Here is a 57,671-nt window from a genome sequence, read left to right as displayed (position 1 = left end):
CCCCGGCCACGTTGCTCGCGATCAGCCTGCGCCTCTCCTCGCGGTTGTTGGCGATAGTCGCCGGGGGTACCACCTTGTGACGTGTCTCCTCATAGACGTATGCGAGGAAGTCGATCACGTAGGCGGTTTCCAGAATTTGACGAGAGTGTTTAGTCAGCCAGTCGAGATACCGCCCAGCCGCGTCGGCCAACAAGTCCGACGAACTACCTTTCCAGTTCTCCTGCAGCTCGCCGAGCCTGTCGGTGAGCGACTTAGCCGCCATGTTAGCTGAGTTATACATTAGTCGCAATTGCTCGGCGGCGGCAGACAATGAGTCAGCACCCGGACCTTCATATATTATGTTGGAGATATACTCCGCTGGTATCATTGGATGCATCTGTTTGTTCTTTGCTCCTTTCGGTTGATGACGGCTGTTGTCGCGTATGGCAATGTCTGCTGTGCCGGTTTGGTCTTCAGCTAGATCAGTGCAAGGTTGTGCTGTTTTGGGCCTCGGCGAGCCGACACGCCTCGGCGTTCTCAGCTAAGCGCTGCCTAAACCATGCCTAACCCGGTGACGATGCTCTATGGCCGGAAAGCTGATCTGGTGATACTGCCTCATGTGCTGGCGGAGGAGCGGCCTCATCCCTATTCGACACCGGGTCGGAAGCGGGGGGCTCAAATAGCGTTGACCACCGGGATCGATGCCTTAGCGTCCTTTGCGCCACAAATCGTGAATCCCCGACACGGACTTAGCCGCGTTGTCCAATGCCTGGGGGGTTGTGAAAATAAAAGACACGCCTACTTTCGCTCCATCTCAAAAACACCCCACATCCGTGCAAGGGGTGTGCCGTCGGTTTGCGCTGTCCGCACTGTCGGCGTTGATGGTGCGAAGCGACCGCCAAAGCCCATACCCGTGCAGTGATGCACGGGCGCAATAGGTTCACTTCCCCCGGAACTGCGGCAGTCTAGGGCGAATAGTACACACTGCAACTGTTTCCTGCCACGGGTGATGGGCCGCGGTCAAGCTACGCTCCCGTCAATTCATGCCGGCCGATCCGCACTCTATTGACGCCAACCATCATGCGGCACCGGCAATCTGAGCCAAACACCGGGTGATCGGCAACCAACCACCGAGCCACAGGACAGTCACGCCGACACGGCTGCAGCCCAGCACCGCGACCCGGGGCAATCGGGCACAGGCCGGAATACTGCTCAGTGAAACGGTTCTGGGAGAATGTCGGAAAGCCAAACGACACGACAGATGGGCGGGGCACGACTTCGTTGGCCATGACACCGATATCCCAGACACCTGGCCTCCTCGCCGAGGCCATGGTGGATCTGGGCGCTATTGAACACAACGTGCGGGTGCTGCGTGAGCACGCCGGCCACGCGCAGCTGATGGCGGTGGTCAAGGCCGACGGCTACGGTCACGGTGCTACGCGCGTCGCCCAAACCGCCCTGGGAGCCGGTGCGGCCGAACTCGGCGTCGCCACCGTCGACGAGGCGCTAGCGCTGCGCGCTGATGGCATTACCGCACCGGTGCTGGCCTGGCTGCATCCGCCCGGCATCGACTTCGGGCCCGCGCTGCTGGCCGACGTGCAGGTCGCGGTGTCCTCGCTGCGCCAACTCGACGAACTGTTGCACGCGGTGCGCCGGACCGGCCGGACGGCGACGGTGACCGTCAAGGTGGATACCGGGCTGAACCGCAATGGCGTGGGACCGGCACAATTCCCGGCCATGCTGACCGCGTTACGCCAAGCCATGGCCGAGGACGCCGTCCGGCTGCGGGGGCTGATGTCGCATATGGTTTACGCCGACAAGCCTGACGATTCCATCAACGATGTTCAGGCCCAACGGTTTACCGCCTTTCTGGCGCAGGCCCGCGAACAAGGGGTGCGGTTCGAGGTGGCGCATCTATCGAACTCATCAGCAACTATGGCGCGCCCCGACCTGACGTTCGACCTGGTGCGGCCGGGCATCGCGGTGTATGGGCTAAGCCCGGTACCCGCCCTCGGTGACATGGGGCTGGTGCCGGCGATGACCGTGAAATGTGCTGTTGCGCTGGTGAAATCGATTCGTGCGGGGGAGGGCGTGTCGTATGGGCACACATGGATCGCGCCACGCGACACCAATCTGGCGCTGCTGCCGATCGGTTACGCAGACGGCGTGTTCCGGTCGCTGGGCGGGCGGCTGGAGGTGCTGATCAACGGCAGACGATGCCCCGGTGTGGGGCGGATCTGCATGGACCAGTTCATGGTCGACCTGGGCCCCGGGCCGCTTGATGTGGCCGAAGGCGACGAGGCGATTTTGTTCGGGCCGGGCATCCGGGGTGAGCCCACGGCTCAGGACTGGGCCGATCTTGTCGGCACCATCCACTACGAAGTGGTCACCAGCCCGCGAGGACGTATCACCAGGACCTATCGCGAGGCTGAAAACCGTTGAGCCGTGAGGGTATCCGCAGACGACCGAAAGCCAGGGCTGGGCTTACGGGCGGCGGCACGGCGACGCTGCCGCGCGTCGAGGACACCCTAACGCTGGGGTCCCGGCTGGGTGAGCAGCTGTGCGCTGGCGACGTGGTGGTGCTCTCCGGTCCGCTCGGTGCGGGAAAGACGGTGCTGGCCAAGGGTATTGCCATGGCGATGGATGTCGAGGGGCCGATCACATCGCCGACGTTCGTGCTGGCGCGAATGCACCGGCCGCGGCGGCCGGGCACGCCGGCGATGGTCCACGTCGACGTCTACCGACTGCTGGACCACAACAGCGCCGACCTGCTGAGTGAGCTGGACTCACTGGACCTCGACACCGATCTTGAAGACGCCGTCGTCGTGGTGGAGTGGGGCGAGGGCCTGGCCGAGCGGCTCTCGCAGCGCCACCTCGACGTCCGCCTGGAGCGGGTTAGCCACTCCGACACCAGGATCGCGACTTGGTCGTGGGGCCGGTCATGAGCCGCGTGCAAATAAGCACCGTCTTGGCCATCGACACCGCTACACCGGCGGTCACGGCGGGTATCGTGCGGCGTCATGATCTGGTTGTGCTGGGCGAGAGGGTCACCGTCGACGCCCGAGCGCACGCGGAACGGCTGACTCCCAACGTGCTGGCTGCGCTTGCCGATGCCGCGCTCACAATGGCCGACCTGGACGCCGTCGTGGTGGGCTGCGGTCCGGGCCCGTTCACCGGGCTGCGCGCAGGCATGGCCTCCGCCGCCGCGTACGGGCACGCACTGGGCATCCCGGTGTATGGCGTGTGCAGCCTGGACGCCATCGGCGGGCAAACCATCGGTGACACGCTGGTGGTCACCGATGCACGCCGGCGTGAGGTCTACTGGGCACGCTACTGCGACGGGATTCGTACGGTCGGACCAGCCGTTAATGCCGCGGCCGACGTCGATCCCGGCCCGGCATTGGCGGTCGCCGGTGCGCCGGAGCACGCGGCGCTGTTCGCGCTCCCCTGCGTTGAGCCCAGCCGCCCGTCGCCGGCGGGTCTGGTAGCCGCGGTGAACTGGGCCGACAAGCCGGCGCCGTTAGTGCCGCTGTATCTTCGCCGGCCGGATGCCAAGCCGCTGGCGGTTTGCACGTGACGGCCGACACCGAGCCCGTCACCATCGGCGCGCTGACGCGCGCGGACGCCCAGCGGTGCGCCGAGCTGGAGGCCCAGCTGTTCGTCGGTGACGATCCCTGGCCGCCGGCGGCGTTCAACCGCGAACTGGCCAGCCCGCACAACCACTATGTGGGTGCGCGCAGCGGTGGCACGCTGGTCGGTTACGCCGGAATCTCGCGGTTGGGCCGAACACCGCCGTTCGAGTACGAGGTGCACACCATCGGCGTGGACCCGGCCTACCAGGGGCGGGGCATCGGCCGTCGGTTGCTGCGCGAACTGCTGGACTTTGCCAGGGGTGGTGTGGTCTACCTGGAGGTCCGCACCGATAATGACGCCGCTCTTGCGCTGTATCGCAGCGTGGGATTCCAGCGGGTCGGCTTGCGCCGGCGATATTACCGGGTCAGCGGCGCCGACGCGTACACGATGCGTAGGGATTCGGGGGACCCGTCATGACGACAGTCTTGGGCATCGAAACCTCCTGCGATGAAACCGGTGTCGGCATCGCGCGGCTCGATCCCGATGGCACCGTGACATTGTTGGCCGACGAGGTGGCTTCCAGTGTCGACGAGCATGTTCGGTTCGGCGGCGTGGTCCCCGAGATTGCCTCCCGTGCGCACCTGGAGGCACTGGGTCCCGCGATGCGCCGCGCGCTGGCGGCCGCCGGCTTGAAACAGCCAGACATTGTCGCGGCCACCATCGGTCCCGGGCTCGCGGGCGCCCTGTTGGTGGGAGTGGCTGCGGCCAAGGCATATTCGGCTGCTTGGGGGGTGCCGTTCTATGCGGTGAATCATCTGGGCGGGCACTTGGCCGCCGACGTCTACGAACACGGGCCGCTGCCCGAGTGTGTGGCGTTGTTGGTGTCCGGAGGACATACCCACCTGTTGCACGTTCGCTCGCTCGGTGAGCCGATCATCGAGCTGGGCAGCACCGTCGACGACGCCGCCGGCGAGGCCTACGACAAGGTGGCCCGGTTGCTGGGATTGGGCTATCCGGGTGGCAAGGCGCTCGACGACCTGGCGCGCACCGGTGATCGGGACGCCATCGTTTTCCCGCGCGGCATGAGTGGCCCGGCCGATGACCGCTATGCGTTCAGCTTCTCCGGGCTCAAGACGGCCGTCGCGCGGTATGTGGAAAGCCACGCGGCTGACCCGGGCTTCCGTACCGCCGACATTGCCGCCGGATTCCAGGAGGCCGTCGCGGACGTGTTGACCATGAAGGCGGTACGGGCCGCCACTGCGCTAGGCGTCTCAACGCTGCTGATCGCGGGGGGAGTGGCGGCGAACTCCCGGCTGCGAGAGCTGGCCACACAGCGCTGCGGCGAGGCGGGCCGGACGTTGCGGATCCCCAGTCCCCGGCTATGCACCGACAACGGGGCGATGATCGCGGCGTTCGCCGCGCAGCTGGTGGCCGCGGGAGCGCCGCCGTCGCCGCTGGACGTGCCCAGTGACCCGGGTCTGCCCGTGATGCAGGGGCAGGTGCGGTGACCCGGACATTGCACCTGGCGTACCCGGACACGCTGGCAACCAGGAAGCAAGGGGGGCCCTTGAGTGCTAGCACTCTCATGTATAGAGTGCTAGATGGCAATCGGCTAACCCCTGCGTCGGCACCCGCGACGACGGCGCGAGGGCGCGGACGAATGCCGAATCACCTGGTAATTCGGACGGTTCCGGGGCACGCCCCGGACCGACCGCCAACTCCGGTCCGGGCGAGCGTCCCGGGCTCTGATCCAAATAGTGGAGGGCTCCAATCGTGGCGAAGGTGAACATCAAGCCACTCGAGGACAAGATTCTCGTGCAGGCCAACGAGGCCGAGACCACGACCGCGTCCGGTCTGGTCATTCCTGACACCGCCAAGGAGAAGCCGCAGGAGGGCACCGTCGTTGCCGTCGGCCCTGGCCGGTGGGACGAGGACGGCGAGAAGCGGATCCCGCTGGACGTTGCGGAGGGTGACACCGTCATCTACAGCAAGTACGGCGGCACCGAGATCAAGTACAACGGCGAGGAATACCTGATCCTGTCGGCACGCGACGTGCTGGCCGTCGTTTCCAAGTAGTAGAGCGTGTTCCGCCCCGGCGATCCCCGTGCTCACCACGGGTGATTTCCGGGGCGGCATGCGTTAGCGGACTAGCCCTGCGTAGAGGAGCCTGATGAGCAAGCTGATCGAATACGACGAAACCGCGCGTCGCGCCATGGAGGTCGGCATGGACAAGCTGGCCGACACCGTGCGGGTGACGCTGGGGCCGCGCGGCCGGCATGTGGTGCTGGCCAAGGCGTTTGGCGGACCCACGGTTACCAACGACGGCGTCACGGTGGCACGTGAGATCGAGCTGGAAGATCCGTTTGAAGACTTGGGCGCCCAGCTGGTGAAGTCGGTGGCCACCAAGACCAACGATGTGGCCGGTGACGGCACCACCACCGCAACCATCTTGGCGCAGGCACTGATCAAGGGCGGCCTGAGGCTAGTGGCCGCCGGCGTCAACCCGATCGCGCTCGGCGTGGGAATCGGCAAGGCCGCCGACGCGGTATCCGAGGCGCTGCTGGCATCGGCCACGCCGGTGTCCGGCAAGACCGGCATCGCGCAGGTGGCGACGGTGTCCTCGCGCGACGAGCAGATCGGTGACCTGGTTGGCGAAGCGATGAGCAAGGTCGGCCACGACGGCGTGGTCAGCGTCGAAGAATCCTCGACGCTGGGCACCGAGTTGGAGTTCACCGAGGGTATCGGCTTCGACAAGGGCTTCTTGTCGGCATACTTCGTTACCGACTTCGATAACCAGCAGGCGGTGCTCGAGGACGCGTTGATCCTGCTGCACCAAGACAAGATCAGCTCGCTTCCCGATCTGTTGCCATTGCTGGAAAAGGTTGCAGGAACGGGTAAGCCACTACTGATCGTGGCTGAAGACGTGGAGGGCGAAGCGTTGGCGACGCTGGTCGTCAACGCGATTCGCAAGACGTTGAAAGCGGTCGCGGTCAAGGGGCCGTACTTCGGTGACCGCCGTAAGGCGTTCCTTGAGGACCTGGCGGTGGTGACGGGTGGCCAGGTGGTCAACCCCGACGCCGGCATGGTGCTGCGCGAGGTGGGCTTGGAGGTGCTGGGCTCGGCCCGACGCGTGGTGGTCAGCAAGGACGACACGGTCATTGTCGACGGCGGCGGCACCGCAGAAGCGGTGGCCAACCGGGCGAAGCACTTGCGTGCCGAGATCGACAAGAGCGATTCGGATTGGGATCGGGAAAAGCTTGGCGAGCGGCTGGCCAAACTGGCCGGCGGGGTTGCTGTCATCAAGGTGGGTGCCGCCACCGAGACCGCACTCAAGGAGCGCAAGGAAAGCGTCGAGGATGCGGTCGCGGCCGCCAAGGCCGCGGTCGAGGAGGGCATCGTCCCTGGTGGGGGAGCCTCGCTCATCCACCAGGCCCGCAAGGCGCTGACCGAACTGCGTGCGTCGCTGACCGGTGACGAGGTCCTCGGTGTCGACGTGTTCTCCGAAGCCCTTGCCGCGCCGTTGTTCTGGATCGCCGCCAACGCTGGCTTGGACGGCTCGGTGGTGGTCAACAAGGTCAGCGAGCTACCCGCCGGGCATGGGCTGAACGTGAACACCCTGAGCTATGGTGACTTGGCCGCTGACGGCGTCATCGACCCGGTCAAGGTGACTAGGTCGGCGGTGTTGAACGCGTCATCGGTTGCCCGGATGGTACTCACCACCGAGACGGTCGTGGTCGACAAGCCGGCCAAGGCAGAAGATCACGACCATCACCACGGGCACGCGCACTGAACTCCGGTCAGCAGACGCAAAAGCCCCCGACACGCCGAGCGTGCGGGGGCTTTAGCGTCTGCTCGCGCGGCTTAAGCTGTGCGGCGGATGCCGCGGGTGCGTCCCATGGTGCCCTTGAGGAGTAGGTCGCGCTCGGATTCGGACAGGCCACCCCAAACGCCATAGGGCTCACCGACCTCTAACGCATGGGATCGGCACGCCTCGATCACGGGGCAGCGCCGACACATTTCCTTGGCGCGTTGTTCGCGCTGCGTTCGGGCACGGCCACGCTCGCCGTCGGGATGGAAGAACATCGATGAGTCCATGCCGCGACACAGGCCTTGCAATTGCCAGTTCCAGATGTCTGCGTTGGGTCCCGGTAGCTGCTCCGGCTGTGGCATTGCTGATTCCCTCTCTGCACGACACGCCCAAGTGGAGGTTGGGTTCGCGGACGCGCGAGTTGTGCAACTGAAGTGGAGTGGCGTCACCGATGACTACCGTCAAGGATAGACGCTAGGGGCGCTGCCGAATTTCCGTCAATAGGCGTCCGTTGGCGTGCAATATCGGACCGTTGCGTGAGAATTAACTCTGCGTTCATCTGCGCCGCATTCGCCGCCTGCGCCGCATGCTATCCCGGGCGGATAGATGAGGTATTTGCCCAGGTCATCCCATGCTGTGAGTACGCCTAAATTAGCGCAAAGAAAGCTGTGAGTAATATGCCGTTAACGAAGAAACCACCAACTTTTTACTGATGAAGGCACGGCTATCACGGTGAATGAAACTCCTCACGCTCCGGTGGTTGAGCAAGTGTTGGTCGCTGCCGCCTTCGGAAACCAGCCGGGCAGCTGGCCGCTACCGACGGCGATCACGCCGCACCACTTGTGGTTGCGCGCCGTGGCCGCTGGTGGGCAGGGTCGTTACGCCCACGCCTATGGCGACCTGTCGGTGCTGCGACGCCTGGTGCCGGCGGGCCCGTTGGCATCGCTGGCGCATAGTACGCAGGGATCGTTGTTGCGGCAGCTTGGTTGGCACACGCTGGCGCGCGGCTGGGATGGTCGTGCCTTGGCGTTGGCCGGCGCCGATCGGGAAGCTGGTGCCGATGCACTGATCGGGCTGGCGGCCGATGCGCTTGGCGTCGGCCGCTTCGCCGCCGCGGGGGCATTGTTAGATCGCGCGGATCCGTTGGTGGTGTCCCCGCTCGTGGCGGACCGCCTGGCGGTGCGTCGGCGGTGGGTGGCCGCCGAGTTGGCGATGGCCACCGGCGACGGCGCAACTGCTGTCCGCCATGCCGAGGAAGCGGTCGAGCTGACGCAGGCCATGGCCGTCGCGTCGGCGCGCCACCGCGTCAAAAGCGACGTGGTGTTGGCCGCCGCGCTGTGCAGTGCTGGCGCCGTCGCGCGAGCACGCGCCGTCGGTGAAGAGGCTCTCGATGCCACCGCCCGGTTTGGGCTCTTGCCGCTGCGGTGGGCGCTGGCATGCTTGCTGATCGATATCGGCACCGTCACGTTTTCAGCACAACAGCTGCGCGAACTCACCAAAATACGCAATATTTGCGCAGGCCAGGTGCGGCGCGCCGGTGGATGCTGGCGTACCGCTTAAAACGCGGTTGGGCCGTTATGGTCGATCCGGGAGTTAGCCCGGGATGTGTCCGCTTCGTAACGTTGGAGATATCGCCGTCGATGACAATGCAAGGGGAACGTCTCGACGCTGTGGTTGCGGAGGCCGTGGCAGGAGACCGGAACGCGCTTCGGGAGGTGCTGGAGACCATCCGCCCGATCGTCGTGCGATATTGCCGAGCGCGAGTCGGCACGGTCGAGCGGAGCGGCCTGTCAGCAGATGACGTGGCACAGGAGGTGTGCTTGGCCACCATAACGGCGCTGCCGCGCTATCGGGACCGCGGCCGGCCATTCCTGGCGTTTCTGTACGGCATCGCGGCGCACAAGGTTGCCGACGCCCATCGGGCAGCCGGCCGTGACCGGGCCTATCCCGCCGAAACGCTTCCTGAGCGCTGGTCAGCCGACGCCGGCCCGGAGCAGATGGCCATCGAGGCCGATTCGGTCACCCGGATGAACGAATTGCTTGAGATCTTGCCGGCCAAGCAACGCGAGATCCTCATTCTGCGTGTTGTCGTCGGCCTGTCCGCGGAAGAGACCGCCGCCGCCGTCGGCAGCACCACGGGGGCGGTCCGGGTGGCCCAACACCGTGCACTTCAGCGGCTGAAGGACGAGATTGTTGCGGCAGGTGACTATGCGTGAATTTGGTAATCCCCTTGGCGATCGGCCGCCATTGGATGAGCTGGCCCGCACCGATCTGCTGCTCGACGCACTCGCCGAACGGGAGGAGGTTGACTTCGCGGATCCTCGCGATGACGCGTTGGCCGCCCTGCTCGGACAGTGGCGCGACGACTTGAGGTGGCCGCCGGCCAGTGCCCTGGTTTCACAGGACGAGGCCGTCGCCGCGTTGCGCGCCGGGGTAGCGCAACGGCGACGGGCTCGTCGCAGCCTGGCGGCCGTCGGGTCGGTGGCCGCGGCGCTGTTGGTGCTGAGCGGGTTCGGCGCCGTGGTGGCCGATGCTCGCCCCGGGGACCTGTTGTACGGCCTGCACGCGATGATGTTCAACCGATCGCGGGTCAGCGACGATCAGATCGTGCTGTCGGCCAAGGCCAATCTGGCGAAGGTCGAGCAAATGATTGCCCAAGGCCAATGGGCCGAGGCGCAGGATGAGCTGGCTGAGGTCAGCAGCACCGTGCAGGCCGTGACTGACGGTAGCCGCCGGCAGGACCTGATCAACGAGGTGAACCTGCTGAATACCAAGGTGGAGACGCGCGACCCGAACGCCACGCTGCGGCCCGGCTCGCCGTCCAACCCTGCGGCTCCGGGTTCGGTGGGAAACTCGTGGACTCCGCTGGCTCCAGTCGTCGAGCCGCCGACCCCCCCGACGCCTGCATCGGCAGCTGAACCGTCGATGTCGGCAGGCGTCTCGGAGAGCCCCATGCCGAACTCCACGTCCACGGTGGCAGCCAGCCCCAGCACGCCGTCATCAAAACCCGAGCCGGGCTCAATTGACCCCTCGTTGGAACCCGCCGACGAGGCGACGAATCCGGCGGGGCAGCCAGCACCGGAAACGCCGGTGAGTCCGACGCACTAGCGAGCGCGATCAGCGGCGGCGGAACCTGTCCGCGTCTGGTGCTGCCTCGTTGAGCGAAGCATCGGCATATCCCCGGCAGTAATCCCAGGTGACGTAGGAGTCCGGTTCGGGATCGTAGGCCGGCTCGTGCGGGCGGACGGTGCCGTCGATAAGCAGTTGCAACAGATTGGAACGCAGCATGTCCCAGTCGTGATAGTGGTCTTGCTGGCACTCGTCGCAGCACACTACAAGTCCACGAATTCCCTTGTGCGCCAACAGAGCTTCGTATACGGCCAGATCGGCCAAGTCGGCCTCGACGGCCATCCGCTCTTGTTGATCGAGGGGCTGGCCAGGCTCGACTGCCTCCAGTGCGGCCGACGGGTCACAGGGGTCGTCGGCAAACGGATCGGGCGGCAAACCCGGCGGCAGGTGGTCGCGCACCCCTCTACACTACGCAAGCACGCGGTGATAACGCCAGAAATTGAGTTCTCGCTTCGTGTCGGGCTGACCACACGCTGGCGCAGCCTCGTCGCGGTGTGATTGTCCGGTTCTTCTCGGCCAGCGCTGCGGCGCGCATCGTCACCGGGCGGTTACGAGCCGATAGGATGGGCTTCTCACTGAAAACATGCGTATGGAGGGCCCCACCGATGTCCCGTGGCATGTCCGGCCTGGAAGACAGCTCCGACCTGGTGGTCAGCCCGTACGTTCGCATGGGCGGCCTGACTACTGACCCGGTGCCCACCGGCGGCGACGACCCGCACAAGGTGGCGATGCTGGGGCTGACATTCGACGACGTCTTGTTGTTGCCGGCGGCTTCCGACGTGGTGCCCGCCACCGCGGATACCTCCAGCCAGCTCACCAAGAAGATCAGGCTCAAGGTGCCACTGGTCAGCTCGGCGATGGACACCGTCACCGAGTCGCGTATGGCCATCGCGATGGCACGGGCGGGTGGCATGGGGGTGTTGCACCGCAACCTGCCCGTTGCCGAGCAAGCCGGCCAGGTCGAGATGGTGAAGCGATCCGAGGCCGGCATGGTCACCGATCCCGTCACCTGCCGGCCGGACAACACCTTGGCCCAGGTCGATGCGCTGTGCGCCCGGTTCCGGATCTCCGGGTTGCCGGTGGTCGACGACGACGGTGCGCTGGTGGGCATCATCACCAACCGTGACATGCGGTTTGAGGTCGACCAGTCCAAGCAGGTCGCCGAGGTGATGACCAAAGCCCCGCTGATCACCGCTCAAGAGGGTGTCAGTGCGTCCGCGGCGCTGGGCCTGTTGCGCCGCAACAAGATCGAGAAGCTGCCCGTGGTCGACGGCCGCGGCCGGCTGACCGGGCTGATCACCGTCAAGGACTTCGTCAAGACCGAGCAACACCCGCTGGCCACCAAGGACAGCGACGGCCGGCTGCTGGTGGGGGCGGCCGTCGGCGTCGGCGGCGATGCCTGGGTGCGCGCCATGATGTTGGTCGACGCCGGGGTCGACGTGCTGGTCGTGGACACCGCGCACGCGCACAACCGGTTGGTGCTCGACATGGTGGGCAAACTCAAGTCCGAAGTCGGCGACCGGGTTGAGGTGGTAGGCGGCAACGTCGCCACCAGGTCTGCGGCCGCGGCCCTGGTCGACGCCGGAGCCGACGCGGTGAAAGTCGGCGTGGGGCCGGGGTCGATCTGCACGACGAGGGTGGTGGCCGGGGTGGGCGCGCCGCAGATCACGGCGATCTTGGAAGCTGTAGCGGCTTGTCGTCCTGCTGGCGTGCCGGTGATCGCCGACGGCGGACTGCAGTACTCCGGCGACATCGCCAAGGCGCTGGCCGCCGGTGCGTCGACGGCCATGCTGGGCTCGCTGCTGGCCGGCACAGCCGAGGCGCCCGGTGAGCTGATCTTCGTGAACGGCAAGCAGTACAAGAGTTATCGCGGCATGGGATCACTGGGTGCCATGCGAGGGCGTGGGGGGGCGACGTCGTATTCCAAGGATCGCTACTTCGCCGACGACGCGCTGTCGGAAGACAAACTGGTGCCGGAAGGGATCGAGGGGCGGGTGCCGTTCCGTGGTCCGCTGTCGTCGGTGATCCACCAGTTGACCGGTGGCCTGCGCGCCGCGATGGGCTACACCGGGTCGCCCACCATCGAGGTGCTACAGCAGGCGCAATTCGTCCGGATCACACCCGCGGGCCTCAAGGAGAGTCATCCCCACGACGTCGCGATGACCGTCGAGGCGCCCAACTACTACGCGCGCTAACGGCGACCTGGATATCTAGATGGTCGAGATCGGCATGGGCCGCACCGCCCGCCGCACCTATGAACTCAGCGAGATTAGCATCGTGCCGTCGCGGCGCACCCGCTCGTCGAAGGACGTCTCCACGGCCTGGCAGCTGGACGCCTACCGGTTCGAGATCCCGGTGGTGGCACACCCCACCGATGCCCTGGTGTCCCCGGAGTTCGCGATCGAGCTCGGCCGGCTGGGCGGGCTGGGCGTGCTCAACGGCGAGGGGCTGATCGGCCGCCACCTCGATGTCGAGGCAAAAATCGCCCAACTCTTGGAAGCTGCAGCGGCCGACCCCGAACCGTCGACGGCGATCCGGTTGCTGCAGGAGCTGCACGCGGCACCGCTAAATCCCGACCTGTTGGGTGCCGCGGTGGCTCGCATCCGCGAGGCCGGGGTGACCACCGCGGTGCGGGTGAGCCCGCAAAACGCCCAGTGGCTGACACCGGTACTGGTTGCGGCCGGTATTGACTTGCTGGTCATCCAGGGGACCATCGTCTCCGCCGAGCGCGTCGCCAGCGACGGCGAGCCGCTCAACCTGAAGACCTTCATCTCCGAGCTCGACATACCGGTCGTCGCCGGCGGGGTGCTCGACCACCGCACCGCGCTGCATCTGATGCGCACCGGCGCCGCCGGCGTCATCGTTGGCTACGGCTCCACCCAGGGGGTGACGACGACCGACGAGGTGCTGGGCATCAGCGTGCCGATGGCGACCGCGATCGCCGACGCTGCCGCCGCGCGGCGCGACTACCTCGACGAGACGGGCGGCCGCTACGTGCACGTGTTGGCCGACGGCGACATCCACACTTCCGGCGAGTTGGCCAAGGCCATCGCCTGCGGCGCCGACGCGGTGGTGCTGGGTACCCCGTTAGCCGAATCGGCCGAGGCGCTCGGCGAGGGATGGTTCTGGCCGGCCGCGGCGGCGCACCCGTCGTTGCCGCGGGGGGCGTTGCTGCAGATCGCGGTCGGCGAGCGGCCGCCGCTGGCGCGGGTGCTGGGCGGGCCGTCGGACGACCCGTTCGGCGGCCTGAATCTGGTCGGTGGGCTACGCCGATCGATGGCCAAGGCCGGGTATTGCGACCTCAAGGAGTTCCAGAAGGTCGGCCTGACCGTTGGGGGCTGACGCCACCTGAGAGACTGATTAACTGGCCCGATGTAAAGGGGGTCATACTGCAGCGATGAAGCCGGATTACGACGTCCTGATTATTGGATCGGGTTTCGGGGGCAGCGTCACCGCGCTGCGGCTGACGGAAAAGGGCTACCGGGTCGGCGTGCTGGAGGCCGGCCGCCGGTTCTCCGACGAGGAGTTCGCCAAGACGTCGTGGGACCTGCGCAAGTTTCTCTGGGCGCCGAGGTTGGGCTGCTATGGCATTCAACGTATCCACCCGCTGCGCAACGTGATGATCCTGGCCGGCGCCGGGGTGGGCGGGGGCTCCCTCAACTACGCCAACACGTTGTACGTGCCGCCGGAGCCGTTCTTCGCCGACCAGCAGTGGTCACACATCACCGACTGGCGTGGCGAGCTGATGCCGCACTACCAGCAGGCGCAGCGGATGCTCGGGGTGGTGCAAAACCCGACCTTCACCGACGCCGACCGCATCGTCAAGGAGGTCGCCGACGAGATGGGGTTTGGCGACACCTGGGTGCCGACCCCGGTTGGAGTGTTCTTCGGCCCCGACGGCACCAAGACGCCCGGCAAGACCGTGCCCGATCCCTACTTCGGCGGTGCCGGGCCGGCGCGCACCGGCTGCCTGGAATGCGGCTGCTGTATGACGGGCTGTCGCCACGGTGCCAAGAACACCCTGGTGAAAAACTACCTTGGCCTCGCGGAATCAGCTGGCGCGCAAGTGATTCCGATGACCACGGTGAAGGGGTTTGAGCGGCGGTCCGACGGGTTGTGGGAGGTCCGCACAGTGCGAACCGGCAGTTGGCTGCGCCGGGATCGGCGCACCTTCACCGCAACGCAGCTGGTGCTGGCCGCGGGCACCTGGGGGACCCAGCATCTGCTGTTCAAGATGCGGGATAGGGGTCGGCTCCCTGGTCTCTCGAAGCGATTGGGTGTCCTTACCCGCACCAACTCAGAATCGATCGTCGGGGCCGCCACCTTGAAGGTCAATCCGGACCTGGACCTGACCCACGGCGTGGCGATCACGTCGTCGATTCACCCGACGGCCGACACCCACATCGAACCCGTGCGCTACGGCAAAGGCTCCAACGCGATGGGGCTGCTGCAGACCTTGATGACCGACGGCTCCGGTCCGCAGGGCACCGATGTGCCGCGCTGGAGGCAGTTGCTGCAGACCGCCAGTCAGGATCCGCGCGGCACCATCCGGATGCTCAATCCCCGGCAATGGAGCGAGCGCACCGTGATCGCGCTGGTCATGCAGCACCTGGACAACTCGATCACCACGTTCACCAAGCGCGGGAAGCTGGGTATCCGCTGGTACTCGAGCAAGCAGGGACACGGCGAGCCGAACCCTACATGGATCCCGATCGGCAACCAGGTCACCCGTCGCATCGCCGCCAAAATCGACGGCGTGGCCGGCGGCACCTGGGGTGAGCTGTTCAACATCCCGCTCACCGCGCACTTTCTCGGCGGCGCGGTGATCGGCGACGACCCCGAGCACGGCGTCATCGACCCCTATCACCGGGTCTATGGCTATCCGACGCTGTACGTGGTTGACGGTGCGGCGATCTCGGCGAACCTGGGTGTCAACCCGTCGCTGTCCATCGCCGCTCAAGCCGAGCGGGCCGCCTCGCTGTGGCCGAACAAGGGCGAAACCGACCGGCGGCCACCGCAGGGTGAGCCCTATCGTCGGCTGGCGCCGATCCAACCGGCGCACCCGGTGGTGCCTGCCGACGCCCCGGGCGCGCTGCGGTGGTTGCCGATCGATCCGGTCAGCAACGCGGGCTGAGGCATCAGGAAGCGTGCGGTCGTTGGATATGGTCACCGGACTGCGCCGGGTGAGGCGGTGACGAAGCCGACCTCACGGCATCCGCTCAACAATCGGTGGTCGTAGGTGACGAAGGCTGTCAGTTCCCGCTTGATCTGGGCTGCGGCCGCGAGGTGAATCGCGTCGAGAGAACGTAGGGTGGCCGGTCCGATCGTTTCAGCTAGACCGATCACCGGTTCGGTGAGCGGGAGGATGTCGAGCCCGTCGAGTAGGTAACGCGCACGCTCAGTTTGGCCTGGTTGTCCGTATCGGGCAACGACTCTCATCAACTCGACCCGGCCAAGGGTGCTTGTCGCCGCGTCCTCGCCCTGGCCGCTTTGCGCGGTCAGCCATGTCCGCAGTTCGGTCGTCTCGGGCTCGGAGATGAGCAGCTTAGTCAGGGCCGAGGTGTCCATATAGATCACTGCTCGTCGCGCATTTCGTTGAGAACATCGGACAGGGTGCGCTTGCGGCCGCGCGCCGGTTCGGCGGTGACGTCGAGAAGGTTTTGTGGACGACGAGCCGGAATCAGGACACCTGATTCAATCAGGGCTTCGCGAGAACGCTCCGCGGCCTGCACCGGGATGAGTCGGGCCACAAGTCTTCCTTTGTTGGTGACGCCAAGTTCCTCGCCGGCTTCAACCCGGGCGAGGTATCGCGATGCGTGCTGTCTTAGTTCTCGGATTCCGATTGCCTCCACAAGCCCAACGGTAGCACGCATGGTGCTACATAATTGCGTTGCGCTTACTGGTTGATCAGCCAGCGATCTCCATCGGCGCCCCGCTGATCACCCGGCTAGCCTGCCCGTACACGTCGACGGGCACGTCGCCCATCAAGGTGACCCGGTGCATCAGCCGGTGCTGGTCGTCGTAGTCGTCGATCGCCCGGTGTTGGGTGGCCCGGTTGTCCCAGATGGCTACGTCGCCCGGCGCCCAGTTCCAGCGGATGGTGTTTTCGGGCATGGTGATTCGCCGTTGCAGCACTTCGAATAACACCCTTGATTCGTGGCTGTCCAACCCGACGAAGCTGCGCACGAAGTCGCCCGCTAGCAGCGTGCGCTCACCGGTCTCCGGGTGTACCCGCACCACGGGATGCTCGGTGCGGAAGTCCGGCTTCTCGAACACCTGACGGAAGGCCCGCTGCGCCGCGGTCAGCGGTTTGGTCGTGACGTAGTCATAGCGGTTGGTGTGCAGCGCCCACAGGTTTTCGGTGAGGCACTTGAGCGGCTCGGGCAGCTCCGCGTAGGCCGCGGCGGTGTTGGCCCACAACGTCGACCCGCCATAGCTGGGCAGGGAGACCGCGCGCAGTACCGAGGCGGCCGGATAGTTGGCGGCGAACGTGACGTCGGTGTGCCAGCGGTTCGCCTTGCCGAACTCGGAGTTGATCGGCGTGATGATCGGTGCATCGTCGGCGAGGGCGATCGCGGCCGGGTGGCCGATCGGGGTGCCCAGTAACCCGGCAAACGCCAGCTGCTCGGCGTCATCGAGTTGGTGCTGACCGCGGAAGAAGACCACCTTGTGGGCCAGTAGTGCCGCGCGAATCTCGTTGACTGCGGCGGGGTCCAGATCGCCTCCGAGGCGCACCCCGTCGATTTGGGCGCCGATACGGCTGCCCAGCTTCTTCACGGTAATCAGATCTGTCATTGCTGGCGTCCTCAATGAATGGTTAGTGTAGTCAGATGACTACATCGGTTACTGTAGCCGGATGACTACGCGTCCGGCAACCGACCGCCGCAAGATGCCCACTGGGCGGGAAGAGGTAGCGGCCGCAATCCTGCAGGCCGCCACCGACCTGTTCGCCGAGCGTGGGCCAGCCGCGACGTCGATTCGCGACATCGCCGCTCGATCCAAGGTCAACCACGGGCTGGTGTTTCGTCACTTCGGCACCAAGGACCAACTGGTTGGGGCCGTGCTCGATCACCTGGGCACGAAGCTGACCAGACTGTTGCACTCCGAGGCGCCCGCTGACATCATCGAACGGGCTCTCGACCGACATGGGCGGGTCTTAGCCCGGGCACTGCTGGACGGATATCCCGTGGGCCAGCTGCAACAGCGATTTCCCAATGTTGCGGAGCTGCTCGACGCGGTACGGCCTCGCTACGACAGCGACTTGGGCGCGCGGCTGGCGGTCGCGCACGCCCTTGCGCTGCAATTCGGTTGGCGGCTCTTTGCGCCCATGCTGCGCTCGGCGACGGGTATCGACGAGCTGACCGGTGACGAACTACGGCTGTCCGTGAACGATGCGGTAGCCCGGATCCTGGAACCGCACTGACTGATGTCCCTGCGCTGGCCCCAGCGTGGCCGTCCGGTATGCGTCGGCCCTGAAGTAGGGTGAGCTGGTGTTGGGGGCTCCGCTGATGGGCGCTGGGCAGGCTGGCGGGGGCGAGTCGTGACGATATTGATCCTGACCGACAACGTCCACGCCCATGCTCTGGCGGTCGATCTGCAGGCCAGGCATGGCGATATGGACGTCTATCAGTCCCCCATCGGCCAGCTGCCGGGTGTCCCGCGATGTGATGTCGCAGAGCGCGTCGCGGAAATCGTGGAGCGGTATGACCTCGTCCTTTCCTTCCACTGTAAACAGAGGTTTCCCGCCGCTTTGATCGATGGGGTCAGGTGTGTGAATGTTCATCCGGGTTTCAACCCCTACAACCGCGGCTGGTTTCCCCAGGTCTTCTCGATCATCGACGGGCAAAAAGTCGGCGTGACGATCCACGAGATCGACGATCAGTTGGACCATGGTCCGATCATCGCCCAGCGGGAATGCGCGATCGAGTCGTGGGATTCCTCGGGAAGTGTCTACGCCCGGCTGATGGACATCGAGCGTGAGTTGGTGCTGGAACATTTCGACGCCATCCGGGACGGCAGCTACACGGCTAAATCGCCGGCCACCGAGGGCAACCTCAACCTGAAAAAGGATTTCGAACAACTCCGGCGGCTAGACCTGAACGAGCGCGGAACGTTTGGGCATTTCCTGAATCGCCTGCGCGCGTTGACCCATGATGATTTCCGCAACGCTTGGTTCGTCGATGCGTCAGGCCGCAAGGTGTTTGTCCGCGTCGTGCTCGAACCGGAGAAGCCCGCGGAAGCCTAACCACCGCCTCGAGGTTATGTTAGCCTTCCCTTATTTGATGACTATGATCACTCCACCTACCTTCGACGTTGCGTTCATCGGCAGCGGGGCCGCGTGCTCTATGACTCTGCTGGAAATGGCCGATGCCCTGCTGAGCAGCCCCTCGGCATCGCCCAAGTTGCGCATCGCGGTGGTGGAGCGAGACGAGCAGTTCTGGTGCGGAATCCCCTATGGCCAACGCTCCAGCATCGGATCGCTGGCCATTCAGAAGCTCGACGATTTCGCCGACGAGCCGGAAAAGGCCGCCTACCGGATCTGGCTGGAGCAGAACAAGCAGCGCTGGCTGGCGTTCTTCCAGGCAGAGGGCGGTGCGGCCGCGGCCCGCTGGATCTGCGACAACCGCGACGCATTGGACGGCAACCAGTGGGGGGAGCTCTACCTGCCGCGGTTTCTCTTCGGTGTATTTCTGTCGGAGCAGATGATTGCCGCCATCGCCGCGCTCGGCGAGCGTGACCTGGCCGAAATCGTCACCATCCGCGCTGAGGCCATGAGCGCCCACTCCGCAGACGGCCACTACCGAATCGGCCTCCGCCCGTCTGGAAACGGTCCAACGGCAATTGCTGCAGGCAAAGTGGTTGTGGCCATTGGCAGCCCCCCGACCAAAGCCATCCTTGCGAGCGATTCCGAACCCGCATTCACCTATATCAACGATTTCTACTCCCCCGGCGGGGAGAGCAACGTAGCGCGACTGCGCGATTCGCTCGACCGCGTCGAGTCGTGGGAGAAGCGCAACGTACTGGTCGTGGGTTCCAACGCCACCTCGCTGGAAGCGCTCTACCTAATGCGTCACGACGCGCGCATCCGCGCACGCGTCCGGTCCATCACCGTCATCTCGCGCTCCGGCGTGCTGCCCTACATGATCTGCAATCAGCCGCCGGAGTTTGACTTCCCGCGGCTGCGCACGCTGCTCTGTACGGAAGCGATCGCCGCGGCGGATCTCATGTCCGCGATCCGCGACGATCTCGCGACGGCCGAAGAACGCTCGTTGAACCTGGCCGATTTGTACGACGCCGTTGCCGCCCTGTTTGGGCAGGCGCTGCACAAGATGGATCTCGTGCAGCAGGAAGAGTTCTTCTGCGTGCACGGCATGAACTTCACCAAGTTGGTGCGGCGTGCGGGACGCGATTGCCGCCAGGCATCCGAGGAGCTAGCCGCGGACGGCACGCTGAGCCTGCTCGCCGGCGAAGTACTGCGCGTGGATGCCTGCGCGTCCGGCCAGCCGTTCGCCACCATGACCTACCGAGCCGCGGGAGCCGAGCATACCCACCCCGTCCCCTTCGCTGCGGTGGTGAATTGTGGCGGTTTCGAGGAGCTGGACACGTGTTCCTCGCCGTTCCTGGTCAGCGCGATGCAGAACGGGCTGTGCCGCCCGAACCGCACCAACCGTGGCCTTCTGGTTAACGACGACTTCGAGGCCAGCCCAGGTTTTTGCGTCATCGGGCCCCTAGTCGGCGGCAATTTCACTCCCAAGATCCGTTTTTGGCACGTCGAGAGCGCACCGCGCGTCCGGTCGCTGGCGAAATCGCTGGCGGCCAGCCTGCTTGCTTCGCTCCAGCCCGTCGCACTGGCCCCATGCTGAACGCGCCGTGCCGGTCACCGAGCCGGGCTTGACAGGCTGCTTCAATGCGCCGCACCTTCCTCATCTGCCCCACGCGTACCGACCCGGACCGACTACGCGAGGCGGCCATATCGCTAGCCCTGTGGCGCCGGGACGAATGAGGCGGGTGAGACACCAGGGAACGTGCACCGTGCGTGCCGGGTCGCCCACGCGTGGACAGCCGGGGTCACTCCCCGGGGGTGACATTCTTAAGAGGTAAGGCTAACCTCAAGTTCGACATGATGCGGTTCTCGCGGTAACTGCTTCAGGCGCCGATGCCAACGATGGTGCGACGAAGTGCGCTGCGGAAACTGTCCCGACGCGCTGCAAACGGACCTTGAGCTCTGCATATATGAAGATCCGAACGTTATCCGGCTCGGTGCTGGAGCCGCCGTCCGCAGTACGCGCGACCCCAGGCACGTCCATGTTAAAACTCGAGCCGGGTGGCTCGACGATCCCCAAGATCCCCTTCATCCGCCCGAGCTTTCCCGGGCCAGCCGAGCTCGCCGAGGACTTCGTACAGATCGCCCAGGCTAACTGGTACACGAACTTCGGTCCGAACGAGCGGCGGTTTGCCCGCGCCCTGCGCGACTATCTGGGACCTCATCTGCACGTTGCTACCCTCGCCAACGGCACCCTGGCACTCCTCGCGGCGCTCCACGTCAGTTTCGGCGCCGGTACGCGGGACCGCTACCTGCTGATGCCGTCGTTCACGTTCGTCGGCGTGGCTCAGGCTGCGCTATGGACTGGGTACCGTCCCTGGTTCATCGACATCGACGCCAACACATGGCAGCCATGCGTCCACTCCGCCCGCGCCGTCATCGAACGCTTCCGCGACCGGATCGCCGGCATCCTGCTGGCCAATGTGTTCGGCGTCGGCAATCCCCAGATCAGCGTCTGGGAGGAGCTCGCCGCCGAATGGGAGCTACCGATTGTGCTCGACTCGGCGGCCGGCTTCGGCTCCACGTACGCCGACGGCGAGCGCCTCGGTGGACGCGGTGCATGCGAGATCTTCTCCTTCCATGCGACCAAGCCGTTCGCGGTTGGTGAGGGCGGCGCTCTGGTTTCTCGCGATCCACGGCTCGTCGAGCACGCATACAAGTTCCAGAACTTCGGCTTGGTGCAAACACGCGAGTCCATCCAGCTCGGAATGAACGGCAAGCTGTCGGAGATCAGCGCCGCTATTGGCCTACGCCAACTAGTCGGGCTTGATCGCCGCCTGGCAAGTCGCCGCAAGGTCCTCGAGTGCTATCGCACCGGTATGGCCGACGCGGGTGTGCGTTTCCAGGACAACGCCAATGTTGCGTCGCTCTGTTTCGCGAGCGCTTGCTGCACGTCCGCCGACCACAAGGCCGCGGTTCTGGGTAGCCTGCGTAGGCACGCGATCGAGGCGCGCGACTACTACAACCCACCGCAGCACCGACATCCGTACTTTGTGACGAATGCCGAGTTAGTCGAGTCGACCGATCTAGCCGTCACGGCGGACATTTGCTCGCGAATCGTGTCGCTGCCAGTCCACGATCACATGGCCCCGGATGACGTTGCCCGGGTCGTCGCCGCCGTGCAGGAAGCGGAGGTGCGCGGTGAATGAGACGTTCACCGGTGCCGCCCAGGTAGACGCAGACGCGTCCCCGCAAGCGGATGGTGCCCCCAGCGCGGCCCGCATCGTCACCGGGCTAAGCCGATTGCCCGGCTCCTTCTCGGGCCGCTACGCGGCCCGCATCGTCACCGGGCTCAGGCTGGATTGCCCGGCTCCTCCTCGGGCCGCTACGCGGCCCGCATCGTCACCGGGCTCAGGCTGGATTGCCCGGCTCCTCCTCGGGCCGCTACGCGGCCCGCATCGTCACCGGGCTCAGGCTGGATTGCCCGGCTCCTCCTCGGGCCGCTACGCGGCCCGCATCGTCACCGGGCTAAGCCGATTGCCCGGCTCCTCCTCGGGCCGCTACGCGGCCCGCATCGTCACCGGGCTAAGCCGATTGCCCGGCTCCTCCTCGGGCCGCTACGCGGCCCGCATCGTCACCGGGCTAAGCCGATTGCCCGGCTCCTCCTCGGGCCGCTACGCGGCCCGCATCGTCACCGGGCTAAGCCGATTGCCCGGCTCCTCCTCGGGCCGCTACGCGGCCCGTATCGTCACCGGGCTAAAGCCCGGCGGTGCACTGGCTCGCGGCCTGGCGGCTGCGGTGGTGGCGGCAGCAGCGGCTTACGGGTGCGCACGGCGATGGTGGACGGTGTGTCCGTGTGCAGCGTCAGATCTTGGCCGGCGTGGCGCATGGTCAGCTGGGTGCCGGGACCGTCGCCAAGGATGAAGGTGACGTCGGTGTGGTTGGCGTCGACGATCAGCCGGAAGCCGCGCCATCGCAGCCGGAACCGCAGCCGCGAGATGCCGTCGGGCAGCTGCGGATCGATGGACAGGATGCCCTCGTCGTCGCGTAGGCCGCCGAAGCCTACGACCAGCGCCGTCCAGGCTCCGGCCAGCGAAGCCATGTGTAGGCCGTCACGGGTGTTGCGGTGCAGGTCGCGCAGGTCGATCAGGGCGGCTTCGTAGGCATAGTCGTGGGCCAACTCGAGATGGCCGACCTCGGCGCACATCACCGCCTGAGTGCAGGCCGACAACGACGAGTCGCGCACCATGCGCCGTTCGTAGTAGTCGACGTTGCGCGCCTTCTGCTCGGGCGTGAACGCGTGACTCTGCCACTGCATCGCCAGCACCAGGTCGGCCTGCTTGATCACCTGTGCGGGATACAAGCGCACGTAGGCCTCGTGCAGTAGCAACGGATAAGTGGTGTTGGCTTCGAAATCCCACTCCGCAAGGGTGGTGAACCCTTCACACTGCTGGTGGACACCGAGTTCCTCGTCGTAGGGAATGTTGGCGGCGTCGGCCGCGTCGCGCCAGGCGGCCATCTCCTCGGTGGTGACACCCATGGCCTCCGCCGCCTCGGGGTGGCGCAAGCAAGCATCGGCGGCGGTGTGCAGATTGTGCGCCGCCATCAGATTCGTGAACACGTTGTCGCGGACGACCGCCGTGTACTCGTCGGGACCGGTGACCCCGTCGAGGTGCCAGACGCCGTGGCGGTCGTGGTGCCCGAGCGAGAGCCACAGCCGGGCGGTCTCGATCAGCACCGCAAGGCCGCATTCCTCCTCCAGCGAACCGTCGCCGGTGACGATGCGGTACCGCTCGAACGCCATCGCGATGTCGGCGTTGATGTGCCAGGCCGCCGTGCCGGCCGGCCAGTAGGCCGAGGACTCCTGTCCGCGGATGGTCCGCCAGGGAAAGGCGGCACCTTCCAGGCCGAGCTCGGCCGCCCGCTCCTTGGCCAGGTCCAACGTCGACGCCCGCCACCGCAGCGCGTCGGCGACCGCATGCGGTGCGGTGTAGGTGAGCACCGGTAGCACGAAACCTTCGGTGTCCCAAAAGGCGTGGCCGTCATACCCGGTTCCGGTGAGCCCCTTGCTGGGGATCGCGCGGCGTTCGGCGCGCGCGCTGGCCTGCAACAGGTGAAATAACCCGAAACGCACCGCTTGCTGACATTCCGGGTCGCCCTCGACCTCCACGTCCGCGCTGTCCCAGAAGTCGTCGAGGTAGGCGCGTTGCGCGTCCAGCAGCCCCTGCCAGCCGCTGTAGCGGGCACCGTGCAGCGCGCCGGCGGCCTGGTCGCGCAGCGCCGGGCGGGAGCGCAGGCTGGACCAGCCATAGGCCAGGTATTTGACGATGCGCAGCTTCTGTCCCGGGCGCAGCCCGCAGATCACGGTGGTTCGGGCCAGGTCCGGGCGGGCGTCGGTGGTGATCTCGACCCGCCCGGGAACCTCGACCTCGTGTTCCATCCCTGCGGCCATCATCAGCGCGCTGGCTCGGGTGCGGTGCATGAGAAGTGCACCCCGCTCGGTGCGTTCGTGCTCGACGGCCTGTAGCGGCCTGTCCAGGATGGCCGACACCCGCGGGTCGGCCGAGGTCTCCGGTACGTCCTCGTTGGTGACGAGTTCGGACTGCACGGTCACGCGAACGAATTCCTCGATTGCCTCGACGACGTACTCGATCGCCGCGACGCTGCGGTGGGCCAGCGACACCAGCCGGGTGGACGTCACTTTGACTTGCTTGCCCGCCGGTGAGCGCCAGTGCGCGCGGCGGGTCAGCGTCCCGGCGCGCAGGTCGAGGATCCGTTCGTGGGAGATCAATTCGCCATACCGGACGTCGAACGGCTCGTCGCCGACCAACAGGCGAAAGATCTTGCCGTTGGTGACGTCGACAACGGTCTGGCCGGCCTCCGGATATCCATAACCGGCCTCGGCGTACGGCAGCGGCCGGATTTCGTAGAAAGAGTTCAGGTAGGTGCCCGGCAGTCCGAAGGGTTCGCCCTCGTCGAGGTTGCCGCGTAATCCAATGTGCCCGTTGGACAAGGCGAATAGGGATTCGGACTGGGCCAGCAGGTTCAGGTTGAGCTTGGTCTCGCGGACCTGCCACGGTTCGACGGGGAAGGCGTCCTCGGTGATCATCGCCCGATCATGCCCTACAGCAGCTCGGCGAGATCGGTTACCACCACGTCGGCGCCATGGCGGCGCAACTGGGCGGCCTGAGCCGCCCGGCCCGTTCGGTTGATGCCCACCACTACGGCGAAGTTGCCGGCGCGGCCGGCCGCCACCCCGGACAGGGCGTCCTCGAACACCGCCGCCGCGTCGGGGGTAACCCCCAACAGTTCTGCCGCGCGCAGGAAGGAGTCGGGGGCCGGCTTGCCGGCGATGTGCTCTTCGCGCAACGTCACGCCGTCCACCCGCTGCTGGACGAACCGGTCCAGACCGGTGGTCGCGAGCACGTCGCGGGTGTTGGCGCTCGAAGACACCACGGCCACACCGAGACCCGCGGCCGTGACCGCCTCCAGGTAGCGCCGCGACCCGTCGAACACCTGGGCCCCATCGTCGCGCAGCAGCTTGTGCAACATGTCGTTCTTGCGGTTGCCCAGGCCATACACCGTCTCGGCGGCGCCCGGGTCATCCGGGGAACCGTCGGGTATTTCGATGGCGCGGCTGCTCAGAAACGATCGAACGCCGTCTTCGCGTTTCTTGCCGTCCACATACGTGTGATAGTCCGCGGCAGGGTCGAAGGGAACGAATTTTTCGCCGGTGCGCTCGGCTCGCTCGGCTAGGTAGGCGTCAAACATGGCCTTCCACGCCTTGGTATGCAGGCTCGCGGTATCGGTGAGCACACCGTCGAGGTCGAACAGGCAAGCACGCACCTTCTCGGGCAGACCCAGCACGCGGGACCTCACTTCCGGATAGTTCGGGCGATACCAGTTCGCCATGCCTGGCGGCTCTGCCCGCGTACCAAGCCTACGAGTTAGGCCCGGCTATAGTGCCGGGGCCACCTACTTCAGCACCGCGCTGATGTAGCGGCGGTCGGCGAACCGAGTTATGTGGTCGTCCTCGAAGGGCGGCAGCCCTTGGGCCGCAAAGAGTTCCTTGCCGGTGCTGGTGGTGACCTGCCAGCCGGAGCCGGCGAGGTAGTCGGCCACGTCGTTGCGTTGATCGAAGTAGATCAGCTCGGTCAAGTCCAGATCAAAGCCGCGTTCCCGCCATGCCTCGGCCGCGGATTTCATGCGCATCTTCTTCTCATCTTCCTCGGCCAGGTCGAGCACCAGTGGGCTCTGGGTGGCCAACCGGCTGTCAGGGGCGCTGAGCGCGGTAATCGCATCGAGCAGGCGGTCCTGCCCCTGTGGGGGCAGGTAGCTCAGCAACCCCTCGGCGCTGAAGGCTGTCGGTCTGGCCGGGTCGAAGCCGGCGTTCTTCAGCGCCGTCGGCCAATCGTTTCGCAGATCGACGGCCACGGCGTGCCGTTCTGCGTTGGGTTCGGCGTTCAGATTGGCGAGGGCCCGTGTCTTGAACTTGATGACTGCGGGCTGGTCGATCTCGTAGACCACCGTGCCCGGGGGCCAGGGCAGTCGGTACGCGCGGGTGTCGAGCCCAGCCGCCAGAATCACTACCTGCCGAATACCCGCCGTGGTTGCGTCACCGAAAAAGTCATCGTAGAACTTGGTCCGAATCGCGATGTTGTCGATCATCCACCGACCCCCGGTGGCGTGGTCGCCGATGTCCTCAAGCCTCAACTCGCCGCTGGCCAGCCGGGTAAACAGGTCGATGCCGACGGCGCGCACCAGCGGCTCGGCGAATGGATCATTGATCAAAGGGTTTTCGGCCCTGCTAGCCAACGCCCGGGCGGTGGCGATCATTGTGGCGGTCGCCCCCACGCTGGAGGCCAGATCCCAAGTGTCATTGTCGGTACGCGTCATCCGTCCGCTCCTGCCAAGGTCCTTTTGATTAATAGTCTGACCAGCGATCTCCAATAGTGCCTCCGCCATTGCACATTGTGCACATTTTCGCGTATTGCTGGGCAACTTGCCCATGGGCCGTGCCATGAGCGAATGCTAGATTCACGCAATGCGCGGTACCGACGAAAAGTACGGACTGCCACCGCAACCCGACAGCGACCGTATGACCCGTCGCACGCTTCCCGTTTTGGGACTCGCACACGAACTCATCACACCGACGCTGCGCCAGATGGCTGACCGCCTCGATCCCCACATGCGGCCCGTCGTGTCCTACCACCTCGGCTGGTCTGATGAACGCGGCCGTCCAGTGAACAACAACTGCGGCAAGGCAATCCGTCCTGCTTTGGTGTTTGTCGCCGCCGAAGCCGCCGGCGCCGACCCCCACTCGGCGATTCCCGGAGCCGTCTCGGTTGAACTGGTGCACAACTTCTCGCTCGTCCATGACGACCTCATGGACCGCGACGAGCACCGTCGGCACCGGCCGACGGTGTGGGCACTGTGGGGCGATGCGATGGCGCTATTGGCCGGTGATGCGATGCTGTCGCTGGCGCACGAGGTCCTGCTGGATTGCGATTCACCACACGTCGGTGCGGCGCTGCGCGCGATTTCGGAAGCCACCCGTGAGTTGATCCGTGGGCAGGCCGCCGACACCGCGTTCGAAAGCCGAACCGACGTCGCACTCGATGAGTGTCTCAAGATGGCTGAAGGCAAGACCGCAGCACTGATGGCAGCCAGCGCAGAGGTCGGCGCGTTACTCGCTGGCGCACCGCGTTCGGTGCGAGAAGCGTTGGTTGCCTACGGTCGTCACATTGGACTTGCCTTCCAATTGGTCGACGACCTGCTCGGCATTTGGGGCCGTCCTGAGATCACCGGCAAGCCGGTGTACTCGGACCTTCGCTCCCGCAAGAAAACTCTGCCCGTTACCTGGACCGTGGCGCACGGCGGTTTGGCCGGCCGCCGCCTCGCAGCGTGGCTGGTGGACGAGACGGGCAGCCAGACAGCGTCCGATGATGAGCTCGCAGCGGTCGCAGAACTGATCGAGTGCGGTGGGGGGCGCAGGTGGGCAAGCGCGGAGGCCCGCCGACACGTAACGCAAGGCATCGACATGGTGGCGCGCATCGGCATTCCCGATCGCCCGGCCGCTGAGCTTCAGGATTTGGCTCACTACATCGTCGATCGTCAGGCGTGACTGACCAACACCGTAGTTGGAGGACGGCATGACCGAGATCGAACAGGCGTATCGAATCACCGAGTCGATCACGCGCACGGCCGCCAGAAACTTCTACTACGGCATCCGACTCTTGCCGCGCGAAAAGCGAGCGGCACTATCTGCGGTCTATGCGCTCGGCCGCCGGATCGACGACGTCGCCGACGGCGAGCTGGCCCCCGAGACCAAGATCACCGAGCTCGATGCCATCAGGAAATCACTTGATAATATTGATGATTCATCCGATCCGGTGCTGGTTGCGCTGGCTGACGCGGCTCGCCGGTTTCCGGTGCCGATCGCGATGTTCGCAGAGTTGATTGACGGCGCCCGTATGGAAATCGACTGGACTGGTTGCCGCGATTTCGACGAGCTGATCGTCTACTGCCGCCGGGGGGCCGGCACGATCGGAAAGCTTTGTCTTTCCATCTTTGGACCCGTCAGCACGGCGACGTCGCGATACGCCGAGCAGTTGGGAATCGCTCTGCAGCAAACCAATATTCTGCGCGACGTTCGAGAGGACTTTTTGAATGGACGGATCTACCTGCCGCGCGACGAGCTGGACCGATTAGGCGTACGCCTCCGCCTGGACGACACCGGGGCACTCGATGACCCCGACGGACGGCTCGCGGCACTGCTGCGGTTCAGTGCCGACCGCGCCGCAGACTGGTATTCGCTGGGACTGCGGCTGATTCCACACCTCGACCGCCGCAGCGCTGCCTGCTGTGCGGCCATGTCTGGCATCTACCGCCGTCAGCTCGCCTTGATCAGAGCATCGCCGGCGGTCGTCTACGATCGGCGAATCTCTCTGTCGGGACTGAAGAAGGCCCAAGTGGCGGCGGCAGCACTGGCCTCTTCGGTAACCTGCGGACCGGCCCATGGACCGCTACCGGCCGACCTCGGGAGTCACCCCAGCCACTAGACTGACTGGCCGTGGTGCAGCCTGCTGACATCGACGTGCCTGAGACACCGGCTCGACCGGTGTTGGTGGTCGACTTCGGTGCCCAATATGCCCAGTTGATTGCCCGTCGGGTTCGAGAAGCACGGGTTTTCTCCGAGGTGATTCCGCACACCGCCTCGATCGAGGAGATCAGGGCCCGTCAGCCGGTGGCGCTCGTGCTTTCCGGTGGACCGGCCAGTGTCTACGCCGACGGCGCTCCGAAACTCGATCCGGCGCTACTGGACCTCGGTGTACCGGTTCTTGGCATCTGCTACGGGTTTCAGGCCATGGCGCAGGCGCTCGGGGGGATCGCCGCCCACACCGGCACTCGCGAATACGGTCGGACTGAACTGAAAGTCCTTGGTGGCAAACTGCATTCGGATCTTCCCGAGGTTCAGCCGGTATGGATGAGTCACGGTGACGCGGTCACGGCCGCGCCGGACGGATTCGACGTGGTGGCTAGCAGCGCCGGTGCCCCGGTGGCCGCCTTCGAGGCCTTCGACCGGCGCCTGGCCGGGGTGCAGTATCACCCGGAGGTGATGCACACCCCACACGGGCAACAGGTGCTCAGCCGGTTTTTGCACGACTTCGCCGGGCTCGGCGCCCAGTGGACGCCCGCCAACATCGCCAACGCGCTGATCGAGCAGGTGCGCACCCAGATCGGCGACGGCCACGCCATCTGCGGGCTATCCGGCGGCGTGGATTCCGCGGTGGCCGCGGCCCTGGTGCAGCGGGCCATCGGCGACCGGTTGACCTGTGTCTTCGTCGACCACGGGCTGTTGCGCGCCGGTGAGCGGGCGCAGGTGCAACGCGATTTCGTGGCCGCCACCGGCGCCAACCTGGTCACCGTCGACGCGGCCGAGACCTTCCTCGAGGCGCTGTCGGGCGTGAGCGCCCCCGAGGGCAAACGCAAGATCATCGGCCGTCAGTTCATCCGCGCGTTCGAGGGCGCGGTGCGGGATGTGCTGGACGGTAAGACTGCTGAGTTCCTGGTGCAGGGCACGCTGTATCCGGATGTGGTGGAGTCCGGCGGGGGCAGCGGCACCGCGAACATCAAGAGCCACCACAATGTCGGCGGCCTGCCCGACGACCTGAAGTTCACCCTCGTTGAGCCGCTGCGGCTGCTGTTCAAAGACGAGGTGCGCGCGGTCGGGCGGGAGTTGGGTCTGCCGGAGGAGATCGTGGCGCGCCAGCCGTTTCCGGGACCGGGGTTGGGTATTCGGATCGTCGGGGAGGTCACCGCCAAGCGGTTGGATACGCTGCGGCACGCCGATTCGATCGTGCGTGAGGAGCTGACCGCGGCGGGCCTGGACAACCAGATCTGGCAGTGTCCGGTGGTGCTGTTGGCCGATGTCCGCTCGGTGGGTGTGCAGGGTGACGGTCGCACCTATGGCCACCCGATTGTGCTGCGTCCGGTGTCGAGTGAAGACGCGATGACCGCCGACTGGACCCGGGTGCCCTACGAGGTGCTCGAGCGCATCTCGACCCGGATCACCAACGAGGTCGCCGAGGTCAACCGCGTGGTGCTGGACATCACCAGCAAGCCGCCCGCCACCATCGAGTGGGAGTAGCGGCGGCCAGCATTAGCCAGGCCCGGCTTTTGTCACAGGCGACACATTGGTATCTGTCGGGATGAATACGCGTTGTGCCCGCCGGCCCAGAGATTGCTGTGACTAACTAATGTGACCAACCCGGCTCGGGTGGCCAGCGGAGCGCCCTTGATCAGCTAGTTCACGAATTCACGCCTGCCATGGGCAATGGTGGTTGCGTTCCAGTCCCCGCCGGCCTCCTCGACGAGTCGGCGGGCGACATCGAGATCGCCGTTGCCGGCGACCAGGATTAAGGTGTGGTCGGCTGTGGTGACAGATCCGCCCCGTAATCGGTGGTGTGCAGCCAAATCAGATGCGAAGGCATCGCGGAAGCGGGCGATGCCGATGTCGGGCACGGTGATGAGGATCGCGTCCGCCTCGGGTGCATTCTGCGGCAAGTAGTCGAAGGTCAGCACCGCTTCTTGGTTGAACTGGCGGTGCAGTGCCTCGGCGGCGTTGTGCAATGTGGGCGCGTCGACAACGCACAGATGAAATTCACGGGAGCGCTCGTAGCCGATCTGCTGGCGCTCATTCGACCAGAACACGCCGTCGACCAGGGTCGATCCGGTCACCACCGTGCCGGTTAGTGCGATAGTCGCAACGGCCGGTAGCTCGAACCCATCGGTGGTGTTGTCGGTGGCGAAGAGCTCTGCCGGCCGGCAGGCAGGCCCGCCACCGGTGGCCGGTGGGGCCGTCCCTGGGCCTAACAGGCCGCAAAACAGCAGGGCAGCCGCCAGTACCGAGGTGGTTTTACGCGATTGCACAAGGCAGCCTCTCATGACCTTGACGGACTCCAAGGACGGGTGTTTACTGACTTCGAACATATTTTCGAACAGGAGGCTGGTCATGACTGTGGCCTTCGCCTCCGACCAACGCCTTGAAAATGGTGCTGAGCAGCTCGAATCACTACGACGGCAGATGGCTTTGCTGTCCGAGAAGGTGTCCGGGGGGCCCAGCCGTTCGGGCGACCTGGTGCCGGCGGGACCGGTGTCGTTGCCCCCGGGGACGGTGGGAGTGCTGTCGGGTGCGCGGTCACTGCTGCTGAGCATGGTGGCATCGGTGACGGCGGCCGGGGGAAACGCGGCCATCGTTGGCCAGCCGGATATCGGGTTGCTGGCCGCGGTGGAGATGGGGGCGGATCTGAGCCGGCTCGCGGTGATACCAGATCCCGGGACCGATCCGGTTGAGGTGGCCGCTGTGCTGATCGACGGCATGGATCTGGTGGTGCTCGGTCTGGGAGGGCGCCGGGTGACGCGGGCGCGGGCGCGGGCAGTGGTGGCCCGTGCCCGTCAAAAAGGCTGCACCCTGCTGGTCACCGACGGCGACTGGCAAGGCGTGTCGACGCGGCTTGCGGCCCGGGTCTGCGGCTATGAGATCACCCCGGCCCTCAGGGGCGTGCCCACCCCGGGGTTGGGGCGGATCAGTGGGGTGCGGCTGCAGATCAACGGGCGTGGACGGTGATGGCCTCCGCTCGCGTGCTGGCGATCTGGTGTATGGACTGGCCCGCGGTCGCGGCGGCCGCGGCCGCGGGCCTATCCGCGACGGCCCCGGTCGCGGTCACGTTGGCAAACCGGGTGATCGCCTGCTCGGCGACCGCGCGGGCGGCCGGGGTGCGCCGAGGGTTGCGGCGTCGGGAGGCGGCGGCGCGGTGTCCGCAACTGTTTATAGCGACTGCCGACGCCGACCGCGACGCCCGGCTCTTCGAAGGGGTGATCGCGGCGGTAGACGATCTGGTGCCCCGCGCCGAGCTGCTGCGGCCCGGGCTCCTGGTGTTGCCGGTGCGCGGGCCGGCCCGTTTTTTCGGGTCCGAGCAGATGGCGGCCGAGCGGCTGATCGACGCGGTGGCCGCGGCCGGCGCGGAGTGTCAGGTCGGAATCGCCGACCGGTTGTCTACCGCGGTTTTCGCCGCGCGTGCTGGCCGCATCGTGGAGCCGGGAGGCGATGCGCGGTTTCTGTCGCTGCTGTCGATCCGCCAACTTGCCACCGAGCCGAGCCTGTCCGGGCCGGGCCGGGACGACCTGACGGATCTGTTGTGGAGGATGGGGATTCGCACCATCGGACAGTTCGCCGCGCTGTCTCGTACCGACGTGGCGTCCAGGTTCGGTGCCGACGCGGTGGCCGCGCACCGGTTCGCCCGCGGCGAACCGGAACGGGCGCCCTGCGGGCGGGAGCCGCCGCCGGATCTGGCCGCCGAGCTGGCATGCGATCCGCCGATCGACCGGGTCGACGCCGCGGCGTTCGCCGGGCGCTCGCTGGCCGCCGAGCTGCATCGGGCGCTGATGGCCGCCGGAGTGGGCTGCACCCGGCTGGCCATTCATGCCGTCACCGCCAACGGCGAAGAGCGCAGCCGGGTGTGGCGGTGCGCCGAGCCGCTGACCGAGGACGCCACCGCCGACCGGGTGCGCTGGCAACTGGACGGGTGGTTGAACAACCGGAATGCTCGTGACCGGCCCACCGCGGCGGTGACTCTGCTGCGGCTGCAGGCGGTGGAGACGGTGTCCGCATCGGAAGGCTTGCAGTTGCCGCTATGGGGCGGGCTCGGTGAACAGGACAGGCTTCGGGCCCGTCGGGCGCTGGTGCGGGTGCAGGGCTTGCTCGGTCCGGAGGCCGTGCGGGTGCCGGTGCTATCCGGCGGACACGGCCCGGCCGAACGCATCACGTTGACCGTGCTGGGCCTAGTAGCCCCTGAGCCGGTGCCGCAGGCCGACCCCGGTCAGCCGTGGCCCGGCAGGTTGCCCGACCCGTCGCCGGCGGTGCTGTTCGACGATCCGGTGGACTTGCTTGACGCCCAAGGAAACCCGATACGGGTGACCAGCCGGGGGATGTTCTCCGCGGACCCGGCGCGGCTGAGGGTTCGTGGCCGAGACGATCGGCTGCGCTGGTGGGCCGGACCGTGGCCGGACGACGAGCGGTGGTGGGATCCGGATCGGGCGAGTGGCCGCACCGCGCGCGCTCAGGTATTGCTGGACGGCGATCCCGGCACCGCGTTGCTGCTGTGCTACCGGCAGCGGCGGTGGTATCTGGAGGGAAGCTACGAATGACTTGCGCCGAACGTGACGTCAGGGCGAGAATTTCGGGAAAATCCCGCCGTCAGTTCACGTTCGGCGCGCGAATCGTCCGATCCGTTCGACGAACCGGTCGAAGAACACCGCCGGATCGACGCTCATGCCGATCCGCGCGTTGGGATTTCGCTTCCCGGACCAGTCGGTGACCGTCGCCCCCGTCGGGTCGACATCCACCGTCGCGGTCCGGGTCGTCAGGAGTTCCGGGTCCATTGCGACCGCGGCGGCCAGCGGGTCGTGCATATATGCCAGGTACCCATGTCCGCGCGCCTCATGAGACTCGAAGTAGAACCGCAGCGCGTCCTCGATCACCCGCATCACCGGAGACGAGCCGCAGACGGACGCCAGCCGGGCGAGAATGTCCGGTGTCATCGCGACCCGCCGGGTGAGATCCAAACCGCACACGATCGGCAGTTGTCGTTGTCCGGCCCACGCGGTGAACACCTCGCTGGCCGCCTCGGGATCCACCCGGATGTTCCATTCGGTGATCGGCTGGCCGTCGAACATGCCGCCCATGATCACCAGCCGGCGCAGCAGCCTCGGCAGCGCGGGTTCGGCGCGCAGCGCCAGCGCCAGGTTGGTCAGCGGGCCGGTGACCAGACCGATCAGGTCGCCGGCGTGGGAGTGCGCCGCCGCGATCCAGGCCGTCGTGGCGTCATAATCGGTGAGCCGGCGATTGCTGGCCGGCAGCTCGGCATAGCCTATCCCCTTGGGGCCGTGAAACTTTGGGTGATCGGGCCACCGGCCGCCGAGCGGCTCATCGGCGCCTTTGGACACGGGGATGTCTGCGGCACCGCACAATTCGAGCAAGCTCAGGTTGTTCGCGCACACTTGACCTACCGCGATGTTTCCGCCGGTCGAGGCGATGCCGACCAGATCGGCGTCGGGACTGGCCAGCAGATAGATCACGGCCAGCGCGTCGTCGATGCCGGTGTCGACGTCGGCGAATACGACGCTCACCGCGACGACGATACGCTATCCCAATGCCCGACGAGCTGAAGCCGCACTTCGCCAACGTGCAGGCGCACTACGACCTGTCCGACGACTTCTTCCGGCTGTTCCTCGATCCCACTCAGACCTACAGCTGCGCCTACTTCGAGCGCGACGACATGACGCTGCAAGAGGCGCAGATCGCCAAGATCGATCTCGCGCTGGGCAAACTCGGATTGCAGCCGGGCATGACACTGTTGGACGTCGGCTGCGGCTGGGGCGCCACCATGATGCGCGCGGTGGAAAAATACGACGTCAACGTCGTCGGTCTGACCCTGAGCAAAAACCAGGCCAACCACGTTCAGCAGCTGGTCGCCAACTCCGAAAGTCTACGCTCCAAACGCGTTCTGCTGGCCGGCTGGGAACAGTTTGACGAGCCCGTCGACCGCATCGTCAGCATCGGTGCTTTCGAACATTTCGGTCACGAGCGCTACGACGCGTTCTTCAGCCTGGCGCATCGCCTGCTGCCCGCTGACGGGGTCATGCTGCTGCACACCATCACCGGGTTGCATCCGAAAGAGATCCACGAACGCGGCCTGCCCATGTCGTTCACCTTCGCTCGTTTCCTGAAATTCATTGTGACCGAGATCTTTCCGGGTGGGCGGCTGCCCTCGATACCGATGGTGCAGGAGTGTGCCAGCGCAAACGGCTTCACCGTCACCAGAGTTCAATCGTTGCAGCCGCACTATGCGAAAACCCTCGACCTCTGGTCCGCGGCGTTGCAGGCCAACAAGGGCCAGGCCATCGCGCTGCAATCCGAGGAAGTCTACGAGCGGTATATGAAGTACCTCACCGGCTGCGCCGAGATGTTTCGCATCGGATACATCGACGTCAACCAGTTCACCTGCCAGAAGTGACTACCAATGCACACCGGGCACCAGTCGCCCCAAGCGCCTGAGCGGCCTCGGGACTCCCGCGCGGGCGGATCGCCGGGGACGCCGCGGCGCCGGTGGGCGGTCCGCGTCTGGACGCGAAATCCCCTGCGCTGCAGCTGAATCGGGATAGCCCAGATAGAGCTGGTGCAGAATTCGGCGCGACAGCCGTGGCGCGACGTAGTTGCCGGCTTCGGCGAGCGTACCCAACGGAGTGTCGATGCGCGCCGGCTTTTCCACGAGTCCGCGGATCACCATCGCCGCCGCGCGTTCGGCGCTGATCGCGCGCACCGGGTTGAGCCGCCGCGACGGCACGATCATCGGGGTGGCCACCAGCGGCATATGGATGTTGGTGAACGTGATGTGGTCGGACAGCGTCTCGGAGGCGACCACGTCGGCGAACGCGTCCAGCGCGGCCTTGGTGGGCAGATACGAGCTGTACTTGGGATTGCGGGCCTGCACGCCGGCGCTGGAGACGTTGACGACGTGGCCGAACCGGCGCTCGCGCCAATGCGGCAGCAGCGCCAGCACCATGCGCACCGCGCCGAAGTAGTTGACCGCCATCACCCGCTCGTAGTCGTGCAGCCGGTCGGTGGAGTTGACCACCGAGCGGCGTATCGACCGGCCGGCGTTGTTCACCAGGTAGTCCACGTGGTCGAAACGGCCCAGGATGTCCTTGACGGTGTGCTCCACCGACGCGGAATCGGTGACGTCGCAGGTGAATGCGTGCGCCTGACCGCCATGGGCGCGGATCTCGGTGACCAGCTCATCTAGCGCGTTGCCGTTGCGGGCCAGCGCGAATACCGTCGCACCCCGTTTGGCGACGGCGATCGCCGATGCCCTCCCGATGCCGCTGGACGCACCGGTGATGATGACGTGGCGGCCCAGCAGCGGATCGTTGCGACGCGCGCGGTCGGGGTCGAGGTGCTCGGCCCAATACCGCCACAGCCCGGGCGCGTAGGTGGCGAATTCGGGGACGTGAATGCCGGTGCCGCGCAACGCTTCCCGGGTTGTGTCGGACGTGAACGTGGGCGCGCAGCCGACGACGTCGAAAATCTCGGCGGGAATTCCCAGTTGGGTGGCCGCCATGTTGCGCAGCACCTTGGCGCGGCCGCGCGCGTTGAGCACCGGTGCGGCCACAAAGCCGGGCAGCGTCCCGAGTAGCGGGGGCAGTCCGGCCGCGCCGGCGATCCCGCGGTAGATGCCGCGCAGTCCGATTGCTGTCGGCGCGGTCAAATGAAACGTCTGCCCATCCCGGCCGTCGGCGTGCATGAGCGCCACCAGCGCGTCGGCCACATAGTCGACCGGCACGATGTTGGTGCGCCCAATGTCCGGCAGCAGCATCGGGGTGAACGACGGCAACACCGCCAGCTTGGCCAGCACCCCGAACAAGTAGTAGGGTCCGTCGATCGTGTCCATCTCGCCGGTGCGCGAATCACCCACCACCACCGCCGGGCGGTAGATGCGATAGCGCAGGCCGGGCGTGGAGCGCACCAGCCGTTCGGCCTCGAATGTCATCCGATGATACGGGGTCGGTAGGCGCTGGCCGACGTCGAAGTCGGCCTCGGTGTAGTGGCCGGCGAAGTCTCCGGCCACCGCGATCGACGACACGTGATGAAACGTGGCGTCAAGGCGTGCCGCCAGCTCGATGACGGCGCGGGTGGCGTCGGCCCAGGTGGTGTCGTGTACCGCCGCACAGTGCAGCACATGGTCGATATCGCCTAGCTCGGCGATGGTCCGCTCGGACAGTTCGAGCTCCGTGAGATCACCGACCAGCGGTCTTACCCGGTCACCCCACTGGCCGGCGAGGCGCTCGAAGCGGCTTAACGACTGGCGGCGAACCAGCGCCCACAGCCGTGCCTCGGGTCGGCCGTCCAGGAGACGGGATACCACGTGGCGCCCGATAAACCCGGTACCGCCGGTAACGACGTACCGCATGCGGTCAATCGTGGCGGTCAGCGGCGGTAAGCGTCAACCGCGCGGTCAGGTGAAGTTACGGATGCCGTCCCATTCCACCAGCCTCCAGCCGGTCACTGGGTTGCCGGTGATCACCACGCGGCCGATGTTGGGCAGTGGATGGGTGGTCAGCAGGCTGTCCCTAGAGTTTCGTGCGTTCATCAGCGTCCAGATCATGATCGCTACCCCCTGCGAGAACACGACCGGCGTATTGTGGCCGCTGTCGTAGATCTTGCGGACGGCGGCGCTGAACTGGGAATTGAATTCGGTGCCGCTGATCGACCCCGGAATAGTGTTGTGAACATCGCCGGCCAGCCAGTCTGCCGGTGCCAGCATATATGTTGAGTTGGCCATTGATTCGGGTTTGCCGTTGAACCAGCCGGCGTTGATCGCTTGCAGGCCCGGAAGAATCTCGACTTGCTTGCCAAGTTCGCCGGCCAACGGCCCGGCGGTCTGCTGGTCGGCCGCCATGGGGGAGGAATAGATGCTGTCGACATCTCTGCGGGAAACCTGGTGCGCGACCTGCTGCGCCTCTGCTTTGCCGTCGGCGCTGAGGCCGGAACCGGGCATGTCGGTGTCGATGATCCCGTCGGCGTTGGCCTGGGATTGCGCGTTGCGGATAAAGGTCAAGGTGATGCTGCGTGGCTGCGTGGGACCGCCGCAGGCGCCGAGGAGTAGCGTCGCGGCGAGCACGGCTAGAACTGTGCAGGCCTTCCGGACCGGGGTGCGCTTCGCCATGGCGATAGCCTGCCCTGTCGATACCGTCCGGGGGAAGGGCTTGCGATGATTTTCCAACCGGGAGGAGAGTTGCATGGCGATTGATCCGAACTCCATAGGTGCAGTGACCGAGCCGATGTTGTTCGAGTGGACCGACCGGGACACGCTGCTTTACGCGATCGGGGTGGGCGCCGGGACCGGAGATCTGGCGTTCACCACGGAGAACAGCCACGGCATCGACCAGCAAGTGTTGCCGACGTATGCGGTGATTTGCTGTCCGGCGTTTGGTGCGGCCGCAAAGGTGGGAACATTCAACCCGGCGGCGCTGCTACACGGCTCCCAGGGCATCCGGCTGCATGCGCCGCTGCCGGCGGCGGGAAAACTGTCGGTGGTCACCGAGGTCGCCGACATCCAGGACAAGGGGGAGGGCAAGAACGCCATCGTTGTGCTGCGCGGCCGCGGTTGCGACCCGGAATCGGGTTCGTTGGTTGCCGAAACGCTTACCACGTTGGTGCTTCGGGGTCAGGGGGGTTTCGGAGGAGCGCGGGGTGAGCGGCCGGCCGCGCCGGAATTTCCGGACCGCCACCCCGACGCCCGAATCGATATGCCGACCCGTGAGGACCAGGCGCTGATCTACCGGCTCTCCGGTGACCGCAACCCGCTGCACAGCGACCCCTGGTTCGCCACGCAGCTGGCCGGGTTTCCCAAGCCGATCCTGCACGGGTTGTGCACCTACGGGGTGGCGGGCCGGGCGCTGGTGGCCGAGCTTGGCGGCGGTGTGGCGGCCAACATCACCTCGATCGCCGCGCGGTTCACCAAGCCGGTGTTTCCCGGCGAGACGCTGTCGACGGTGATCTGGCGCACCGAGCCGGGCCGGGCGGTGTTCCGCACCGAGGTGGCCGGCTCCGACGGCGCCGAGGCCCGGGTGGTGCTCGACGACGGCGCGGTGGAGTACGTGGCGGGTTAGCTGCGCCGAGCAGACGCAAAATCGCCCAATTCGGCACGAAATTGGGCGATTTTGCGTCTGCTCGCGGGCCTTAGGTGCCGTCGGCGCCGGTGGTTCCGGGGGCGCCGAACAGCGTGCCGCCGGTGCCGCCGGCGGCGCCGGCGCCGCCGGTGCCGGGGGTGGCGCCGGTTCCGCCGTTCCCGCCGCCACCGCCGTTGCCGCCGTTGCCGATGAGCTGGGCGTTGCCGCCGACCGCGCCGGCACCACCATTGCCACCGTTGCCGGCGGTATCGCCGGTCCCGCCGTTGCCCCCGGCACCGCCGGACCCACCACTACCGCCGTTGCCGATCTGCCCGGCAAGCCCGCCGGCCGCACCAACGCCGCCCTTGCCGCCGTTGCCACCCACGCTGGCGGGCCCGATACCGCTTCCGCCGTTTCCGCCGGTTGCGCCGACACCGCCGGCCCCGCCATTGCCGAAGAGCGACCCGCCGCCGCCGAGGCCCCCGCTGCCGCCGTTACCGCCCAGTCCGCCCGTGCTGCCAACCGACAAGGCGACACCGGCGTTACCGCCGGTGCCGCCGGCCCCGCCGTTGCCGCCGATGCCGCCGCTGCCGGTAAACCCGGCCGTGCCGCCGGCCCCGCCGTTGCCGCCATTGCCGCCCGTTGCACCCGTTGGGGGTGTTCCGGTGGTGGTGGTCGCGGTGCTGCTCCCGCCCGCCCCGCCGTGGCCGCCGGCCCCGGCGTTGCCGCTTAGCAAGCCGCCATTCCCGCCGTTGCCGCCGTCCCCGCCGGTGCCGGCGATCGCGTCGGCCCTTCTGCCGGCGGTGTTCCCGCCGGCGCCGCCGTCCCCGCCGTGGCCGCCGGCTCCGATCAGCCGGGCGCTCCCGCCGGCCCCGCCGTGGCCGGCGGCGCCGCCGTCGCTGCCATTGCCGCCGGCGATGTTGGCCCCGCCGGCCCCGCCGTTGCCGCCGTCCCCGCCGTTGCCGTACAGCTGACCACCGGCCCCGCCGGCGCCGCCGTTCCCGCCGGCCCCGCCGTTGCCCACGCCACCGGTTTGGTTTCCGCCGGCGCCGCCGGCCCCGCCGTGGCCGCCGGCGCCGATCAGCCCGGCGTTTCCGCCGGTCCCGCCGCTAGCCCCGACACCACCGGTGCCGGCGCTGGTATTGTTGCCGCCGTTGCCGCCGGCCCCGGCGGCCCCGCCGTTGCCGTACAGCCACGCTCCAGAGCCGCCGGCTCCGCCGGTACCGCCGGTGCCGCCGGTGGCACCACCGGCGTTGTTGAGCCCGCCGGCGCCGCCGGCACCGCCGGCGCCGCCGCTGCCGTAGAGCCACCCGGCCGCCCCGCCGGCCCCGCCGGTCCCTCCGGTGCCCCCGGTGAGGGTGGCGCCACCGCTGGAATTCTTCCCGCCGGCCCCGCCGGTCCCGCCGGCGCCGCCATCGCCGACCAGGTACCCGCCGCCGCCACCGGCGCCGCCCGCGCCGCCGTTGCTGGCGGCCGGGCCGGTCTCGGTGTTTTGCCCGCCGATGCCGCCGGTCCCGCCGGTCCCGCCGGCGCCGAACAGCCCGGCGTGCCCACCGGCCCCGCCGGCGCCGCCGACCGAAGAGGTCAAGCTGTTAAAGCCGCTGCCGCCGTTGCCGCCGGTGCCGCCGGCCCCGCCGTCGCCGAACAACCAGCCGCCGTCACCGCCGGCTCCGCCGGCCCCGCCGGTGCCCCACAGCCAGGCCCGGCCGCCGGCCCCGCCGGCCCCGCCGTGACCACCGGTTCCGGTGCCCGCGCCCCCGATGCCGCCGGCCCCGCCGTTGCCGTACAGCCACCCGCCGTTGCCGCCGAGGCCGCCGGCGGCGCCGGCCCCGCCGCCGCCGCCGGCCCCGCCGTTGCCGATCAACCCCGCGCTGCCGCCGTTGCCGCCGGCCACCCCGGCGGTCGTCTGGGTAAAGCCGTTGCCGCCGTTGCCGAACAGCAGGCCGCCGTTTTGGCCGTCCGGGTTCTCCGCGGTCCCGTTGGCGCCGTCGCCGATCAGCGGGCGGCCGAACAGTGTCTGGGTGGGCGCGTTGATCGCGTTGAGCACCATCTGCTCGACGGTGTGGCTCTCGGCGGCCGCATACAGGTTGCCGCCGGAGGTCAGGGCCTGCACGAACTGGTCGTGAAAGATCGTCGCCTGGGCGCTGAGCGCCTGATAGGCCTGGGCGTGCTGGCCAAACAGCGCCGAGATGGCCAGCGACACCTCGTCGGCGCCGGCCGCGGCAACCTGGATCGTCGGGGCCGCGGCCGCCGCGGTCGCGGCGCTGATCGCCGACCGGATGCCGGCCAAATCGGTCGCCGCCGCTGCCAGCATCTCGGGGTTCGCGATCACAAACGACATGGCTGTTCTCCCTTCAATGGGTCGAAGGGTATCGCCGATCACGGCATCACGTCTGGTGTTTCGCCGCAGGGCCCCGGTGGACCCAAAGCGGCGGCCACTAATTACTAAGACCTGAAAAAGTCGCGGTTGCATTGACGGCGGCGGGCTGGGCGACCTGCGTGGCGTGGTCGGGGTGGGCGCGGGTGTCTGTCACGCTGCCAGGGTGCTGATCTTGACGAGGTTGTGGGCGAAGACGCCGTGTCCGCACCAGGTTCGGGCGCCGGTGATGCCGGTGAGTTCGGTGCGGTTCCAGCCGTAGCTGCGCTTGAGGTGGTTGATGCGTCCTTCGGATCCGGTTCGCCATTTGATCTTGTCGCGGAATGCCCGTCGGTGTTCGAATGCGCGGCGGGTGGCGCTGGGTTTGCTCTTGCGTGGGATGGCCACGTTGCGCACCCCGAGCTGGTGGAGATCATCTTCGACCGATGCGTCTCCGCAGCCCCGATCAGCGGTCACTGCCCGTGGTGGGCGTCCGGTGCGGCGGCTGATCCGTTCGATGGCGGGTGCCAATTGCGGTGCATCTGCGGGGTTTCCGAGCTCGACGCTGTGGTCCAGGATGACACCGTCGGCGTTGTCGACGACCTGGGCCTTGTAGCCGAACTCGACCGGCTTGCCCAATCGTCCCTTGCGGATCGGGCGAGCGTCGGCATCGTGGAGACTGACCAGGCGGCTGCTTGAGTCGGGCATTACCCCGGCCAGCCGGCTACGGGCCTGGTCCACCACCCGCTCGGTGCGTCCGATCAGCTTCTCGAGATGGTTGATGGCCTGGCGTAGCCAGGCTTTGCGCCGCCCACTGGCGCGGCGCACCGCACGTTGGGCGTTACGTACCACCGCGGCAGCCTCGGTCAGCGCCTGCTCGGCGATCCCGGCTAGCTCCCCGGTGATCCGGCGCACGAAGGCCTGCGCCTGATCGCGTTGCTGCGCGCCGCGTAACCGCAGCTTGGAGGCGATCGCGCGGGCCCGACGACCCACCGAGCGGCGCCGATCCCGCGTCCGCGGCTTTGATCCGCGCCACGGTGCGCGCCATCGAGCCGACCGCCTTGGCGAGCAGTCCAGTGTCGGTGGGATAGCCCACATCGCCCTCCACCACGGTGGTGTCGGCACGGACCTTGTTGGTGCGCAACAGCTTTTCGCTGGCCGCCTTGGCCAGCAGCGCCTCATTGAGCCCGGCCACCGCATCCTCACCGCAGCGCGTGGTCAGCTTCATCAACGTGGTTGGGTGCGGCACCGATCCCTCCAACGGAATACGGCAGAACCGCCGCCAGGTGATCGAATCGGTGACCTCCCGACACAGCGACTCATAGCCCAACCGGTAACGGAACTTCAAGAACATCAACCGCAAATAGGTCTCCATCGGTATGGACGGCCGACCCATCCGCGGGTCGAAGAACGGCACAAACGGGCAGAAGAACGCCGAATCATCGAGCAGCGCATCCACCCGGGCCAGCTCTTCGGGCAGCCGCCGCAACTCCTCGGGCAGCACGGATTCCCACAACGATGCCTGATCGCCTACAGTACGAAACACGATGGCCTCAATCCCTTCCGCAACAAGGGCATTGAGGCCATCCTCCCAGCTCAGCGCCAACCAACCGAGGAACAACGCGCCGACTTTTTCAGGTCCTAGTAATTAACACCGACGTTACTTAAAGCCTGCGCGAGTCGAACGTCGGCCCATGACGCCGACCGCTTGTGCTACAGTTAGCACAATGACCTCGGTGGGGGTGCGTGCGCTGCGGCAGCGGGCCAGCGAGCTGCTGCGCCGAGTCGAGGCCGGCGAGACGATCGAGATCACCGACCGCGGCCGGCCCGTCGCCCTGCTCTCGCCGCTGCCGCAGGGCGGTCCATACGAGCAGCTGCTGGCAAGCGGCGAGATCGAGCGTGCCACGCTCGACGTCGTTGATCTGCCCGAACCGCTCGACCTCGACGCGGGCGTCGAGCTGCCGTCGGTGACGCTTGCGCGCCTGCGTGAGCACGAGCGTTGATGGCGGCCATCTATCTCGACTCGTCCGCGATCGTCAAGCTCGCGGTTCGCGAGCCAGAGTCGGACGCGCTGCGCCGCTACCTTCGCACCCGCCACCCGCGAGTGTCGAGTGCCCTTGCGCGCGCGGAGGTCATGCGGGCCCTGCTTGACAAGGGTGAATCAGCGCGGAAAGCCGGCCGCCGGGCGCTGGCTCATCTCGATCTGCTGCGCGTCGACAAGCGCGTCCTCGATCTCGCTGGTGGGCTGCTGCCATTCGAGCTGCGCACGCTCGATGCCATCCACTTGGCGACGGCGCAGCGGCTCGGCGTCGATCTGGGCCGGTTGTGCACCTACGACGACCGGATGCGCGACGCCGCCAAGACGCTCGGCATGGCCGTGATCGCCCCGTCGTGACCCGGCGAGCAGACGCGAAAGTCCCCGAAACTGCCCTTGAACAGGCTGGTTGCCGCCGCCTCCGCCGCGATCGCGCAGAGAGGGAATAGATACGTCAAGACCTCTCCTTGTGTGCGAATGTACATGTACAAATGCCCATTACTACGGCGTGGCGGGTACGTCGTGGTCGACCGCCGAGCTCACAATTCTCCCGTGGCCGCCTTCCCCGCAGGGCGACCTTTCGGCTCGGTCTCGGCGTGCAACTGCTTTAGCTTCGCGTTGTGCTCCCTTGGGAAGCGCACCACCATTGCGTAGCATTCGCCGCCCAAATTAGGTGTAAATCATCTGGACACTGTTTATGAAAGTGCTGTGGTTTCAATTATGCATATCCGATGCTGATGAAATCCACTAAACTGCTCTGCAGCGTGAGGCGTTCGACGCCGGCCGATGTGTGAGCTTCAAGTCCGCAAGATACTCCGAGAAAGGCCAGGCAATTGAATGTTGCAGTATTGTCGAAGGCAACCTACCCGCCGTGATGGGAAGTATAGGTCGCCGCAGGGTATGCGTGTCTTTCTGTAGTGGATGACCCGGGGCGTCTGGACAACTCGAATTCCGAGATCATTGCTAACAACCCTGATGGTCGTGTTGGTCGACGGGCATAGGTACATGTTGCGTTGATATTTGAAATATTTGGGTATCTCCGAAGTGAAGCAATATCGCCGATTGCTCGTTCGCTGAAAATAGCGACTCACTGTTGCTCCGGTGAGGTTAAGAATGGGAGGCGTATTGACTCTGGATGCGGCTTTTCTGGGGAGTGTCCCTGCTGACCTTGGGAAAGCATTGTTAGAACGGGCTCGAGCGGATTGTGGCCCTGTGCTGCATCGGGCCATTGAGTCGATGCGCGAGCCGTTGGCGACGATGGCGGGATATCACCTTGGCTGGTGGAACGCCGATCGATCCACAGCGGCAGGATCGTCGGGCAAGTATTTTCGCGCCGCCCTTGTCTACGCGGCGGCCGCGGCTTGCGGTGGTGATGTCGGTGATGCTACTCCGGTGTCGGCGGCTGTGGAGTTGGTGCACAACTTCACGTTGTTGCATGACGATGTGATGGATGGGGATGCGACTCGCAGGGGACGGCCGACGGTATGGAGTGTGTGGGGTGTGGGCGGCGCGATCCTGTTGGGAGATGCGTTGCACGCCACGGCCGTTCGGATACTGACCGGCCTGACCGACGAGTGTGTGGCGGTCAGGGCGATAAGGCGATTGCAGATGTCGTGCCTGGACTTGTGTATCGGCCAGTTTGAGGATTGTTTATTGGAGGGACAGCCCGAAGTTACAGTCGATGACTATCTGCGGATGGCCGCGGGCAAGACGGCCGCCCTGACCGGTTGTTGTTGCGCTCTGGGAGCTTTAGTGGCCAATGCAGACGACGCGACGATTGCTGCGTTGGAGCGTTTTGGCCATGAGTTGGGTCTTGCGTTTCAATGCGTCGACGATCTGATCGGCATCTGGGGTGACCCTGGTGTGACGGGAAAGCCGGTCGGCAACGACCTTGCCCGACGTAAGGCGACACTGCCAGTTGTTGCCGCCCTGAACTCGCGATCCGAAGCGGCGACCGAATTGGCGGCCCTCTATCAAGCACCTGCCGCAATGACAGCAAGCGATGTCGAGCGGGCTACCGCGCTTGTCAAGGTGGCCGGGGGTGGTCATGTGGCGCAGCGATGCGCCGATGAACGCATCCAGGCTGCTATTGCGGCACTGCCCGATGCGGTGCGATCCCCAGACCTGATCGCGTTGTCGCAACTGATATGTCGCCGGGAGTGCTGATGGCTGAGGTGTTCGTGGGACCGGTCGCACAGGGATACGCTTCGGGTGAAGTCACGGTGCTGTTGGCGTCGCCGCGGTCGTTTTGCGCCGGTGTAGAGCGTGCTATCGAGACGGTCAAGCGAGTGCTTGACGTGGCCGAAGGCCCGGTGTATGTGCGCAAGCAAATCGTGCACAACACTGTTGTGGTTGCCGAGTTGCGGGACCGGGGAGCAGTGTTCGTCGAGGATCTCGACGAGATTCCCGATCCGCCGCCGCCGGGGGCGGTCGTGGTGTTCTCCGCGCATGGGGTTTCCCCGGCGGTGCGCGCGGGCGCTGATGAGCGGGGACTGCAGGTCGTCGACGCGACCTGCCCACTGGTGGCGAAAGTCCACGCTGAAGCCGCACGGTTTGCCGCGCGCGGTGACACGGTGGTCTTCATCGGGCACGCCGGACATGAGGAGACCGAAGGCACGCTTGGCGTCGCTCCGCGGTCAACATTATTGGTGCAGACACCCGCTGATGTGGCAGCGTTGAACCTGCCCGAGGGTACCCAGCTATCGTATCTGACCCAGACAACCCTGGCACTTGATGAAACTGCCGATGTCATTGATGCGCTGCGCGCGAGGTTTCCGACGTTGGGCCAACCCCCCTCTGAAGACATCTGCTATGCCACCACGAACAGACAGCGTGCGCTGCAATCGATGGTCGGTGAATGTGACGTTGTGTTGGTGATTGGCTCGTGCAATTCGTCGAATTCGCGGCGTCTGGTCGAGTTGGCGCAGCGAAGTGGGACGCCGGCCTACTTGATTGACGGGCCTGATGACATTGAGCCCGAATGGCTGTCGTCGGTCTCGACGATCGGTGTCACCGCGGGAGCCTCCGCGCCGCCACGACTGGTGGGGCAGGTGATTGATGCACTTCGCGGATACGCCTCGATCACCGTGGTGGAACGCTCGATAGCGACCGAGACGGTGCGATTCGGCCTTCCCAAACAGGTTCGCGCGCAATGACAACCACGATTCGCAACGGACGCGGGGACTTGATTACCGCGATCGGCGGACCTTGCGATGTGCAGGCATTGCCCGAAAGCCAGCTGCCAGAGCTGGCCGTGCAGATGCGTCGGCGGCTCATAGAAACAGTGACGGCTACCGGTGGCCATCTCGGCGCGGGACTTGGCATGGTAGAGCTGACCATCGCATTGCATCGGGTGTTCACCTCGCCACACGACATCGTGGTGTTCGACACCGGGCACCAAACCTATCCGCACAAGCTGCTCACCGGCCGCGGTAAAGACTTCGCCACGCTGCGCCAGGCCGATGGTCTATCGGGGTATCCCAACCGCCATGAATCGCCACATGACTGGGTCGAGAACTCCCATGCCTCGGTCAGCCTCGCCTGGGTGGACGGCATCGCCAAAGCATTGGCCCTGCAGGGGCAATGCGACCGACGTGTCATCGCGGTGATCGGTGATGGCGCCCTCACCGGGGGCGTGGCATGGGAGGGCCTGAACAACCTCGGTGCCGCTACCCGGCCCGTGATCGTCGTGCTCAATGACAATGGCCGCTCCTACGACCCCACCGCTGGGGCTCTTGCGGCACACCTAGAAGAACTTCGCGTCGGCACACCCCGAGGGCCGAACCTCTTTGAGAACATGGGATTTACCTACATCGGTCCGGTCGATGGGCACAACATCCCCGACACGTGCGCGGTTCTACGAAAAGCGGCCGCGGCAGCTAGGCCCGTTGTTGTTCACGCAGTGACTAGTAAGGGCCGGGGTTATCCTCCAGCCGAAGCTGACGAGAGGGACCATATGCACGCCTGCGGGGTGGTCGACATTGCCACCGGCCTCGCTAGCACACCCAGTCAGCGGAGCTGGACCGACGTGTTCGAGGACGAAATCGCGCGCATTGCTGACGACCGATCCGACGTCGTCGGGCTGACCGCGGCGATGCGTCTGCCCACTGGTCTAGGCGCGCTGTCGAGGCGATACCCGCATCGGGTGTTCGATTCGGGCATCGCCGAACAACACCTGTTGGCCAGCGCGGCCGGGCTAGCTGCCGCGGGAACCCATCCCGTTGTCGCGGTGTACTCGACGTTTCTGCACCGCGCCTTTGACCAACTTCTGTTCGACATCGGGCTGCACCGGTTACCCGTGACGCTGGTGCTGGACCGGGCTGGGGTAACCGGGCCCGACGGACCCAGCCATCACGGTTTGTGGGATCTGGCGCTGCTGGCCTGCGTGCCCGGGTTTCAGATCGCCTGTCCGCGCGACGCGCCTCGGCTACGACAACAGTTGCGTACCGCGATCGCGACCGCGGCTCCCACCGCCGTGCGTTTCCCCAAAGGGGCGCCGGGCGAACCGATCACGGCCGAACACACCATCGGTGGCCTCGACGTCTTGCATACACCACCACCGCATTGGCGACCCGACGTGCTCTTGGTCGCAGTGGGTGCCATGAGTCGACCACGCATGGACGCCGCCCGGTGCCTCAGCGAGGAGCAGATCGGGGTGACAGTCGTTGATCCACAATGGGTCTGGCCAATCAGCCCGGCACTGACCGAGCTGGCTGGCCGCCATCGGATCACCGTGTGTGTCGAAGATGCGATTGCCGACGTGGGAATCGGCGCGCACCTTAGCCACCACATCGGGCGGACACACCCGCGGACGCGCACCTACACACTGGGACTGCCACCGGCCTACATTCCCCACGCCAGCCGCGACCACATCCTTTCCAGCCACGGACTCACCGGCCCCGCAATCCGCATAAGATGCAAATCACTACTTAACGCACTACATGAAGTCCCTGGACCCGAAGACCATCCTGATTCCGGCGATAGTTATTAAGAGGAAGCATGAACTTGGTTAGCGAAAAAGAATTCTTGGATCTTCCTCTAGTATCCGTAGCAGAGATTGTACGTTGCCGTGGACCGAAGGTATCCGTCTTTCCCTTCGATGGCACACGCCGCTGGTTTCACCTCGAATGTAATCCGCAGTACGACGATTATCAGCAGGCCGCCTTGCGTCAATCAATTCGTATTCTGAAGATGCTCTTCGAGCACGGCATCGAAACAGTAATCTCGCCAATCTTTAGCGACGATCTTCTGGATCGTGGTGATCGATATATCGTACAGGCGCTCGAAGGGATGGCCTTGCTTGCCAACGACGAGGAAATTCTGTCGTTCTATAAAGAACACGAGGTCCACGTTCTTTTTTATGGTGATTATAAGAAAAGATTGCCTTCGACCGCGCAAGGGGCAGCCGTTGTCAAGTCATTCGATGACCTAACAATCTCTACGTCATCCAACACTGAACACAGACTATGCTTCGGTGTTTTTGGCAACGATGCGGCTGAGTCTGTTGCGCAGTTTTCTATCTCGTGGAACGAAACGCATGGTAAACCTCCCACGCGGAGAGAGATTATCGAAGGTTATTACGGCGAGTATGTTGACAAGGCTGACATGTTCATCGGATTTGGGCGTTTCAGCACTTTCGATTTTCCGCTGCTCAGCTCAGGAAAAACGAGTCTATACTTCACCGTTGCTCCCTCATACTATATGACCGAAACAACGCTCCGGAGGATCTTGTACGATCATATCTATCTCCGTCATTTCCGGCCCAAACCTGACTATTCAGCGATGTCGGCCGATCAGCTCAATGTACTGCGCAACAGATATCGAGCCCAGCCTGACAGAGTTTTCGGTGTGGGTTGTGTTCATGATGGAATCTGGTTCGCGGAGGGCTGATGGTATGGAGACTTTCAGGACTCTGCTAGCGAAAGCGGCACTAGGCAACGGCATCTCGAGCACAGCCTATGACACCGCGTGGGTCGCGAAGCTGGGCCAGCTCGATGATGAGCTAAGCGACCTCGCCCTCAACTGGCTTTGCGAGCGCCAGCTTCCTGACGGCTCATGGGGAGCCGAGTTCCCTTTCTGCTACGAAGATCGACTGCTCTCCACTTTGGCGGCCATGATCAGCCTCACGTCGAATAAGCATCGTCGGAGGCGCGCAGCGCAAGTTGAAAAAGGCTTGCTAGCCCTGAAGAACCTTACCTCGGGTGCTTTCGAAGGCCCTCAACTTGATATAAAAGACGCAACCGTCGGGTTTGAGTTAATCGCACCTACGCTGATGGCTGAGGCGGCGCGACTTGGCCTTGCCATTTGCCACGAGGAATCCATCCTCGGCGAGCTTGTCGGAGTGCGTGAGCAGAAGTTGAGAAAACTCGGCGGAAGCAAAATCAATAAACATATCACCGCAGCTTTCTCCGTAGAACTGGCCGGCCAAGACGGTGTCGGTATGTTGGATGTCGATAACTTGCAGGAGACAAATGGATCGGTCAAGTATTCGCCATCAGCGTCAGCCTACTTCGCGTTACATGTTAAACCAGGAGACAAGCGGGCCTTGGCGTACATCTCATCGATAATTCAAGCCGGCGATGGCGGTGCGCCGGCCTTCTATCAAGCCGAGATTTTTGAAATTGTTTGGTCTCTATGGAATCTCTCGCGTACGGATATTGATTTGTCCGATCCTGAGATCGTTCGTACGTACCTACCCTATCTTGACCATGTCGAACAACATTGGGTCCGTGGTCGAGGTGTGGGGTGGACAGGAAATTCCACCTTGGAAGATTGTGACACCACAAGTGTGGCCTACGATGTTTTGTCGAAGTTTGGACGGTCGCCGGATATCGGAGCCGTATTACAATTCGAAGACGCCGATTGGTTCCGTACCTACTTTCACGAAGTCGGCCCCTCGATATCGACGAACGTCCACGTGCTCGGTGCGTTGAAGCAGGCGGGCTACGACAAATGTCATCCACGAGTACGAAAGGTTCTGGAATTCATCCGATCAAGCAAGGAGCCTGGACGGTTCTGCTGGCGGGATAAGTGGCACCGATCGGCATATTATACGACTGCGCATCTGATATGTGCTGCCAGTAACTATGATGATGCCCTATGCTCAGATGCGATTGGGTGGATTCTTAATACGCAGAGGCCCGATGGCTCGTGGGGATTTTTCGACGGCCAAGCGACTGCGGAAGAGACAGCATATTGCATTCAAGCTCTGGCGCATTGGCAGAGGCACAGCGGCACATCCTTGTCGGCGCAGATCAGTCGCGCGGGTGGGTGGCTATCGCAACACTGCGAACCGCCATACGCGCCGTTGTGGATTGCCAAGACACTTTACTGCTCGGCGACGGTAGTTAAGGCTGCCATCCTAAGTGCACTGCGGCTGGTCGATGAGAGTAACCAATGAGGCGTCCCTGTCGGCGATGTCCGGCTCGTCACGTTCGGTCATGGTCCCGCGCCGTCCAGGATCGCTCCAAGGCTGGACAAATCGCGAACGACGCCGTCGCGAGTTTGTCCGGAACGGTCCACGAGGTACGCGCGCATGCCCGCGCACCGTGCGCCCTCAACCCAGTCGGCGATGTCGTCGAAGAACAGGCATGACGTTGTCGAGACGCCGAGGGCTTCCGCGATCGCTTGATAGGCCCGCGGGTCAGGCTTGGCAGCTCCGATCATCTGCGAACTCAGCACGACGTCGACGAGGTCGTGCAGAGCGGCGCACTGAAGGAGGCTGCGGGCGCTGACCAACAGGCTGTTGTTTGTGAGAACACCGACCTTGAGGCCACGGCGCCGGGCTTCTTCAAGGGCTGGACGCGCGTCTGGATATCCCTGGGCGAACGCCATGTAGTCGAGGCGCACTAGCTCGTCTCTTGCCTTCGAACCGAGCTCGAGCTCGCGCGCCAGGCTCGAGAGGAACTCGCTAATTGGCTGGGTTTCAACGAACGCGTCGTCGATAGTCAATCCGTTGAGCCACCCACCCCAGCGGCGTTCGATCTCCTCCAATGGTAGGCCCGTGATTCGCCGCACATCCTCCTCGGCACGTGTCCAGTCAAAGCTGGTGAGCACACCGTCACGGTCGAAAACAACCGCGCTAATGCTCAACGCGTCCTCCCTTGATGGCCACAGATTGTGTTCGTAAACATACCAGTAAGGCGATTCGCCGCGACCTTCGGTGCGACATTCGCAAGCCTTTTGCGGCCGAGGGTTTTTCACACCGGCGGGCGTCGGCGATGATACCCGGTGACTTGCTGAAATGCGTGGCCGGCTCGGACGAGCAAGTGCTCGTCGAATTCACGGCCGATGAACTGGACGCCGAGCGGCGTTCCGCGCGCCGTCGTTCCCGCCGGTAGGCATATCGCGGGATTACCGCTGACGTTGAACGGTGCTGTCGGCATCGCCAGTCTGGCGGTCAGCTCCGGGTCTTGTCCGAGCCCGCGCATGGTTTCCAGTGTGGGCGAGGCAATTCCGGCGCTGGGCATCAGCAGGATGTCCACGTCGTGGAACACGCGACGCAGCGATCGCGTGAATTCCAGACGCCGCTCGGTCAGCGTCTGATATTCCACCGCAGCCAGCCTGTGTCCGGCGTCGATCATTGCGCGCATGATCGGCCCGTACTCGTCGGCGCGCGCCGGGTAGGTGTCGGCATGCGCGATCGCCGTTTCGACCGCGCGCATTTTTCCGAACGCTGCCACCATCGGCGCAAGCGCGGGCAGCTTGACGTCGATGACGGGCCATCCGATGTCGTCGAGCGTTTTGACGACATCGGCCAGCATCGCCGTGGTGTCCTCGTCAAACGACGTCGTCTGCGACCAGTCCACCCCGACACGCGGAATCCGTGTCAAGGCGAGGTCGGCGGCATAGTCCGGAACGGGCTCCGCCGAGCACGAGGGATCGTGGATATCGGATCCCGCTATGACACTGAGCAATACCGCCGCATCGTGAGCGCTACGGGTGATCGGCCCGACGTGGTCGTAGCTTGCCGCAAGTTCGACGACGCCGTGACGGCTGACCCGGCCCCACGTCGGTTTGATCCCGGTGACGCCGCACATGCTCGTCGGAAAGCGAATCGACCCCCCGGTGTCCGACCCGATCGAGCCGAAGCACAATCCCGCCGCGGTGGCCACGCCGCAGCCGCTCGAGGACACGCCCGCCCACGCTGTCGGGTCCCAGGGATTGACCGGGGTCGGCAGACTGGGGTGATAGCCGAGATAGGCCCCCTCCGTCATGGCCAGCTTGCCGATGATCACCGCGCCGGCCGCGCGCAACCTCGCGACAACCGTCGCGTCGTATGCCGGGCGAAAGTCACGAAAGATGGTGGTGCCGGCCGCGGTCGGGGCGTCGACCGTGTAGCAGAGATCCTTCACGCCGATCGGTACGCCGTGCAGGACACCCTCGTAGTGGCCGCGCGCGATGTCGGCGTCGGCGGCACGTGCCGCCGCTAGCGCAGTTTCCGGCATGACGAAGGCGTAGCTCTTCAGCTGGGGGTCAAGCCTTTCGATACGCCGCGGCGTCGACTCGGTCACTTCTGCCGACGTCAGTTGCCGGGTGCGGATCAGGTCGGCGACCTCGGTCAGCTCGAGTTTCGAGATCGCGTCCTCGTCGAGTCGGGGAGGGACCGCACTGTCAGCATCGGTCATGGCGCTAATCATCAAATTTGGGTGGGCGTCCCTGGCTGAAGGCCGCCACCCCTTCGCGTAGGTCCGCCCCCTCGTAGGCTTCGACACCGAACCGGATCAGCGCATCGGTGTCGGCGCCGGTCAGCGCTCGGCCGTGCATGTTGGCGACCACCTTCGCCGCACGCATGGTCACCGCGGATTGCCGACAGACCTGGCCGACCAGTTTGGCCGTCGCGGCCGCCAAATCCTGTGGTGCGACGACCTTTTGCACCAATCCCCAGCGGGCGGCTTCCTCAATGCCGATCAGTTCTCCGCTGAACAACAGATACTTCAGCGCCGCCGGACCGATGAGGCGCGCGACGGTGTCCGCCTCGGTGAAGCCCGTCGTGACGCCGAGCTTGCCCAGCGGGATGCCGAAGCGCGCGTCGTCGGTCGCGATGCACACATCGCAGGCCGTCGCCAGCTCACAGCCGCCACCGACGGCGAGCCCCCGGACCGCCGCGATGACTGGGATCGGCATCGTGGTCAACGCCCTCAGGCAGACGGCCAGGCTCTCGTTGTACTCCGCGGCGTCCGCGGCGCTCATGCGGGTGTTCGGAAACTCCTTGATGTCGGCACCCGCGGCGAACGCCTTGTCACCGGCGCCCCGCAGCACCACCGCCCGCAGCCCCGATTCGCCGGCGAGATCGTCCAGCAGCCGCTTCAGCCGACGCCAGCTCGCCAGGTTGAGTGCGTTCTGCGCCTGCGGATGGCTCAGCGTGATCAACGCAACGTTTCGATGGCGTTGCAGCGCGACACGATCGACGACGCCTTCGGCGGGTGGTTGCTCGCGCATCAACTGGCACATCTCAGCTTCGATGTCCCCGCCGCACGGATTGCTAGCCTCGTCCATCTTCGTCATTGCACGCCGCCTCATGGTGCCGACCTGTGCCGCGTCTCGAGTTCTCTGGCAGCACCCGGTGTCGATAAAGACGTGCCTAAGCTACCAGCCAGGTCACCGCAGAGGACGCGCATAGGCGGCGCTGATCCCTGACCTGATGCCGCCCAAGTCTGTCGCCGCCGCGGCCAGCATCTCCGGGTTCACCAATGCAAACCACATGGCCGTCCTCCTCGTTGACGGTCGGAGCGTATCGCCCGCGGCGGCACCGCGTCTCACGTTGCCCGCAGGGGAGCCTCACGGAGCTGACGCGCCAGCCGATCGGTGAACTCCGCGACCCGTGCGGGACTGTCCAGCGCAAACAGTGCGGCGGTGGCGCGGTCACCGTCGTCGGTGTGGCGCACCACAATTGGAACACCATGGGGGCCGACCACATCGAAAGCGTCCTCGTCGGTGATGTCGTCGCCGAGGTAGATCGGCACCAGGGGAGCCGAGCCCGAATGCGGCAGATGGTCAAGAACCCACAGCAGCGTTTTCCCCTTGTCCCAGTCGACATCGGGACGCAACTCGATGACTTCGCGGCCCGTCGTCACCCGCAGCGCATGACGCTGCTCGGCCGTGCGCACCGCCGCGGCGACTTCGCCGACCCGGTCCCGGGCCGCGTTGCGGTAGTGCACGGCGACGCCAAACCGCTTGTGCTCCACCACAACACCCGGGAAGGGTCCAAGTTGCTGGCGCAGCTCGGCAGCCGCCTGTTTCAGCACCGGTATGGCTGCCGCCGCGGCGTCGTTCTGGTGGTGCGTTCCGTCGGGTGCGGTCAATTCGAAACCATGGCTGCCGGCATACCAGATGCCGGGCAGACCCACCCGCTGTGTCACGTCGGCCAGGTCGCGGCCACTGAGCACCGCGATCGGACAGCGCGCGGCCAACTTCTGCAGTGCCTCCAAGGCACCGGGGGCGAGCCAGGCCGCGTCGGGATCCTCGACAATGTCGGACAGCGTGCCGTCGAAGTCGAAGAACACCGCGGGCTGCCGGGCGACCAGGCCGTCGGCCAGGCCGAGTGCCTGTAACGCGTCGGGCAGCTGCGACATGCGTCGGTCCCCGGTGCGCACGCTGACCTCGCTTAGGTCGGTGACCACCGTGTCGGCGCCGTCGCGACGCAATGCGTCCCGACACCCGGTGCGGTCGACACCGATGATCAGCGCAAATCCGCTTTCGCGTGCGGCCGTGACGCCCGCCGAGTGGGCCGAGACGACCACGCACCGGCCCGGCCGCACCGCCAGACGGCCGGCCGCTACGATCGGAACGTCTAGGCCACTACCGAAGACGCCGGTGCCCACACCGACTTCCTGGAGTTGCCGGACCAGTTCCTGGGTGGCGTCCAACGTGGTGTCGAACAGCACCGCGTCATGGCGGCGCGGATCGATGGTGACCGGGCCCAACTTGCGCACGACCCACCCTCTCACGGGGGTCAACGCCGACGGAGATGGCGTCAGTGACGCGCTCGGGCGGTCGGCACAGAGGGCCGCCCCCGCCGCGCGGCGCTGGGGAGTGCGCGGGATGAACGCTTACGCCGATCCTTGGTAAACAGCAGCACGGAATCGTCGCTGAGCGCCACCAGACGCGCCACACCCAGTTCGATACCGTTGACCAGCTGCTGCATTTCGGACGCGGCGTCATAGTCAGCGGTGATGCCGAACACCAGCTCATCGCCGTAGCTGAGGACCGCGACCCCGGTGCTCAGCTGCAGTGCGGTGGGCGGGATGGGCAGCACCTGGTCCATCTTCTGGCCCATCAGCCGTAACTGGTGGCGTGGCCCGGGTGCACTGGTCGCCAGGGTGACGATGCCTTGTTGCGGTAACCGAGCTAGCGCGTGAATCATCTTGGCGCACAACATGAGAGGCGTATAGTCCGACAGACTGTCGGGTTGACGACGGCCGCTCTGCTGTGACCGGTTGTGCACGGTGCGCAATCGCCGCACCGGGTCGTCGTACTCGACGGGGAGATAGGGCAGCATGGCCGAGCTGCCATCGGTTTTCTCCAGGGTACGCAGTGAGTCGGCGCGCGGTTGCTGGCCGCGGTGCAGCAGAACCGTTCGGAAGCCCTCGGTGATGGCCGCGAGCGCGACGTCGTTGGCGGTCACCCCGAACTTGTGGCACACGGCGTCGACGGCGTCGCGGGGAACGCGCACCGCTTGGTACCGCCGCCTGGTGGTGACCGGGCCGGCCGGTGACGTCACTGCCGGCCAGCTGACGGCGCGTGCCGCGGCCGTGCAGACGGCGCCAGCGATGCTGACGGACATTCGCCACAGCGTTTCGGCCCAGCTCCGCGCATCGCCATACGGCGGAATCTGTTTGATATCAACATTGTTAGCGAAGGCACTGCCGTCGGCATCGTCGCAGAGCCTGGCCAGCAGGTGGGCCGCCGACATGGCGCCGGCCATGCAATGGTGGATTTTTATCAAGATCGCCCAGCGGTTGCCGTTGAGGCCTTCGATGATCCAGCATTCCCACAGCGGGCGGTCCGGGTCGAGGGGACGCTCCAGTGCCAGCGCGATGGCCCGGAACAGCTCGGCTTCGTCGCCGGGCCGGGGAAGCGCCACCCGTCGCACGTGCTGGGTGAGGTCGAATCCCGGATAGTCGATCCACTCGGTCGCCAACACCTGGGTACATCGAGGTATCGACTTAATCCGTTCTGTGAGAACCGTTTTGAGCTGGTCGTAGCTGGGGGCGGCACCGTTGACGACGGCAACTGCGCCGATCGCCAGGCCCGGGTGCCGCTCCGGATCGTGGGACTTGAGAAAACCCGCATCCAGTGCCGTCAGTTGTGCCATGACAAGTCCCCACCGTCGTTTTGCGACCCCAGGTATAAGTGTCCGCCGGACCGCACCGGAAGCAGAAGGCCCAAACGGTTAAGAACATGTTTCGCAGGTGAAGATGTGCTGAACAACTGCGCTGTATCGAACAATTGTTCGATATACTGTGGAATGTGGGGTGGAGCAACGGGCCGCCGAGCTGGGCGGAAATGGAACGGGTGCTTAACGGCAAGCCGCGCCATGCCGGGGTGCCGGCGTTCGACGCGGATGGGGACGTCCCACGGTCCCGCAAGCGCGGGGCGTACCAGCCGCCGGGCCGGGAACGGGTCGGATCGTCCGTCGCGTATGCCGAGCTGCATGCGCATTCGGCGTACAGCTTCCTCGACGGGGCCAGCACGCCCGAGGAGTTGGTCGAGGAGGCCGCCCGGCTGGGCCTGTGTGCCCTGGCGCTGACCGACCACGACGGCCTGTACGGGGCGGTGCGGTTCGCCGAAGCGGCCGCGGAACTCGACGTGCGCACGGTCTTCGGCGCCGAGCTGTCACTGGGCGCCACGGCTCGCACCGAGCGGCCGGATCCGCCCGGCCCGCACCTGCTGGTGTTGGCCCGCGGCCCGGAAGGCTACCGGCGGTTGTCGCGGCAACTGGCGGCGGCGCATCTGGCCGGCGGCGAAAAGGGTAAGCCGCGCTACGACTTCGACGCGCTAACCGAGGCCGCCGGCGGGCACTGGCACATCCTGACTGGCTGCCGCAAAGGCCATGTGCGCCAAGCGCTTTCCCAGGGTGGCCCGGCCGCGGCGCAGCGGGCGCTGGCCGATCTGGTGGACCGGTTCACCCCCAGCCGGGTCAGCATCGAGCTGACCCATCATGGTCACCCGCTCGACGACGAACGCAACGCCGCGCTGGCCGGACTGGCGCCGCGCTTCGGTGTCGGCATCGTCGCCACCACCGGGGCGCACTTCGCGGATCCGTCACGTGGGCGGCTGGCGATGGCGATGGCGG

53 protein-coding genes and 2 pseudogenes (2 of these 55 cut by a window edge) are annotated in these 57,671 nt (G+C 65.8%); 33 read left to right on the top strand and 22 right to left on the bottom strand.

What is annotated here, in order from left to right; all coding sequences use genetic code 11:
* Positions 1–376, bottom strand: the 5' portion of a protein-coding gene (locus FF952_RS18060) for a PPE family protein (protein WP_031653951.1). 155 nt of this gene lie to the left of the window's left edge; only the first 376 of its 531 coding nucleotides appear in the window; it begins with the start codon at positions 374–376; its stop codon lies off the left edge, out of view.
* A 162-nt stretch (positions 377–538) separates the two neighbouring features.
* Between FF952_RS18060 and FF952_RS18055 the strand changes: the two genes are divergently transcribed.
* A complete protein-coding gene (locus tag FF952_RS18055; RefSeq protein WP_003904310.1) occupies positions 539–901 on the top strand; it encodes a hypothetical protein in 363 nt (120 codons plus the stop codon).
* A 103-nt stretch (positions 902–1,004) separates the two neighbouring features.
* Here FF952_RS18055 and FF952_RS18050 read toward each other — a convergent pair whose 3' ends face one another.
* Positions 1,005–1,235, bottom strand: a complete 231-nt coding sequence (locus FF952_RS18050) for a histone acetyltransferase (protein WP_003900685.1) — start codon at positions 1,233–1,235, stop codon at positions 1,005–1,007.
* A 25-nt stretch (positions 1,236–1,260) separates the two neighbouring features.
* Between FF952_RS18050 and alr the strand changes: the two genes are divergently transcribed.
* The 7 genes from alr to groL all read left to right on the top strand — a co-directional run bounded on the left by alr (position 1,261) and on the right by groL (position 7,342).
* Positions 1,261–2,421: an alanine racemase gene (gene alr / locus FF952_RS18045; RefSeq protein ID WP_023637501.1), complete on the top strand. Its 1,161-nt coding sequence runs from the start codon at positions 1,261–1,263 to the stop codon at positions 2,419–2,421.
* Complete coding sequence (gene tsaE / locus FF952_RS18040; RefSeq protein ID WP_003418042.1) at positions 2,418–2,924, top strand: tRNA (adenosine(37)-N6)-threonylcarbamoyltransferase complex ATPase subunit type 1 TsaE; 507 nt, start codon at positions 2,418–2,420, stop codon at positions 2,922–2,924. The genes alr and tsaE overlap by 4 nt, the downstream gene beginning before the upstream one ends.
* Complete coding sequence (gene tsaB, locus FF952_RS18035) at positions 2,921–3,556, top strand: tRNA (adenosine(37)-N6)-threonylcarbamoyltransferase complex dimerization subunit type 1 TsaB (protein WP_003418038.1); 636 nt, start codon at positions 2,921–2,923, stop codon at positions 3,554–3,556. The genes tsaE and tsaB overlap by 4 nt, the downstream gene beginning before the upstream one ends.
* Complete coding sequence (gene rimI, locus FF952_RS18030; protein ID WP_003418034.1) at positions 3,553–4,029, top strand: ribosomal protein S18-alanine N-acetyltransferase; 477 nt, start codon at positions 3,553–3,555, stop codon at positions 4,027–4,029. Before tsaB ends, rimI begins: the two co-directional genes overlap by 4 nt.
* Entirely contained in the window at positions 4,026–5,060 is a 1,035-nt protein-coding gene (gene tsaD / locus FF952_RS18025; RefSeq protein ID WP_003900052.1) for a tRNA (adenosine(37)-N6)-threonylcarbamoyltransferase complex transferase subunit TsaD, read from the top strand. Before rimI ends, tsaD begins: the two co-directional genes overlap by 4 nt.
* Before the next feature lie 265 nt (positions 5,061–5,325).
* Entirely contained in the window at positions 5,326–5,628 is a 303-nt protein-coding gene (gene groES / locus FF952_RS18020; protein ID WP_003418028.1) for a co-chaperone GroES, read from the top strand.
* A 94-nt stretch (positions 5,629–5,722) separates the two neighbouring features.
* Positions 5,723–7,342, top strand: coding sequence for a chaperonin GroEL (gene groL, locus FF952_RS18015; RefSeq protein ID WP_003418021.1), 1,620 nt, complete (start codon positions 5,723–5,725; stop codon positions 7,340–7,342).
* 71 nt (positions 7,343–7,413) lie between these two features.
* Here groL and whiB3 read toward each other — a convergent pair whose 3' ends face one another.
* On the bottom strand, positions 7,414–7,722 hold the full coding sequence (gene whiB3, locus FF952_RS18010; RefSeq protein ID WP_003418017.1) for a redox-responsive transcriptional regulator WhiB3: 309 nt from the start codon (positions 7,720–7,722) through the stop codon (positions 7,414–7,416).
* A gap of 370 nt (positions 7,723–8,092) precedes the next feature.
* Here whiB3 and FF952_RS18005 point away from each other — a divergent pair, with 370 nt between their 5' ends.
* The 3 genes from FF952_RS18005 (at position 8,093) to rsdA (ending at position 10,468) form a co-directional block, all read left to right on the top strand.
* Positions 8,093–8,920: a hypothetical protein gene (locus FF952_RS18005; RefSeq protein ID WP_003900051.1), complete on the top strand. Its 828-nt coding sequence runs from the start codon at positions 8,093–8,095 to the stop codon at positions 8,918–8,920.
* 80 nt (positions 8,921–9,000) lie between these two features.
* Positions 9,001–9,576 carry an ECF RNA polymerase sigma factor SigD gene (gene sigD, locus FF952_RS18000; protein ID WP_003917787.1) on the top strand — a complete coding sequence of 192 codons (576 nt, stop codon included), beginning with the start codon at positions 9,001–9,003 and terminating at the stop codon, positions 9,574–9,576.
* Positions 9,569–10,468 (top strand): anti-sigma D factor RsdA, encoded by a 900-nt coding sequence (rsdA, locus tag FF952_RS17995; protein ID WP_003418011.1) that lies wholly within the window; start codon positions 9,569–9,571, stop codon positions 10,466–10,468. Before sigD ends, rsdA begins: the two co-directional genes overlap by 8 nt.
* A 9-nt stretch (positions 10,469–10,477) precedes the next feature.
* On the opposite strand, the gene FF952_RS17990 is transcribed toward rsdA, so the two are convergent.
* The gene (locus tag FF952_RS17990) at positions 10,478–10,888 is read right to left on the bottom strand and encodes a DUF5319 domain-containing protein (RefSeq protein WP_003418008.1); all 411 of its coding nucleotides are present in this window, start codon (positions 10,886–10,888) and stop codon (positions 10,478–10,480) included.
* A 206-nt stretch (positions 10,889–11,094) separates the two neighbouring features.
* Here FF952_RS17990 and guaB point away from each other — a divergent pair, with 206 nt between their 5' ends.
* From guaB to choD, 3 genes are read left to right on the top strand one after another with little or no spacing between them, the layout of a single operon-like run.
* Positions 11,095–12,684, top strand: a complete 1,590-nt coding sequence (gene guaB / locus FF952_RS17985; protein ID WP_003900682.1) for an IMP dehydrogenase — start codon at positions 11,095–11,097, stop codon at positions 12,682–12,684.
* Between the two features lie 19 nt (positions 12,685–12,703).
* Positions 12,704–13,831, top strand: a complete 1,128-nt coding sequence (locus FF952_RS17980; protein WP_003418005.1) for a GuaB3 family IMP dehydrogenase-related protein — start codon at positions 12,704–12,706, stop codon at positions 13,829–13,831.
* Between the two features lie 55 nt (positions 13,832–13,886).
* On the top strand, positions 13,887–15,623 hold the full coding sequence (gene choD / locus FF952_RS17975; protein ID WP_003418002.1) for a cholesterol oxidase: 1,737 nt from the start codon (positions 13,887–13,889) through the stop codon (positions 15,621–15,623).
* Positions 15,624–15,655: 32 nt separating this feature from the next.
* Here choD and FF952_RS17970 read toward each other — a convergent pair whose 3' ends face one another.
* The 3 genes from FF952_RS17970 to FF952_RS17960 are packed head-to-tail and all read right to left on the bottom strand — an operon-like array spanning position 15,656 to position 17,284.
* Positions 15,656–16,066, bottom strand: a complete 411-nt coding sequence (locus FF952_RS17970; protein ID WP_003417998.1) for a type II toxin-antitoxin system VapC family toxin — start codon at positions 16,064–16,066, stop codon at positions 15,656–15,658.
* Positions 16,063–16,341 carry a type II toxin-antitoxin system Phd/YefM family antitoxin gene (locus tag FF952_RS17965; RefSeq protein ID WP_003912220.1) on the bottom strand — a complete coding sequence of 93 codons (279 nt, stop codon included), beginning with the start codon at positions 16,339–16,341 and terminating at the stop codon, positions 16,063–16,065. Before FF952_RS17965 ends, FF952_RS17970 begins: the two co-directional genes overlap by 4 nt.
* Before the next feature lie 55 nt (positions 16,342–16,396).
* Positions 16,397–17,284, bottom strand: coding sequence for an alpha-ketoglutarate-dependent sulfate ester dioxygenase (locus tag FF952_RS17960; RefSeq protein WP_003900050.1), 888 nt, complete (start codon positions 17,282–17,284; stop codon positions 16,397–16,399).
* A gap of 61 nt (positions 17,285–17,345) precedes the next feature.
* Between FF952_RS17960 and FF952_RS17955 the strand changes: the two genes are divergently transcribed.
* From FF952_RS17955 to FF952_RS17940, 4 genes are all read left to right on the top strand, one after another.
* Positions 17,346–17,912 carry a TetR/AcrR family transcriptional regulator gene (locus FF952_RS17955; RefSeq protein WP_003417984.1) on the top strand — a complete coding sequence of 189 codons (567 nt, stop codon included), beginning with the start codon at positions 17,346–17,348 and terminating at the stop codon, positions 17,910–17,912.
* Between the two features lie 117 nt (positions 17,913–18,029).
* Entirely contained in the window at positions 18,030–18,734 is a 705-nt protein-coding gene (locus FF952_RS17950) for a dTDP-4-amino-4,6-dideoxyglucose formyltransferase (RefSeq protein ID WP_003417980.1), read from the top strand.
* Between the two features lie 16 nt (positions 18,735–18,750).
* The gene (locus tag FF952_RS17945; RefSeq protein ID WP_003417969.1) at positions 18,751–20,352 is read left to right on the top strand and encodes an FAD/NAD(P)-binding protein; all 1,602 of its coding nucleotides are present in this window, start codon (positions 18,751–18,753) and stop codon (positions 20,350–20,352) included.
* A 370-nt stretch (positions 20,353–20,722) separates the two neighbouring features.
* Positions 20,723–21,961 (top strand): DegT/DnrJ/EryC1/StrS family aminotransferase, encoded by a 1,239-nt coding sequence (locus FF952_RS17940; RefSeq protein ID WP_003900048.1) that lies wholly within the window; start codon positions 20,723–20,725, stop codon positions 21,959–21,961.
* A 539-nt stretch (positions 21,962–22,500) separates the two neighbouring features.
* On the opposite strand, the gene FF952_RS17935 is transcribed toward FF952_RS17940, so the two are convergent.
* From FF952_RS17935 to FF952_RS17925, 3 genes are all read right to left on the bottom strand, one after another.
* A complete protein-coding gene (locus tag FF952_RS17935; protein ID WP_003900047.1) occupies positions 22,501–24,861 on the bottom strand; it encodes a glycoside hydrolase family 65 protein in 2,361 nt (786 codons plus the stop codon).
* 14 nt (positions 24,862–24,875) lie between these two features.
* The gene (locus tag FF952_RS17930) at positions 24,876–25,664 is read right to left on the bottom strand and encodes a beta-phosphoglucomutase family hydrolase (RefSeq protein ID WP_003417961.1); all 789 of its coding nucleotides are present in this window, start codon (positions 25,662–25,664) and stop codon (positions 24,876–24,878) included.
* A gap of 63 nt (positions 25,665–25,727) precedes the next feature.
* Complete coding sequence (locus FF952_RS17925; RefSeq protein ID WP_003912218.1) at positions 25,728–26,648, bottom strand: class I SAM-dependent methyltransferase; 921 nt, start codon at positions 26,646–26,648, stop codon at positions 25,728–25,730.
* Positions 26,649–26,796: 148 nt separating this feature from the next.
* Here FF952_RS17925 and idsA1 point away from each other — a divergent pair, with 148 nt between their 5' ends.
* The 3 genes from idsA1 to guaA are packed head-to-tail and all read left to right on the top strand — an operon-like array spanning position 26,797 to position 30,402.
* Positions 26,797–27,876 (top strand): (2E,6E)-farnesyl diphosphate synthase, encoded by a 1,080-nt coding sequence (idsA1, locus tag FF952_RS17920; RefSeq protein WP_003905070.1) that lies wholly within the window; start codon positions 26,797–26,799, stop codon positions 27,874–27,876.
* 28 nt (positions 27,877–27,904) lie between these two features.
* Positions 27,905–28,813: a presqualene diphosphate synthase HpnD gene (hpnD, locus tag FF952_RS17915; RefSeq protein WP_003417954.1), complete on the top strand. Its 909-nt coding sequence runs from the start codon at positions 27,905–27,907 to the stop codon at positions 28,811–28,813.
* Between the two features lie 11 nt (positions 28,814–28,824).
* A complete protein-coding gene (gene guaA, locus FF952_RS17910) occupies positions 28,825–30,402 on the top strand; it encodes a glutamine-hydrolyzing GMP synthase (RefSeq protein WP_015631564.1) in 1,578 nt (525 codons plus the stop codon).
* A gap of 155 nt (positions 30,403–30,557) precedes the next feature.
* On the opposite strand, the gene FF952_RS17905 is transcribed toward guaA, so the two are convergent.
* On the bottom strand, positions 30,558–31,268 hold the full coding sequence (locus FF952_RS17905) for a hypothetical protein (protein ID WP_003900680.1): 711 nt from the start codon (positions 31,266–31,268) through the stop codon (positions 30,558–30,560).
* Between FF952_RS17905 and imuA' the strand changes: the two genes are divergently transcribed.
* Positions 31,267–31,881 carry a DnaE2-dependent mutagenesis accessory factor ImuA' gene (imuA', locus tag FF952_RS17900; RefSeq protein ID WP_003904303.1) on the top strand — a complete coding sequence of 205 codons (615 nt, stop codon included), beginning with the start codon at positions 31,267–31,269 and terminating at the stop codon, positions 31,879–31,881. The two genes, FF952_RS17905 and imuA', sit on opposite strands and share 2 nt — an antisense overlap.
* A complete protein-coding gene (locus FF952_RS17895) occupies positions 31,878–33,461 on the top strand; it encodes a DNA polymerase Y family protein (protein ID WP_003900042.1) in 1,584 nt (527 codons plus the stop codon). The genes imuA' and FF952_RS17895 overlap by 4 nt, the downstream gene beginning before the upstream one ends.
* Before the next feature lie 54 nt (positions 33,462–33,515).
* On the opposite strand, the gene iunH is transcribed toward FF952_RS17895, so the two are convergent.
* Positions 33,516–34,442 (bottom strand): nucleoside hydrolase IunH, encoded by a 927-nt coding sequence (gene iunH / locus FF952_RS17890; protein ID WP_003417946.1) that lies wholly within the window; start codon positions 34,440–34,442, stop codon positions 33,516–33,518.
* A gap of 23 nt (positions 34,443–34,465) precedes the next feature.
* On the opposite strand from iunH, the gene cmaA1 reads away from it, so the two are divergent.
* Positions 34,466–35,329, top strand: coding sequence for a cyclopropane mycolic acid synthase CmaA1 (gene cmaA1 / locus FF952_RS17885; RefSeq protein ID WP_003417944.1), 864 nt, complete (start codon positions 34,466–34,468; stop codon positions 35,327–35,329).
* Here the strand turns inward: cmaA1 and FF952_RS17880 are convergent, their stop codons facing one another.
* A complete protein-coding gene (locus FF952_RS17880; RefSeq protein ID WP_003417940.1) occupies positions 35,330–37,282 on the bottom strand; it encodes an SDR family oxidoreductase in 1,953 nt (650 codons plus the stop codon).
* A 45-nt stretch (positions 37,283–37,327) separates the two neighbouring features.
* Positions 37,328–38,038, bottom strand: coding sequence for a histidine phosphatase family protein (locus tag FF952_RS17875; protein ID WP_003417932.1), 711 nt, complete (start codon positions 38,036–38,038; stop codon positions 37,328–37,330).
* A gap of 73 nt (positions 38,039–38,111) precedes the next feature.
* On the opposite strand from FF952_RS17875, the gene htdY reads away from it, so the two are divergent.
* Entirely contained in the window at positions 38,112–38,984 is an 873-nt protein-coding gene (htdY, locus tag FF952_RS17870) for a 3-hydroxyacyl-thioester dehydratase HtdY (protein WP_003417929.1), read from the top strand.
* Positions 38,985–39,054: 70 nt separating this feature from the next.
* On the opposite strand, the gene FF952_RS17865 is transcribed toward htdY, so the two are convergent.
* Positions 39,055–41,325, bottom strand: coding sequence for a PE family protein (locus FF952_RS17865; RefSeq protein WP_031653948.1), 2,271 nt, complete (start codon positions 41,323–41,325; stop codon positions 39,055–39,057).
* Between the two features lie 189 nt (positions 41,326–41,514).
* A pseudogene (locus tag FF952_RS17860) lies at positions 41,515–42,886 on the bottom strand (ISNCY family transposase).
* A gap of 181 nt (positions 42,887–43,067) precedes the next feature.
* Between FF952_RS17860 and FF952_RS17855 the strand changes: the two are divergent.
* The 7 genes from FF952_RS17855 (at position 43,068) to FF952_RS17825 (ending at position 50,774) form a co-directional block, all read left to right on the top strand.
* Positions 43,068–43,343, top strand: coding sequence for a type II toxin-antitoxin system Phd/YefM family antitoxin (locus FF952_RS17855; RefSeq protein ID WP_003912214.1), 276 nt, complete (start codon positions 43,068–43,070; stop codon positions 43,341–43,343).
* Positions 43,343–43,735, top strand: coding sequence for a type II toxin-antitoxin system VapC family toxin (locus FF952_RS17850; RefSeq protein WP_003417916.1), 393 nt, complete (start codon positions 43,343–43,345; stop codon positions 43,733–43,735). The genes FF952_RS17855 and FF952_RS17850 overlap by 1 nt, the downstream gene beginning before the upstream one ends.
* A gap of 753 nt (positions 43,736–44,488) precedes the next feature.
* Entirely contained in the window at positions 44,489–45,541 is a 1,053-nt protein-coding gene (gene idsB / locus FF952_RS17845; protein WP_003900678.1) for a geranylgeranyl diphosphate synthase IdsB, read from the top strand.
* On the top strand, positions 45,541–46,530 hold the full coding sequence (gene ispH / locus FF952_RS17840) for a 4-hydroxy-3-methylbut-2-enyl diphosphate reductase (protein ID WP_003417912.1): 990 nt from the start codon (positions 45,541–45,543) through the stop codon (positions 46,528–46,530). The genes idsB and ispH overlap by 1 nt, the downstream gene beginning before the upstream one ends.
* A gap of 29 nt (positions 46,531–46,559) precedes the next feature.
* Entirely contained in the window at positions 46,560–48,365 is a 1,806-nt protein-coding gene (locus tag FF952_RS17835) for a 1-deoxy-D-xylulose-5-phosphate synthase (protein WP_072460216.1), read from the top strand.
* A gap of 8 nt (positions 48,366–48,373) precedes the next feature.
* Entirely contained in the window at positions 48,374–49,264 is an 891-nt protein-coding gene (locus FF952_RS17830; protein WP_003417908.1) for a diterpene synthase, read from the top strand.
* Positions 49,265–49,268: 4 nt separating this feature from the next.
* The gene (locus FF952_RS17825) at positions 49,269–50,774 is read left to right on the top strand and encodes a type B diterpene cyclase (RefSeq protein WP_003417905.1); all 1,506 of its coding nucleotides are present in this window, start codon (positions 49,269–49,271) and stop codon (positions 50,772–50,774) included.
* A 38-nt stretch (positions 50,775–50,812) separates the two neighbouring features.
* On the opposite strand, the gene FF952_RS17820 is transcribed toward FF952_RS17825, so the two are convergent.
* From FF952_RS17820 to FF952_RS17795, 6 genes and pseudogenes are all read right to left on the bottom strand, one after another.
* A complete protein-coding gene (locus FF952_RS17820; RefSeq protein WP_003417903.1) occupies positions 50,813–51,466 on the bottom strand; it encodes an HAD family hydrolase in 654 nt (217 codons plus the stop codon).
* A gap of 107 nt (positions 51,467–51,573) precedes the next feature.
* A complete protein-coding gene (locus FF952_RS17815) occupies positions 51,574–53,001 on the bottom strand; it encodes an amidase (RefSeq protein ID WP_003905064.1) in 1,428 nt (475 codons plus the stop codon).
* A gap of 4 nt (positions 53,002–53,005) precedes the next feature.
* Positions 53,006–53,815 (bottom strand): enoyl-CoA hydratase/isomerase family protein, encoded by an 810-nt coding sequence (locus FF952_RS17810; protein ID WP_196774961.1) that lies wholly within the window; start codon positions 53,813–53,815, stop codon positions 53,006–53,008.
* A 174-nt stretch (positions 53,816–53,989) separates the two neighbouring features.
* A pseudogene (locus FF952_RS17805) lies at positions 53,990–54,079 on the bottom strand (PE domain-containing protein); the annotation flags it as partial.
* A gap of 53 nt (positions 54,080–54,132) precedes the next feature.
* A complete protein-coding gene (otsB, locus tag FF952_RS17800; protein WP_003417892.1) occupies positions 54,133–55,308 on the bottom strand; it encodes a trehalose-phosphatase in 1,176 nt (391 codons plus the stop codon).
* A 41-nt stretch (positions 55,309–55,349) separates the two neighbouring features.
* A complete protein-coding gene (locus tag FF952_RS17795) occupies positions 55,350–56,690 on the bottom strand; it encodes a diacylglycerol O-acyltransferase (protein WP_003905063.1) in 1,341 nt (446 codons plus the stop codon).
* A gap of 155 nt (positions 56,691–56,845) precedes the next feature.
* Between FF952_RS17795 and dnaE2 the strand changes: the two genes are divergently transcribed.
* Positions 56,846–57,671, top strand: partial view of an error-prone DNA polymerase DnaE2 gene (gene dnaE2, locus FF952_RS17790; RefSeq protein ID WP_003417885.1) — the beginning only. 2,450 nt of this gene lie beyond the right edge of the window; the window shows 826 of its 3,276 coding nt (coding positions 1–826); the start codon lies at positions 56,846–56,848; the stop codon falls past the right edge of the window.

This window comes from Mycobacterium tuberculosis complex sp. N0072, from assembly GCF_030323725.1.
Lineage (GTDB): Bacteria > Actinomycetota > Actinomycetes > Mycobacteriales > Mycobacteriaceae > Mycobacterium > Mycobacterium tuberculosis.
The sequence above is the reverse complement of the archived record's forward strand: the minus strand, read 5'-3'. Positions and strand labels throughout refer to the sequence as shown.

Coding starts and splice junctions, on each gene's coding strand:
- hpnD (WP_003417954.1), top strand. CDS start 27,905: ATGACCGAGATCGAACAGGCGTATCGAATCACCGAGTCGATCACGCGC.
- idsB (WP_003900678.1), top strand. CDS start 44,489: ATGGGAGGCGTATTGACTCTGGATGCGGCTTTTCTGGGGAGTGTCCCT.
- FF952_RS17850 (WP_003417916.1), top strand. CDS start 43,343: ATGGCGGCCATCTATCTCGACTCGTCCGCGATCGTCAAGCTCGCGGTT.
- tsaD (WP_003900052.1), top strand. CDS start 4,026: ATGACGACAGTCTTGGGCATCGAAACCTCCTGCGATGAAACCGGTGTC.
- FF952_RS17945 (WP_003417969.1), top strand. CDS start 18,751: ATGTTAGCCTTCCCTTATTTGATGACTATGATCACTCCACCTACCTTC.
- ispH (WP_003417912.1), top strand. CDS start 45,541: ATGGCTGAGGTGTTCGTGGGACCGGTCGCACAGGGATACGCTTCGGGT.
- guaB (WP_003900682.1), top strand. CDS start 11,095: ATGTCCCGTGGCATGTCCGGCCTGGAAGACAGCTCCGACCTGGTGGTC.
- FF952_RS17980 (WP_003418005.1), top strand. CDS start 12,704: ATGGTCGAGATCGGCATGGGCCGCACCGCCCGCCGCACCTATGAACTC.
- FF952_RS17825 (WP_003417905.1), top strand. CDS start 49,269: ATGGAGACTTTCAGGACTCTGCTAGCGAAAGCGGCACTAGGCAACGGC.
- FF952_RS17815 (WP_003905064.1), bottom strand. CDS start 53,001: ATGACCGATGCTGACAGTGCGGTCCCTCCCCGACTCGACGAGGACGCG.
- FF952_RS17810 (WP_196774961.1), bottom strand. CDS start 53,815: ATGCGCGAGCAACCACCCGCCGAAGGCGTCGTCGATCGTGTCGCGCTG.
- imuA' (WP_003904303.1), top strand. CDS start 31,267: ATGACTGTGGCCTTCGCCTCCGACCAACGCCTTGAAAATGGTGCTGAG.
- FF952_RS17960 (WP_003900050.1), bottom strand. CDS start 17,284: ATGACAGATCTGATTACCGTGAAGAAGCTGGGCAGCCGTATCGGCGCC.
- FF952_RS17940 (WP_003900048.1), top strand. CDS start 20,723: ATGAAGATCCGAACGTTATCCGGCTCGGTGCTGGAGCCGCCGTCCGCA.
- FF952_RS17930 (WP_003417961.1), bottom strand. CDS start 25,664: ATGGCGAACTGGTATCGCCCGAACTATCCGGAAGTGAGGTCCCGCGTG.
- FF952_RS17855 (WP_003912214.1), top strand. CDS start 43,068: ATGACCTCGGTGGGGGTGCGTGCGCTGCGGCAGCGGGCCAGCGAGCTG.
- FF952_RS17795 (WP_003905063.1), bottom strand. CDS start 56,690: ATGGCACAACTGACGGCACTGGATGCGGGTTTTCTCAAGTCCCACGAT.
- cmaA1 (WP_003417944.1), top strand. CDS start 34,466: ATGCCCGACGAGCTGAAGCCGCACTTCGCCAACGTGCAGGCGCACTAC.
- whiB3 (WP_003418017.1), bottom strand. CDS start 7,722: ATGCCACAGCCGGAGCAGCTACCGGGACCCAACGCAGACATCTGGAAC.
- FF952_RS17925 (WP_003912218.1), bottom strand. CDS start 26,648: ATGACGCGTACCGACAATGACACTTGGGATCTGGCCTCCAGCGTGGGG.
- FF952_RS17935 (WP_003900047.1), bottom strand. CDS start 24,861: ATGATCACCGAGGACGCCTTCCCCGTCGAACCGTGGCAGGTCCGCGAG.
- groL (WP_003418021.1), top strand. CDS start 5,723: ATGAGCAAGCTGATCGAATACGACGAAACCGCGCGTCGCGCCATGGAG.
- FF952_RS17880 (WP_003417940.1), bottom strand. CDS start 37,282: ATGCGGTACGTCGTTACCGGCGGTACCGGGTTTATCGGGCGCCACGTG.
- tsaB (WP_003418038.1), top strand. CDS start 2,921: ATGAGCCGCGTGCAAATAAGCACCGTCTTGGCCATCGACACCGCTACA.
- FF952_RS17905 (WP_003900680.1), bottom strand. CDS start 31,268: ATGACCAGCCTCCTGTTCGAAAATATGTTCGAAGTCAGTAAACACCCG.
- FF952_RS17865 (WP_031653948.1), bottom strand. CDS start 41,325: ATGTCGTTTGTGATCGCGAACCCCGAGATGCTGGCAGCGGCGGCGACC.
- FF952_RS17830 (WP_003417908.1), top strand. CDS start 48,374: ATGAACTTGGTTAGCGAAAAAGAATTCTTGGATCTTCCTCTAGTATCC.
- sigD (WP_003917787.1), top strand. CDS start 9,001: ATGACAATGCAAGGGGAACGTCTCGACGCTGTGGTTGCGGAGGCCGTG.
- choD (WP_003418002.1), top strand. CDS start 13,887: ATGAAGCCGGATTACGACGTCCTGATTATTGGATCGGGTTTCGGGGGC.
- FF952_RS17955 (WP_003417984.1), top strand. CDS start 17,346: ATGACTACGCGTCCGGCAACCGACCGCCGCAAGATGCCCACTGGGCGG.
- rsdA (WP_003418011.1), top strand. CDS start 9,569: ATGCGTGAATTTGGTAATCCCCTTGGCGATCGGCCGCCATTGGATGAG.
- idsA1 (WP_003905070.1), top strand. CDS start 26,797: ATGCGCGGTACCGACGAAAAGTACGGACTGCCACCGCAACCCGACAGC.
- htdY (WP_003417929.1), top strand. CDS start 38,112: ATGGCGATTGATCCGAACTCCATAGGTGCAGTGACCGAGCCGATGTTG.
- FF952_RS18055 (WP_003904310.1), top strand. CDS start 539: ATGCCTAACCCGGTGACGATGCTCTATGGCCGGAAAGCTGATCTGGTG.
- FF952_RS17875 (WP_003417932.1), bottom strand. CDS start 38,038: ATGGCGAAGCGCACCCCGGTCCGGAAGGCCTGCACAGTTCTAGCCGTG.